This is a genomic window from Lachnoanaerobaculum sp. (assembly GCF_057250505.1).
Genome location: NZ_DBHIEQ010000021.1, coordinates 1 through 53181, shown reverse-complemented (window position 1 = coordinate 53181; position 53181 = coordinate 1). Strand labels below are relative to the sequence as shown.

The window sequence follows — 53181 nt, the reverse complement described above, 5'->3', positions numbered from 1 at the left end:
CCTCCTGTTTAATAAAATGTATAAAGCACTATTCTATCATAAACAGGACATTTTCACTTGTGGTATATTAGGACTTTATCATATACGGCTTATAAAATAATCTTGAAACTTTTTAATCACAGTTGTATGAGGGCTATGTTTATGATATAATAGCATACCAGATGTGCCTCTTGAAGGCATTTATGAAACAAGGAGAAACTTTAATGAGTGTAGAAGTACAAAAATTAGAAAAAAATATGGCAAAGCTTACAGTCACAGTAGATGCAAAAGAATTTGACAAGGCTATAGCTGATTCCTTTAAGAAAAATAAAAATAGATTCAATGTTCCGGGATTTAGAAAAGGACATGTTACACAGGATGTTTTTGAAAAGATGTACGGCGCAGACAGCCTGATTCCGGATGCTATAGACTTCGTACTTGATGCATCATATCCAAGTGCGGCAAGAGAGAGTGAGCTTGAGATAGTTTCAAGACCGCAGATAGAAATCAAGAACGCTAAAAAGGGCGAGGATTTCGTATATGAGGCATTGATTGCTGTAAGACCTGAAGTAGAGCTTGGCGAGTACAAGGGTATCGAAGTAAAGAGGGCTGATGAAGTTGTAAACGACGACGATATCGCAAGTGCACTTAAGAGCGAGCAGGAGAAGAATGCAAGACTTATCACAGTTGAAGGCAGACCTGTAGAAAAGGGTGACAACATCACACTTGATTTCGAAGGAAAGATTGACGGAGTAGCATTTGACGGCGGTAAGGGCGAGGATTATCCGCTTGTTATTGGTTCAGGTACATTTATTCCGGGATTTGAGGATCAGATAATCGGACATAATGCAGGTGAAGACTTCGATGTAAATATCACATTCCCTGAGAACTATCAGATGAAGGATCTTGCAGGCAAGGCTGCAGTATTTGCTTGTAAGGTAAAGGAAATCCAGAAGAAAGAACTTCCTGAGCTTGATGATGATTTTGCAAGCGAGATCAGTGAGTTTGATACAATGGATGAGTACAAGGAAGATTTAAGAAAGCAGCTTTCAGAGGCTAAGGCAAAGAGAGCGGCAACAGAGAATGAGAATGCTATAGTTGATAAGCTTATCGAGACTTCAACTATGGATATTCCGGATCCTATGGTAGATGCACAGGTTGAAGGACTTGTAGCGGACTACGGAAGAAGAATGCAGAGTCAGGGTATCACACTTGATCAGTATCTTCAGATAACGGGTATGTCAAAAGCGGACCTTAATAATCAGTTCAAACCACAGGCTTTAAAGCAGATCAAGACAAGGCTTGTACTTGAAGAAGTAGCTAAGAAAGAGAACATTCAGGTTAGCGAAGATGAGATAAATGCGGAGCTTCAGAAGATTGCGGATTCTTACAAGATGGACCTTGAGAAGATTAAGGGATTCTTCGGTGAGAATGAGAGAAAGCAGATGTCTGACGATCTTGCAGTTCAAAAAGCAATTGACTTTTTGGTAGAAAATGCTAAATTAGTATAATGTATTAGTGAAGATAAGTCAGCCTAAGGCTGGCTTATTGGAGTATTAAAGGATTGCAATTTAGATAGGAGTTTTATGAGTTTAGTACCTACAGTCATTGAGTCTACAAGCAGAGGTGAGAGAGCCTTTGATATATACTCAAGATTATTAAAAGATAGAATAATATTCCTCGGAGAAGAGGTAAATGATGTTACTGCAAGTCTTGTAGTGGCACAGATTCTTTTCCTTGAGTCTGAAGATCCTACAAAGGATATAAATCTGTATATAAACAGCCCTGGCGGAAGTGTTGTAGCCGGCATGGCTATATATGATACAATGCAATATGTAAAATGTGATGTGTCCACTATCTGTATGGGTATGGCGGCAAGTATGGCAGCTTTCTTACTTGCAGGCGGAACAAAGGGCAAGAGATACGCTCTTCCGAATGCCGAGATTATGATACATCAGCCGTCAGGCGGTGCACAGGGACAGGCTACAGAGATTAGGATAGCCGCAGAACAGATTTTAAAGACAAAAGAAAAAATGAATAAGATTTTGGCTGAGAATACAAATCGGCCTGTTGAGGTCATAGAAAGAGATACCGAAAGAGACAATTATATGTCTGCAAAAGAGGCTCTTGACTATGGAATTATAGATAAGGTTATAGAACACCACTAAGGAGGTATTATGGCCAACAAGGACAAAATATGTTGCTCATTTTGTGGGAAAACATCTGACCAGGTAAGACGACTTCTTTCAGGTCCGAACGGAGTATATATTTGTGATGAATGTATAGAATTATGTTCTGAAATACTTGAAGAGGAGCTTGACGGAGTAACTGATTACTATGATGCTTCAAATGATATAAATCTCTTAAAACCTAAGGAAATCAAGAAGTTTTTGGATGATTATGTTATCGGACAGGATGATGCGAAGAAGGTATTGTCCGTAGCGGTATACAATCATTATAAGAGAATTAAATCCAAAAAAAGTGCGGAAGTTGAGATACAAAAGAGTAATATACTTATGCTTGGACCTACAGGTTCAGGTAAGACATATTTGGCACAGACTCTTGCGAAGATTTTGAATGTTCCGTTTGCGATTGCGGACGCTACCACACTTACAGAGGCCGGTTATGTCGGAGAAGATGTCGAGAATATTCTTCTTAAGCTTATTCAGGCAGCCGACGGTGATGTAAAGAGAGCCGAATACGGCATTATTTATATAGATGAGATTGATAAGATAACAAAGAAGTCTGAAAACGTATCCATTACCAGAGATGTATCCGGTGAAGGTGTACAGCAGGCACTGCTTAAGATACTTGAAGGAAGTATTGCTTCAGTACCGCCACAGGGCGGCAGAAAGCATCCTCAACAGGAGCTTATACAGATAGATACCACAAATATATTGTTTATCTGTGGAGGAGCTTTTGACGGACTTGAAAAGATAGTTGAGAACAGACTCTCAAAGGGAAGCATCGGATTCAATTCCGATGTGGTTGAGAAGAACTCAAAGTCGATAGACGAGCTTTTCAAGATGGTACTTCCGGGAGATTTGACCAAGTTCGGACTTATACCTGAGTTTATCGGTCGTGTACCTGTCACGGTATCACTTGATATGCTTGACAAGGAAGCGCTTATACAGATAATGACAAAGCCTAAGAATGCCATCACAAAGCAGTATCAAAAGCTGTTTGAGCTTGACGATGTGAAGCTTGAGTTTGATAAAGGGGCTGTAGAAGAGGTGGCCAACCTTGCACTTGAAAGAAAAATAGGTGCAAGAGGTTTAAGGTCCATACTTGAAGGCGTTATGACCGAGATGATGTATGAGATACCTTCAGATCCGAATATCGGTATCTGTACCATCACAAAAGAGACAATAGATGGCGGAGAGCCTGATATTGTATACAGAGATAAATCTGTAAGAGCAAAAAAGATAAAAGCAACCAATGAAAACAGCGAAAGCGCTTAGAATTTACTTACCCTCGGCTATACCGGGGGTATTGTATATATAGGGAGTAAATGAACAGATTAAAAACAATATTGATAAAGGGGCAGGTAATCTTTCCGGGAGAGGTGATAGGATTTTCAGCTGACGACAGAGAAAAACTGAAGGTACAGCTTGAAGCCTATGACAATGATGAAGAGTTGTTTCTGTTGAGATTCAAATCGGATGACGACACTGAAAGAAAAGACAGTGCATATACTGAGGCCAACGGTGTTATTGCAAAGGTAGAGAGTGTAAATGAAAAGGACAACGGCGTAACTGAAGTTTTGGTAAGGGCAGTCAGACGAGGAAAATTAAAATCAATGGATTGCATCGCCCCTAATGAGTATGAAGCCGATGTAGAGGAGTATGTGGAATCTGAAGAAGGTTTTGACAGGATGATAAGAAGCCTCCACCTTACAATGAGGGGATACAGTGATGTAAATGAGAGGTTCAGAAAGAACTTCCTTAACGACTTACTGGCTGTAAAGTCTTTGCCCAAGCTATTGGACGGACTCAGGCTTGCACTCAATTTAAACTATGAGAAGAGAAAGATAATCAATGCCGCAAAGACTCCTGTAGAAGAATCAATGCTTCTTATGGAGATAATGAGCGAGGCCATAGACAGAAAAGAGATTTCAGACAGAATCAAGTCTGAAGTGGATAAGGATATTTCAAAAAATCAAAGGGATTATATTCTAAGAGAACATCTTAAGGTAATTCAAAATGAAATGGCAAAAAACAGCGGCTATGAAAATTTTACAGATGAATACGAAGATAAGCTTGAGAGTATAAAGCTGGCCGACGAATACAAGGAAAAACTTAAAAAAGATATTTTAAGACTCAATACTTCCGCCAACAACGGTCCTGAGGGAAATGTTATCAGAACATATCTGGATACTGTCTTTGAAATACCTTTCGGAAAAGATAGTGAAGATATCAATGATATACTTCGTGCAAAGAAAATCCTTGACGAGGACCACTATGGACTTGAAAAGGTTAAGGACAGAATACTTGAATATCTGTCTGTAAGGATATTAAATCCTGACGGAAATTCACCTATACTCTGCCTTGTGGGACCTCCGGGAACAGGTAAGACTTCTATTGCAAAGAGTGTCGCAAAGGCGCTTGGAAGAAAGTATGTGAGAATAAGCCTCGGCGGTGTAGGCGATGAGGCTGAAATCAGAGGACACAGAAGAACCTATGTAGGAGCTATGCCCGGCAGAATAGTGGAAGCTATAAAGAATGCGAAGGTGGAAAATCCTCTGCTTTTATTGGATGAGATAGACAAGACATCAAGAGATTATAAGGGAGATGTATCATCGGCGCTGCTTGAAGTACTGGACGGAGAGCAAAATAAGACCTTCAGAGACAGATACCTTGAGATACCTCTGGATTTGTCAAAGGTTTTATTTATAGCCACGGCAAACACTTTGGATACCATACCGAGACCGCTCCTTGACAGAATGGATATCATAGAGATAAGCTCTTATACTGAGAATGAGAAGTTTCATATTGCAAAGAAGTATCTGGTGCCTAAGGAAATAGAGGCAAACGGTCTTAAGGATGTGCAGATAAGTTTCAGCGACAAGGCGATAAGAAAGATAATACATAACTACACCAGAGAGGCCGGAGTAAGAAACCTCTCAAGGCGAATCGGCGACATTTGCAGAAAATGTGCCAGAGAGTCGCTTGAGGGCAAAAAAAGCTTCAAAATCAGCGAAAAGAGTGTATTTAAGTATCTCGGAAAAGAAAAAGTAAGATATGATGAGGTGGAAAAAGAGCCTAAGGTCGGAGTTGTTACAGGACTTGCGTGGACAAGTGTGGGCGGAGATACTCTAAGCATTGAAGTGAATATAATGTCCGGCAAGGGAACACTTATACTTACCGGAAATATGGGCGATGTCATGAAGGAAAGTGCAGGTATTGCAAAGAGTCTTGTAAGAAGTATGGCAAAGGAATATGCTATAGAAGATGATTTCTTTGAAAAAAACGATATTCATCTGCATATCCCTGAGGGCGCCGTTCCTAAGGACGGACCGAGTGCGGGTGTGACCATGACTACCGCCATAATATCCGCAATCACAGGTAAAAAGGTAAGAGCGGATGTGGCAATGACAGGTGAGATAACACTTCGAGGCAGAGTACTTCCTATAGGAGGTCTGAAAGAAAAGCTTTTGGCTGCAAAGCTTGCAGGTGTAAAGACCGTATGTGTGCCTAAGGAGAATGAAGCCGATATTGCGGAACTTTCAAATGAGATTACAGACGGACTTAAGATAGTATATGTAAGCGATATAAGAGAAGTTTTGGATGTAGCACTGGTTAAGTGAGGTGTTTATGATAATAAAAAAAGCGGAGCTTGAGACTGTATGCGGTATAACAAGTAAGTTTCCGGAAAACAGTGAGCCTGAACTGGTCTTTGCAGGCAAGTCAAATGTAGGAAAATCATCACTGATAAATGCGCTTATGAATAGAAAGTCGCTTGCAAGGACATCAAGTCAACCGGGAAAGACACAGACAATAAACTACTATAAAGTAAATGATGAAATATACTTTGTGGATTTACCGGGATACGGTTATGCCAATGCAAATATTGAAACCAAGGCAAAATGGGGTAAGATGATTGAAAAGTATCTTCACACCTCAAAGCAGATAAAATGTATTTTTTTACTGATAGATATAAGGCATGAGCCGGGCAAGAATGACAAGCAGATGTATGACTGGATTTTGCATAACGGTTATCAGCCTGTGATCATAGCTACAAAGCTTGATAAGTTAAAAAGAAGTCAGGTGGCTAAATGTGTGAAGATCGTAAGAGAAGGGCTTGGACTGCCTAAGGAGGGTGTACTTATACCTTTCTCATCACAGACCAAGCAGGGAAAAGAAGAGATATATGATTTTATAGAGAATCTTTTAGCAGGAGAACAGGTTTAATTAAATGAAGATATTTATTGTGGAAGATGATGAAAATATAGTGGAGCTTTTGGGAGATGAACTGAGAGCGTGGGGATATGAAACAATGTCTGTAAAAGACTTTAATAATGTGGCAGGTGAGATAGAAGAGTTTAAGTCAGATCTTGTACTTATGGATATTACTCTGCCGTATTATAACGGTTTTTATTGGACACAGAAAATCAGACAAAACTCAAATGTACCTATAATTTTTATCTCTTCTCACAATAATTCTCCGGATATGGTATCCGCAATGCAATTCGGAGCAGATGACTATATTACTAAGCCCATTGATATCAATCTGACAAGAGTAAAGATACAGGCGATCCTAAGAAGGACTTATGAATACACGATGCAAAGTGATAAAATGACATTTGAAGGAATAAGTCTTGATACTTCAAGGGCAAAGCTTAGCGGAGAAGGCTTTGAGATAGACCTTACAAAGACTGAGCTGCTTATACTTGAAGCATTGTTTTCTATAAAGGGTCAAATTGCAAGGAGAGAGGATATAATGAATCACTGCTGGCAGGGAGATGATTTTATTGATGACAACACCCTTGCGGTGAATATTGCGAGGCTCAGGAAAAAGCTTGATGCCGTAGGTTATAAGGATCTTATACAGACGAAAAAAGGTATCGGATATTATCTTATGAGGTAGATATGAACAGATTGTGGTCTTTTTTAAAAAGTGAATACCGTATTTTTATCACCCTTCTATGCACATGCCTTGTATTCGGAGGGGTATTTTTATTTGCAAATCTTGATATGCAATATTTCATCTTGAGTCTTGAAATTATATTATTTTGTATGCTTATTTTTCTTATCAAAGAGTGGATGAATTATGTGAAAGAAGAGAATATCTTACAGGAAATGGAAAATGTTCAAATAGAAAATAAAGCTCTCAGAAATAAGATGATTGAAGAAAGAAATGACTTGGAAGAATATTTTCTGCTTTGGATACATCAGATAAAGACGCCTATCACAGTGTGCAATCTGATACTTGGAAAGCCTGATGCCGATTACAGACTTAAGGAACAAATCTTTTATATAGAAGATTATACAAATATGGCTATGAATTATTTGAAGCTGAAAACAAGGACTTCGGATATGGACATCTGTGAAGCGGACTTGGACAGTATAATAATCGGTGTAATAAAAAAATACTCAATTATCTTTATTGAAAAGAAGATAAAGTTAAACTATAAAAAAACGGAAGCTAAAGTAGTGAGTGATACGAAATGGCTTTCCATACTTTTGGAACAGGTGATTTCAAATGCACTGAAGTATACAAAGTCGGGTGAAATCACGATACTCTATGATAATAAAACAAATAAGCTTACCGTAAAGGACACCGGAATAGGAATTCCCTCAAGCGATATAAAGAAAATCTTTGACAGGGGCTACTCGGGCTTTAACGGCAGGTTAAATGAAAAGTCAAGCGGTCTTGGACTTTACATGGTCGGAAAGATTGCGCTGCTTCTAGGTATTACAATTGAGGTGGAATCAGAGGTAAATATTGGAAGTGAGTTCTCATTTGTATTTAAAAACAGATAAAATTATTTAAAATCCGGTCTAAACTTACAAGATTGTAAGATTAAACCGGATATTGTCATATTAGATAAATGCAGGCAAGAAAAATTGAATGTAAAATAGTCGATATAAAGGAGGTAGACATGGCAATATTGGAATGTAAGAATATTAAAAAAATATATAAAACAAAGGATATAACAACGGAGGCGCTTAAGGGAGTGAACTTCTCGGTAGAAAAGGGTGAGTTCATCTCTATAATGGGTGAGTCGGGAGCCGGTAAGACAACTCTTTTAAATATAATAGCTACACTTGATAAGGCTACATCAGGCGTCTTAAGTTTAAACGGTAAAGACATAGCTACTTTAAAAAGCAATGAGATTGCAAGATTTCGCAGAAAAGAGCTCGGATTTGTATTTCAGGATTTCAACCTATTGGATCAGTTTTGTAATAAGGACAATATTTATCTGCCGCTTGTACTTTCAGAGGAAAAAGTATCTTTGATGGATGAGAGGCTTGATGAAATCAAAGACAGGCTCGGTATAGGAGAGTTGCTTGATAAATATCCTTATGAAGTATCGGGAGGTCAAAAGCAGAGGATAGCTATTGCAAGGGCTATTATTACAAAGCCTGCGATTTTGTTGGCGGATGAGCCTACAGGAGCACTTGATTCGACGTCTTCAGAGATGATTTTGAATCTGTTCCGTCAGGTCAACGAACACGGACAGACCGTTTTGATGGTGACTCATTCACTTCGTGCGGCATCCTATGCAAAGAGAGTATTATTTATCAAGGACGGAATAGTTTTTCATGAGGTCTACAGAGGGGAGAATGAGGCGCAGGGCGATTTTATGGAAAGAATCAGTCAGGCTGAGTTTATGCTTGGCAGAGGTAAAAAATTATGAGTTTTTCAATGATAAAAAAATTTGCAATACAAAATCTGAAAGCAAACAGAGTACTTGAAATTCCATTTGTTTTATCATCAGGAATCATGCTGATACTTTTTAATATAATGGCAAGTTTGATAAGTAATAACTATGTCAGAACCAGACATAAATCATTGCCTGATATAATACTGATAGGAATGTTTATATTGGCAATTTTTTGCCTTGTTTTTGTACAGTATGCTGTAAATTTTCAGTTAAAGAAGAGAAATAAAGAGTTTGCATTATATGCTGTATTGGGTCTTGAGAAAAAACATATTGTTAAGATTATAAGTACTGAATTCCTTATACTGTTCATTACAATATGGATAATGGGTACAATAGGAGGATATATCTTCGGACAGCTTTGCTTTTTGTTTTTAAACTTTTTAATGAGAGATGTGTCGGGAAGATTGATGGACTTTCCGTTCAGTTTTACGGCATTGTTTAATACTACAATTCTGGTTGTGGCACTGTATTTTATAAGTATTATCAGAACAGGTTTCGGAGTACTTGTATCCACACCTATGGAGCTGCTTGAAAAAGGACATAGAGGAGAGGGAGAACCGAAGGTAAAGATAGTGGTAATGCTTTCAGGTTTTGCATTGCTTACAGTCGGTTACGGTATAGCATTGTTTGTAAAAGGCCTGCTGTCCTCCATGCTATATTTCTTTGTAGCTGTTGTTACCACTATTATTGCGACATACTTGTTATACATTACCTTTTCAGTATTTGTTTTAAAATTACAAAGGAAAAATAAAAATTTCTATACTCCGAAAAAATTTTTAAGTATCAGCGGACTTTTGTATAGGATGAAAGGCAATGCAATATCACTTGCAAGTATCTCTATCCTCAGCACCGGAGTTATCTTAAGTTTGTCTACTACAGTTGCAATATACTCAAACTATGTAAAGCTTGGCGGCAGTATAATGCCCAGAGAATATAGTATTGAGGCAGGCAGTGAACATATCGGCAATGAAGATATGGCAAAAAAGCTTCAAAGTCTGGTAGAGTCAAGTGTGTCTGAGGGGTCAATGATTAAGGATGAGTATACTATATTTGAAACAAATACGGCTGTTACTAAAGTGGGTGATGAGATAGCTAAATATAAAGGGGACGGCATAGCCGATCCGGTATTTGTAATTGCAGGTGATTTAAACGGCTATAATGCAAGAACTCATCAGAATATTGAACTTGGCGATGATGAGATTTTGCTTTGTGAGAATAAGAAAAATAAAATCGGTGATATATTAAAAATCGGTGACAGAGATTTTAAGGTTAGGAAGATAGACGGTATTATTTCACCGGATTTTTCAGCAATGGATGTATACAGTATTATTGTTAAGGATTTGGATGCTTTGGATTTTGTAAGAAAAGCTTTGGACGGGTCTGATATAACTTGCAGTGTATACTGGGATGTGGATGGAGTAGATGATAAAGAGTATAAGGATACATTATTAAAGCTTAGAGATGCCATAAAGAGTGAACTTAAAGGTGATGGTAGCAGTATGTACGGTGTAAGCAGTCGCTCTGAGATAATTACTCAGCGTTATGAGGTAAATGGCGGATTCTTGTTCCTTGGAGTCTTGGTAGGTATTATCTTCCTTACAGGAACCATATTGATTACATATTATAAGCAAATCAGTGAAGGTTATGAAGACAGAGAAAAGTATCAAATCATGAAAAAACTTGGACTTAGTGATAAACTTATCAAGAAAACCTGTGCATCTCAAATAGGATGGATGTTTTATGCACCGCTTATTATAGCAACGATTCATTGTATTGTGGCATCAAAGATTATATTCAGGCTTTTGGGTCTGTTCGGTGTAGGGGATGTTTTACTATATGTGATTTGCCTTGCAGCGGTAATTGCAATATTTGCAGCCGTATATTCTATTATATTCGGGCTTACTTCAAGAGGTTATGAAAAGATAGTGGAATAAAATTAAAGTATGTTAAAGATATAAATATAAGAACTGTAATAAATTTTCCTGATACACTGAAGGCTTTATATGGTATAATTGTTGCATTATATATTGATTATACTATAGAAAGAGGCTGTATGGAGATTTTAAGGGATTTGATGAATTTTTTGGATTCATCAGTTACAATGTTTCATGCAATAAATGAATGTGAAAAAGTTTTACAAAATTGCGGGTATATATATTTACCTGAAAATGAAAAGTGGAATATAAGAGCGGGAAAGTACTATACAAAAAGGAATTCGTCAAGTCTTATCGCCTTTGATATAGCAAACGGAGATTATCACTTTCAAATAAGTGCGGCACATTCGGATTCGCCTACATTTAAGTTAAAGGACAGACCGATAATAGAGTCAAACGGATACCTTAAGCTAAATGTTGAAGCCTATGGCGGTATGATTGATGCCACATGGCTTGATAAGCCTCTTACACTGGCCGGAAGAGTGATGGTGGATACTAAAGACGGTATAGAGACGAGATTACTTAATATAGATAAAGACCTGTTAATTATTCCGAATGTACCTATACATTTTAATAGAGAAATCAATAAGGGATTTGCTTTCAACAATCAAGTGGATATGTTGCCTGTATTCAGTGCGGGAAATCTAAGTGAAGCTGATTTTTACAAGATGCTTGCAAAGGAGCTGGGTGTTAAGCCTGAGGCCATACTTGCAAAGGATTTGTACCTTGTAAACAGGCAAAAAGCTACAGTTATAGGCTATGACAATGAACTTATATCAAGCGGTAGACTGGACGACCTTGAGTGTGTATACACATCTCTGCTTGGATTTATTGAAGCTATGAATAACGACCATATCAATGTCTTTGCGGTATTTGACAATGAAGAGGTGGGCTCCGTTACAAAGCAGGGTGCAATGTCCACATTCCTTGTGAGCACACTTAACAGGATAAATAAAGCACTTGGAAAATCCGATGAGGACTACTACAGAGCGATAGCAAAGAGTATGCTTATAAGCTGTGACAATGCACATGCAATTCATCCGAATCACCCTGAGCTTTTTGATGTAAAGAACAGACCGGTTCTAAACAAAGGAATTGCAATCAAAGAGAGTGCAAATCAGAAATACACTACAGATGCGTTCAGCAGAGCCGTACTGAAAAAGATTCTTGATAAGAACAATATTCCGTATCAGACATTTGCAAACAGAAGTGATATCATGGGAGGTTCAACTCTTGGCAATCTTTCAAATACGGCTGTAAGTATGAATGCCGTAGATATAGGTTTGCCGCAACTTGCTATGCACTCGGCATATGAAACGGCGGGAGCCAAGGATGTTGAGTATGCGATAGAAGCGCTTAGAGCATTCTTTGAGACAAATATTGATATAAAAGATGATAAGGTGTCTTTAGAGGTATAGATGAAGGATAAGAACGAAATATACTTTAAATGGGGTATTACAGCAGTTGCGGTAATTGTTATAGCACTTGTCATATCTTTGATTTTCAGTAAGCTCGGAATCATCGCCTCGGCACTAAAGACTGTAGTATCAACAGTTTCATCAGTACTTTACGGTGTGGTTATGGCATTTTTGATGGCACCTGTATACGACAGGATAAGCGCATGGGTGGAGGAGATACTCTCCTCATTTTTTCCTAAGTGGAAGAAATCGGGAAAATGGGCAAAGTTTATAGCTACTTTGGCTTGTCTTATCATACTTATATTTGTGATATTTGCTCTTATAATGATGATAATACCGGAGCTTGTAAACAGTATCACAAATGTTATCGGTTATGCTCCTGACGGAATGAGCAATTTGGAAAATTGGTTAAAGGATATACTCAATAAAAACCCTGACCTTGAAAAGCTTGTAATAGGCAACTATCAGGATATAAGCGAGAGGATAAGCGATATCGCGACCACTACCGTACTGCCGAATGTAAATACATATATCAAGAACTTATCAAGCGGTGTAATGAATGCACTGGGTGTGGTGGTAAATATCATTATCGGTATGATGGTAATGATGTATCTTCTCAATATGAAGACCACACTTTCATCACAGGCCAAAAAGATTGTGTATTCGCTTGCAGGAGTAAAGATAGGAAATGAAATAGTTACAGAGGCCAGATATATCAAGAATATGTTTGAAAAGTTTATTGTAGGTAAGATAATAGATTCTATTATAATAGGAATAATAAACTATGTGTTTATGGCCATAATACATATGCCATACGCCTTGCTTATAAGTGTGGTGGTAGGTGTAACCAATGTAATACCTTTCTTCGGGCCTTTTATAGGTGCAATTCCAAGTATTATACTTTTACTTCTTATATCGCCTGTTACGGCACTTCAGTTTGCAGTATGGATTTTGGTATTGCAGCAGGTGGACGGAAATATTATCGGACCTAAGATACTTGGCCAGACTACAGGACTTCCAAGCTTTTGGGTATTGTTCTCAATACTGCTCTTTGGCGGACTTTTCGGTATTGTGGGTATGATAATAGCCGTGCCTACTTGGGCAATAATATACAGGACTATAAGCAGGCTTTCGGAGCATTTCTTAAAGAAAAAGGGATTGGAGCCTGACAGCAAACATTACATGGACCTTGATCATATAGATGAAGAAACAAAGAAATATATAAAATTAGAATAATTTATTTGCCCCTCATTAAACTTATGCTTATGAGGGGTTTTATTTTTAAGGAGGAAATATGACAGATAGTACTTTGCAATATATAGAAAATGTTAAGGTACAGGATATACCTTGGCACAGGCTTACTACTACCTATAAAAGAGCTACGGACCTTCCTAAGTGCTTTGAAATCTTAAATGATATGAATGATAAAGATGCAATAGAGATGGCAGGAGAAGAGATAGCTATGGATATAGAGCATCAGTCTACACTTTGGCATGCAACGCCTTTTGCCTGTATATTCCTATACAGAATATTTAAAAAGGCTTTAGAGGACAGAGATAAAAACCCTGTAGCAGACTACCTTGTACCGGAGCTTTCGGAATTGTTCGTATATATAGTTGAAGCGGTAAATATTGTCGAAGATATGGAACATCCGGATCCTTTACCTCACTTTAAGGATATGCTTTCTGAAGAGTATCTTTGGTCCCAAGTTTATGATGAGGAAGAGGATGAAATGAGATGGGATGAGGGTGATGTATTTCCTGATGATTTGTACTACAGCTTTTATTATTATTCAAAACAGGTGCTGCTGCTTTTAAAACCTTTATTGAAACATCCGGATGATGAATGGTCTAAGAAATTATATGAGCTTATAAAAGAATAGGAGACAATATGAAGACATTAAAGAGAATATTACTTGGATTTGTAATTATTATAGCGGCAGCGGCCTGTATTTGGTTTGGCAGATTTAAGGTCGAAGATATATGTGCTCATAAAAAAATAGTGGATATGAATTCATATATGAAGACTGTGGATGATATAAAAGTATCGGATAATGTAAATGTAGTTGCGATAGGAGAGGCGGCCCACGGCTGTAAGGACTTTCAGGAACTAAAGCTTTCGGTATTAAAGAAAATGGTGAAAGATTACGACTTCAGAGCTTTTGCTCTGGAGGCCGACTATGGTGAATGTGCCACAATAAACAGATATATTCAAGGCGGTGACGGAGATATAGAAAGTATTGTAAAGACATTTTCATTTCCGATATACCATACAAAACAGATGGAAGAACTTATTTCATGGATGAGAGAATACAACAGTACTGTAAGTGAAGGTAAGAAGCTTAGATTCTACGGCTTTGATATGCAAAATCCTGAAACAAGTTATGAGTTTTTAAAAAATTACTGTATATCAAAAGGACTTACAAGTGCAGAGGAGTTTGATAAAAATCTCGACTGTATAGAAAAAGGTGAGGTAAGCCCGGAGAGTGCAAAAGCCGTTATAGATTTCGTTACCGGTTTGAAAGAAAAAATCGGTGATATAGACGTGGCAAATGCTGATGACAGAGATGCGGTATTTGAGTTAAATACTGTAAGGCAGTCTATGGAGACTTTTACTAAAAGAGATGAGTCATATTATACTCTCAGAGACGGCGATATGGCGGGCAATATAGAGGATATTTTGGATATTGAAAAGAGAATAGGTAGCGGAAGAATTGTTATAGCTGCACATGACGGACATATAGCAAAGGTCAGAAGCGGATATACATCTATGGGAGCCGTTTTATCAAATGATCTTAAAGAAGCTTACTACAGTATAGGTACCGACTTTTGGAAGGTTACAGACAATATAAAGGTTCTTGAAAAGAAAAAAAGAAGTATACAAAGCTTTATTTCAGCCGATCCGCTTGCGGCACAGGCAAGATTTGCAAAAGATAAGTATTATTTGTTGGATTTTGCAGATATAAAGGAGGGAAGCAGTCTATACAGTCTGATAAACTCTCCGTTAAGAATGGGAAGTCTTGGAGAAGGATATACATGGATGATGAGGATAGTAGAAAGCAGTTACAGACCGAAGGCGCTGCCGGTCAGTCTATATGATGCAATGATTTTTGTATACGAAGGTAGTCCGATAGAGATAATAAATTAAAAATAGCTGCTCATTGATATAAAATTCTTATATTAACTTGCTTTTTGAAAGCAAAGTGATATACTCCTAGTTAGCAAATTCTAACTAGGAGGTTTTTTATGAACAATGTAATAAATATAGTTATAATAGTTGTCATTGCGGCATTGGTGGTTTTCGGAATTGCAAACTATATCAAAAAGCTGAAAAAGGGTGGAGATTGTTGCCCTGAACATGAAGAAACTACAAAGTCGATAAAGGTTAAGGACAGAGACAAGTCACATTATCCATATGAGGCCAAGCTTGCAATAGACGGTATGAGCTGCGGTAACTGTGTAAGAAATGTTGAGAATGCACTAAACGAGCTTGACGGTACATGGGCAACTGTAAGTCTGGAAGACAATACGGCGACAGTCCTTTTAAAGGATAAGCCTGATATTGATAAGCTTTCAAAGGCTGTATCGGATGCAGGATATTTGGTATTAAAGAGAAAATCCACATACTGAAATTGTAAAATAGGGACTAAAAATTGAAAGATTATTTAAAATCAAATAAAATTGGCATAATATAGCGTTAATAATATAAATATGTTATAATGGATAGTACAATATATTTGTTAATGCATAATGAATATCACAATGTATAAGATTATCTTATAATTTAATTCATATTTTGCATTGGAAAGGAAATTTATGTCAAAGAAGATTAAAGTATTTTATGATTACACATGCCCTTTTTGTTACAAAGGAATAGGAGAGCTTCAAGATATTTTACCGGATTATAAGAGTGTGGAGGTGGAGTGGTCTCCATGTGAGGCACATCCAAGACCGGAACCTGCAAGAGTTCATTCGGATTTGGCTGCACAGGTAGGTTTTTATATTGCGGAGAACGGTTTCAATATGAAAAAATACAACAATTTGGTGTTTGAGGCACATTTTGAAAAACAGCAAAAAATTGATGATAAGGAGCTTTTAGCGGACCTTGCCGAGCAGGCGGGTGCAAAGAGAGAAGATGTTTTGGAACTTTTGGCTGCAAATAAGAACGCAAAGAAGGTGGAAGATTCAAATATCGAGGTTTGGGATACATTAGGTATTCCTGCAGTGCCTTCTTATGTGTACGGTGATACAGTTGCGGCATCCGGAGGCGGATTATTGGTTCCTATCAGTAAAGTTTCAGAACTGTTTAAGCTTGCTGCAAACGACAAGTAAAGTCATTTAAAGAAGTTTTTACAAAAGTTACTTAGAAAATATTTAACAAAGTTTTTTCTTTGGTAAAATTTAAGCCATATTATAATATATAAAAATTATATTATAATATGGCTTTTTCTATATATAATAGCCTAAAAAATTAGACCAAAAAGCTCCAATTACCGCTTTGCAAAAAGATTGCAACATTTTCTTATTGACATTTAACATTTATGTAATATAATAAAGGTATCCCGACGAACAAAAGATTCGTTCTTTGCAAGAAAGGAAGTAAATGAAAAACAACTTTAAGAAGATAATTTTAGTTGCATCTGTTTTTTCAGCTATGATGGCGGGAAGTGCATATGCGGCTACACAGGCGGAAGTGGATTATGTTACAGGTCCTGCATTCGGTCTTAATGCGGATCAGTACGAAACAACACTTGACTCTTATAAACAACAGCAGGAGGCTGAGCTTGTAGCGAAGGAGGATGAGGAGATAGCTGCCTTAAGAGCATCTGCAAGAGGCAGATCTGTAGGTAAGTTCAAAGCATATGCTTACTCACTTGATACAGATCCTTCCAATATTACTACTGCAGGTACAAGACCTACTGTAGGAAGAACTATAGCTGCAGACTGGTCAGTGCTTCCGAGAGGAACCAGAGTTCGTATCGGAAACAGTGATACTATCTATGTAGTGGAAGATACAGGTGGCAATATTAAGGGAAAGACCATCGACATCTTCATGAACAATGACAGTGAGGCCAGAGCACATGGAGTAAGATACCCTGAGCTTTATGTCGTAGAGGGTGATGCAAAAGACGCTCAGCAAAAGATTGATGCGATTTTGGCAAGAAGAGCCGAGAGACAGGCAAGTCAGAATAAATAATTTAAGACCAAGAGATAGCAAATAAGTTAATATGTGAATAGGTTAGACAGTTACAAGCAGGTAACAAGACAATATAGGATTATTGTCTACACTTCGTTAAGAAGATATGATTAATACGTTTGCAAAAGGGATATTAGAGAGAAAATCAATTCGGTTTTCTCTTTTTTATATTGTAAAAATTTTTGTATAAAAAAACTCCCGCAGTTTCCTGCGAGAGTCTTTTATTTATTTTGCAAACTGTCTTGGCGGTGTATTTTCGTTAAGAAGCTCAAACTTATATCCGTCAGCCTTAAGTCTCTCTATAATGGTAGGGAGAGCATCATGTACGAATGCGGTACTCGGCATATCGTGCATAAGCAAAATGGAATGAGTATTCTCATTTACCTGCTTGATAGTCTGGTCAATAAGTTCCTGACCTTTCTTGCCCTCTACGTCGCCGTCAAATGAGTTCCAGTCAAAGTATACTATTCCTCTGTCTCTGATAGCCTGTAAAAGCTGAGGTCTGATAGCTTTGTTGTAGCTTGCATTACTTCCGCCCGGGAAACGAAGCATCTTACTGTGCTCACCTGTAGCTTTAAAAATAAGATCGTCCATAGCGTCATAGTCAGCCATAAAAGCATCTACAGAAGCATATATCTTTTTGTAGTTATGTGTCAAACTGTGAACGGCTACATTGTGACCTCTGTCTTTGATCTGCTTAAGCATATTTATCAGAGGTTCAGTATCCATATACTGTGCTGTAACAAAGAAACAAGCCTTGATATTGTACTGGTCCAATATATCTAAAAGTCTTGGAGTACCTGTCCAAGGACCGTCGTCAAATGTGAAGTAAACTACCTTTTCATCCGGACCCGGGTTGCTCTCAGGTGCGGCTGTAGTCTCTTCGGCACTCTGAGAAGTCTCGCTCTCAGATACCGCTGAAATCTCACCTTCACTTGAGGTCTCACTGTTATTTACTTCTACGGTTGTCTCTGTAGTGTCCTTTGATGCGTCCGCTACTTTAACATTTTTCTTTCTTGCATTCCAACCGTAGGCAACCATCGCTGTAAAAATACAGCAAAAAATCAATACTATAATCGGCACAACAAAATTATGTCTTTTTCTTCTACTTCTTCTTTTCATTTCTACCTTCCTTAGATAAATTGAATGCCCTGAGTCTTGTAAGATCTATGAAGATATATAGAATTTAGATGACAAACAGAGTATTCGAAACTTGTATTAGTATAACAGATAATAGGCTGTTTGTGTTGATATTTTTCTTAAATACTTTTAAAGGAATGATAAAGCATAATTATGATATTCGGATAAATATGAGTACGGTCTGTAATTTAAATATTGTGATTTTGTTGACAGTTATAATATATACATATATGATGTTTGTGTTCAAAATCAAAATGAAAAGGAAAAAATTATGGTATATATATGATACATTCTTTTTATTATGTGCAACCTTGATGGTCTATATATTGACCAAAAATGACGGTGAGATATCCAAAAAAGAAGGACTTGACATGGTTATAGCCTATACTGTATTTATTATATTGAGATAAAAATAAACCGATTCTTTTTAAGATAACTCATAAGAATCGGTTTTTTATTTTATGCAAAAATAAGTTTTATGCTAAGAAAGGCACAAGGAATAAGAATCCGCAGCCTATGATTACTCCGGTCACTATAAGTACTATAGCACAGTAACCCATAATATCTCTGGCGCCAAGTCCTGCAATACCCAGAGCCGGCAAAGCCCAGAAAGGTTGAAGCATATTTGTCCAAGCGTCACCCCATGCAATAGCCATAGCGGATACTGCCGGAGAAACTCCGATTGAATTGCCCGCAGGCATTACTATAGGAGCCTGTACAGCCCACTGTCCGCCGCCTGAAGGAACGAAGAAGTTTACAATACCTGCAGAGAGGAATGTAAACAGCGGGAAGGTGGTCTGATTTGATATATTTACAAAGAAATCACTTATAGCACCTGCAAGTGACTGTCCGTTAGGGCCTGCAGCGGTCATAATACCCATGATACCTGCGTAGAACGGGAACTGTAAGATGATACCGCCTGCACTCTTTGAAGCGTCTGTAATAGCTCTTACATAGCTTATAGGAGTTCCGTGGAATATAATTCCAAGTGTAAGGAAGATAAGGTTTACAACATCAAGTGATAAGTTCAGCCCCTTATTGACAACTACAGAGTGTATAATGTAAATAATAGCAATTAAAGCTGTTATTATTGAAAGGAAAGGGCTGTTCTCAAGATGCTCAGCCGGTGTGGTGGCCTTGGTCAGCTCAACCTTTTCTTCTACAAGCAGCTTAGGATCCACAGTTACGGTATCCTCAGGCAGCGGATGCATCTTCGCATTGACAAAGGCTATTACTATAATGATAGCCACTACAATGATAAGATTCCATGCTGAAAATATAGTCTGTGATGTAGGGATAGACTCGGTTACGGCGCCTGCGGTCTGCTTGTTTATCTCATCGGTATATGAGGCAAGCTGTAGCGGTATTGAACCTGAAAAACCTGCGTGCCAGATTACAAAGCCTGAATATGCCGATGCGATAAGCAGTCTGTAGTCAACACCCTTTACCTTCTTTGCAATTTCCTTTGCAAGTATTGCGCCTACTACAAGTCCGAATCCCCAGTTAAGCCAACAGGCAATCATAGATACCACTGTAATAAATACGATTGCGGATGTAGGACTTTTCGGAACTCCCGCCGCCGCATTTATCGCTCTTTTTACCGGTGGAGCGGTAGCAAGTGCGGTACCAAGTACCAGTACAAGAGCCATCTGCATAGAGAATTTCAAAAGACTCCAGATACCCTTACCCCAAGCATCGGCTACATCCCAAGGCATCATACGTGTAACAGGTAATGCAGCCAGGAAAACTACAATAGTAAGGATGATACAGAAGATGAATGCATCCGGCAAATACTTCTGAACAACATTTACACATGCGTTTGTAAATTTCTTAAACATTTATCTGCCTCCTTTTACGAATTGTTTAATTATTAACATTATATCAAAATACAATCCAAAAAACCACTATATATTCATAAAAAATTAAATGAAAATGCCTCGAAAATTCATAAAAAGCAGTCCAATCTCAAAAAGGGATATGACTATAAGCATATCCCTAATGTGTAAAACATTATATAAGTCTCTTAAGTAAAAGGCTTTTATAAGAATGCCTTTAAATTAGAATGTTTTTAAATCATCTGCAACTTTCAAAGGTGCTTCGGTCTTTGCAATAACTTCATCTACGCTTACGCCCTCAGCAACTTCTTTAAGTACAAGACCGTCATCTGTAACTTCTATTACAGCCAACTCCGTAACAATCTCATCAACCGCGTGTATAGCTGTAGCCGGAAGATTGATAGACTTCAAAATCTTCGGAGAACCGTCTTTTGCAGTATGTGTCATAGCAATGACAACCTTTTTTGAACCTGTAACAAGGTCCATAGCGCCGCCCATACCCGGAACCATTTTGCCCGGAACTATATGGCTTGCAAGGTTTCCTTTTTCATCTACCTGCAATGCGCCGAGTACTGTCATATCTACGTGTCCTCCACGGATAATTGCAAATGAAAATGCACTGTCAAAGTATGAAGCACCACGTAAAACGGTTACGTTTTGTCCGCCTGAATTGATAAGATATTTATTGGCAAGTCCTTCACCTGCAAGAGGTCCCATACCGAGAATACCGTTCTCGGACTGAAGTGTAATCTCTATTCCTTCAGGAACATAGTCCGCTACCATAGTAGGAAGTCCGATACCTAAGTTCACCACATCACCATCACGTAAATCACGAGCAACTCGTCTGGCAATTTTCTCTTTTGACATTATGATTCACCTCCTACAAGATAATCTACAAATATAGCCGGAACTGCAACATTCTCAGGCTGAATATCGCCTACAGGAACTATAAGGTCTGCACCTGCGATAACAACATCGGCAGCTGTAGCCATAACCGTGTTGAAGTTCTTTGATGTAGCTGTGAAGTATAAGTTGCCCTTTTCATCGGCTATAGTGGCACCTATAAGAGCGAAGTCGGCTCTGAGAGGCTTCTCAAGGAGGTAGTCCTTGCCGTCAATATTGAGAACCTGCTTGCCCTTGGCAACTTCCGTACCGACACCTGTAGGTGTAAGCACGCCGCCAAGTCCTGCACCGCCTGAACGAATTCTCTCTGCAAGTGTACCCTGAGGAGAAAGCTCAACCTCCATAGTACCGTCATTCATCTTTTGTCCTGTTATAGGATTTGTACCTATATGTGTTGCAATAACTTTTTTTACCTGATTGTTGGCAACCAGTTTACCGATACCGGTTGTAGGAGTGGCGGTATCATTACATATAAGTGTTAAATCTTTTACTCCCTTCTCAACCAATGCGTCAATGATCGGTTCAGGTGTACCGCAGGCCAAAAAACCGCCTACCATGATGGTTGCTCCGTCATGGATGTTTGCAATAGCGTCTTTGATTGAAACTATCTTCATTTTTATTCCCTTTCTACAACAATTGCTGTGCCCATACCGCCACCGATACATAGTGTGGCAAGGCCGCATTTAGAATCTCTTTTTTGCATCTCATAGAGTAGAGTTGTAAGTATTCTTGCGCCTGATGCGCCGATAGGATGTCCAAGTGCTATAGCACCGCCGTTTACATTGGTGATTTCTCTCTTAAAGCCGAGTTCGTTACATACTGCAATAGCCTGTGCCGCAAAAGCCTCGTTAGCTTCGATAAGTTCAAGGTCGTCTACGGTAACACCTGCCTTTTCCATAGCCTTTCTGGATGCAGGAATTACACCGAGTCCCATTACGCTAGGATCTACACCGCCTGAAGCATAGCCCTTAATAGTAGCCATGATAGGAAGCTTAAGCTCAAGAGCCTTCTCCTTGGAAGCGATAATGAACATTGCAGCACCGTCGTTGATACCGGATGCGTTACCTGCAGTTACAGTACCGTCTTTCTTGAATGCAGGCTTAAGCTTTGCAAGGTTCTCTATAGTAGTATTGAATCTTGGGAACTCATCTGTATCAAATACCTTAGGATCTCCCTTTCTCTGTGGGATAACTACAGGAACTATCTCATCTTTGAATCTTCCGGTCTCAATAGCTACCTGAGCTCTTCTCTGGCTCTCAACAGAGAAAACATCCTGATCTTCTCTTGTAATACCCTTTTGCTCAGCGATATTCTCAGCTGTTACTCCCATATGATAGTTGTTGAAGGCATCCCAAAGACCGTCTGTAATCATCTCGTCTACAAGTGTCTGATTGCCCATCTTCACGCCGAATCTTGCGCCTCTTAAGATATAAGGTGCGTTTGACATACTCTCCGTACCGCCTGCCAATACGATATCCGCATCGCCCGCTTTGATAATCTGAGCTGCAAGCTCAATAGTTCTAAGGCCTGAACCGCAAACCTTGTTTACTGAAAAAGCCGGAGTGGTATTCGGAAGACCTGCACCAAGTATTACCTGGCGAGCAATGTTCTGACCGAGACCTGCACCAAGTACGTTTCCGACTATTGCTTCATCAATAAGAGAAGCGTCAATACCGGCACGCTCAATAGCTCCCTTTGCCGCTGTGATACCAAGATCTACCGCACTTACACCTGCCAATGAACCTCCGAAACTACCCATAGCTGTTCTTGCAGCACTAACTATAACTACCTCTTTCATGTTTATTACCTCGTCATTCTATAAAAATGAACAATACCAAAGAGTGATTATCGCCCTGTATTGTTAGATATACGTCTCATCCATAGCATACCATAACTGTAAGGATTTATCTACCCCCTTATTATTGAAAATAGCTATAAAAAATATTGTATATTATTATATATATATTTTTTAAACAATGTGGTATAATACCTAAAAGTGCGAGTATGTATAAAATACTATAGACAGGTCGGTTTTATTCCATATCTAAGTAATAAAAAAGACAGCAAAATAATTTTGCTCAATTAAAGATTGAAAAATTCATACTTTTAATCAATGATGTATTTTGTATACAAGAAATTGCTTATGCAAAATATATATAATACTTAGTCAAAAAAACTGATTGAATGTCAGATACATATATGTTATATTTTTATCAGAGAGTTTTATCATGTCAAATATGATTACTGACATGCAATATTTACAAGGAGGTGTTTTATGGGTTTTGTAAGATTTGACGCGGAAGGTGCGGTCGGTATTGTTACTATTGACAGACCTAAGGCACTTAATGCTTTGAATTCCGAGGTGTTATCAGATCTTGAGGCATGTTTTGACGGAATTGATACAAATGTTATAAGAGCCGTTGTATTGACAGGTTCAGGCGATAAGTCCTTTGTAGCCGGTGCGGATATCGGTGAGATGAGCAAACTGAGTGTAGCTGAAGGTGAAGCATTCGGTAAGAAGGGAAATGATGTATTCAGAAAGATTGAGACTTTCCCGGTACCTGTAATAGCTGCAGTGAACGGATTTGCACTGGGCGGCGGATGTGAGCTTGCTATGAGCTGTGATATAAGAATATGTTCTGAGAACGCGGTATTCGGTCAGCCTGAGGTGGGACTCGGCATTACACCGGGATTTGGAGGTACTCAAAGACTTGCCAGAATAATCGGAATAGGTATGGCTAAGCAACTTATATTTACAGCAAGAAATATAAAAGCCGACGATGCTCTAAGACTCGGACTTGTAAACGCTGTTTATACAAGTGAAGAGCTTATGGTTCAGGCTAAGAAAATGGCGACTACAATAGCTGCAAACGCTCCTATAGCTGTAAGAGCCGCAAAGAAAGCTATAAATGACGGACTTCAGGTAGATATTGATAAAGCCATTGTTATAGAAGAAAAGCTGTTCGGCAGCTGTTTTGAAACTCATGACCAGAAGGAAGGCATGGGTGCATTTATGGAAAAGAGAAAAGAAAAGAATTTTACTAATTCATAAGATTTTGACTTAGTATTAAATATAGTTTTTTATAATTAAATTATTTAAAGGTTTTTGAGAAAGGAAGTAAAAAGATGATAGTTGGTGTTATTGGTGCAGGTACAATGGGTTCAGGAATTGCTCAGGCTTTTGCTATGACTGAAGGTTATGAGGTTAGACTTTGTGATATCAAAGAAGAGTTTGCACAGGCAGGATTTGCAAAGATTCAAAAGAATATCAATTTCCTTGTAGGTAAAGAAAAAATCACAAAAGAAGCGGGAGATAAGATTCTTTCAAAGATAAAAGTCGGACTCAGCAATATTTGTACAGACTGTGACCTTGTTGTTGAAGTTGCACTTGAGAAGATGGAAATTAAGAAAGAGATCTTTAAGGAACTTGAGAGGATTGTTCCTAAGGATTGTATCTTTGCTTCAAATACTTCATCACTTTCTATTACAAGAATCAGCGAAGGACTTGACAGACCTGTAGTAGGAATGCATTTCTTCAATCCTGCTGACAGAATGAAACTTGTTGAGGTAATCGGCGGAAAGAACACACCTGCAGAACTTGTTAAGAAGATAGAAGAGATTGCAGTTGAGATCGGCAAGACACCTGTACAGGTTAAGGAAGCTCCGGGATTTGTAGTAAACCGTATCCTTATCCCTATGATCAATGAAGCGATCAATGTATGGGATGCAGGAACGGCAGATGCCGAGGGTGTTGATACGGCTATGGTTTTAGGATGTGCACATCCTATGGGACCTCTTCATTTGGCAGACCTTATCGGACTTGATATTTGCCTTGCTATTATGGAAGTTATTCACAATGAGACAGGTGACGACAAGTACATACCTGCTCCTAAGTTAAAAGAGCTTGTAGCTGCAGGTAAGCTCGGTAAGAAGACCGGAGAAGGAATCTTCTCATATAAGTAAAATAAATACCCCCTTTTTACATAGTTAAGAAGGGGGCATAAATATTGGTATAAATACAAAAGGCGGGTTTGTATTTACTATATATAAGGTGAAAGAAAACTAAGAAAGGATAATGCAAACAAAGACTTTCACTTTTATGTTTGCACTTGGATTTATTCAAGTAGGGTATTATTCATGGATTTTACTTTAGACAAGAAACATGAGATGGCAAGAACCCTCTTTAGGGAGTTTGCCGAAAAGGAAGTAAAACCTCTTGCAATAGAGGTAGATGAAACAGAAGTATTTCCAAGAGAGACTGTAACTAAGATGGCTAAGTACGGTTTCCTTGGTATTCCTGTTGCAAAGGAGTACGGCGGTCAGGGAGCCGATCCGTTGGCATATGTTATGTGTGTTGAAGAGATTGCAAAAGATTGCGCTACTACAGCCGTTATTATTTCAGCACATACATCTCTTTGCTGTGATCCTATTGCCACATACGGTACACCGGCTCAGAAAGAGAAGTATCTTATTCCTCTTGCAAAGGGAGAGAAGCTTGGAGCATTCGGTCTTACAGAGCCTAACGCAGGTACTGATGCACAGGGCGTTGTTACAACAGCCGTTCTTGACGGTGATGAGTATGTACTCAACGGTTCAAAGATTTTCATTACCAACGGTAAGGAAGCGGATATCTATGTAATCATTGCATGTACAGATGTAAAGGTGGATGCTAAGGGCAGAAAGAAAAAAATCTTCTCAGCATTCCTTGTAGAAAAGGGAACACCGGGATTTTCATTCGGTACAAAGGAAAAGAAGATGGGTATCAGAGGTTCATCTACATATGAGCTTATTTTTAACGATTGCAGAATTCCGAAGGAAAATATGCTTGGACCTGAAGGTAAGGGATTCGGTATTGCAATGCATACTCTTGACGGCGGTCGTATAGGTATCGCCGCACAGGCACTTGGTATTGCTGAGGGCGCACTTGAGAGAACTATAAACTATGTAAAAGAGAGAAAGCAGTTCGGAAGAACTATCGGTGCATTCCAGAATACACAGTTTGAGCTTGCAAATATGGCAACCAAAGTAAAAGCGGCACAGATGCTTGTATACAGAGCTGCAATGGCTAAGGCGACACAGAAGACATATTCTGAAGAAGCCGCAATGGCCAAGCTTTTTGCTGCGGAGGTAGCTATGGAAGTAACTACCAAGGCTGTTCAGCTACACGGCGGATATGGTTATACAAGAGAATACGAGATTGAAAGAATGATGCGTGATGCGAAGATTACAGAAGTTTACGAAGGTACAAGTGAAGTACAGAGAATGGTAATCGCCGGTTCATTGCTTAAATAAAGTTGCTATTACGAATGGAGGATGTCATGAAGATAGTTGTTTGTATTAAACAAGTGCCGGATACAAAGGGCGGTGTTGTTTTCAACCCTGACGGCACACTTAACAGAGGAGCTATGCTTACAATCATGAACCCTGATGATAAAGCGGGTCTTGAGGCGGCTCTCAGAATAAAGGATAAATACGGTGCGGAAGTTACAGTGGTTACTATGGGACTTCCAAAGGCTGATGAGGTACTTAGAGAAGCTCTTGCAATGGGAGCCGATAATGCAATCCTTATCACAGACAGAGTACTTGGCGGTGCAGATACTTGGGCTACATCACAGACTATAGCCGGTGCACTCAGAAAGCTTGAATATGATATTATTATTACAGGTCGTCAGGCTATCGACGGTGATACCGCACAGGTCGGACCGCAGATTTCAGAGCACCTCGGCATACCTGTTATCAGCTATGCACAAAAGATTGAGGTTGAAGGTGACAGTGTAGTGGTAGAGCGTCAGTTTGATGACAGATATCATGTTTTGAAAGCAAAGATGCCTGTACTTATCACAGCACTCTCAGAGCTGAATGAGCCTAGATATATGACTCCGGGCGGTATCTTTGATGCTTATGACAAGGAAGTAACAGTATTCTCAAGAGCGGACCTTGTAGGTGTGGACGACTCAAATATAGGTCTTAAGGGTTCACCTACACAGATCGCAAAAGCATCCGATAAGGTAAGAAAGGGTGCCGGAGAGCAGGTAAACTTAAGTGCATCAGAGTCTGTTGACTATATCTTAGGCAAATTAAAAGAAACACATATCATCTAAAAAGGAGTCGTTTATGAGACAAAATACAGAAGAATACAGGGGAGTGTTTACATTTGCCCAGCAGGTAGACGGCAAATTAAGCGGTATTTCCCTTGAGCTTATAGGAAAAGGTAAGGATTTGGCTGCCGACCTTAATACAGAGGTAACGGCGGTTCTTCTAGGATCTGATATAAAAGGATTGGCACAGGAGCTTGCCGAGTACGGTGCCGACAGAGTGATTGTAGTTGACGATCCTAAACTTAAAGAGTATCGTACAGAGCCGTATACACAGGCACTTGCAGCAGTTATAAATGAGTTTAAACCTGAGATATTCATTATCGGTGCTACAGCTATAGGTAGAGATTTGGGACCTAGAGTATCCGCAAGAGTCGGAACAGGTCTTACAGCAGACTGTACACAGCTTGATATAGGTGACTATCCGCTTGTAGCGATTGCAGGAAGAGAACAAAAGCATAATCAGCTTCTTATGACAAGACCTGCATTCGGCGGAAATACCATAGCAACTATTGCCTGTCCTGAGAACAGACCTCAGATGGCTACAGTTCGTCCGGGTGTTATGCAAAAGAAGGAAAGAGTTGCAGGAGCAAAGGCTGAGATTGTTGACTTTGATGCAAAGCTTGAAGAGAACAACAAGTATGTTGAGATCTTGGAAATCGTAAAGAACACAAAGACTACAGAAGATATCATGGCTGCAAAGATCTTGGTATCAGGCGGTAGAGGTGTCGGTTCAGCTGAGAACTTCAAGATTCTTAAGGACCTTGCAGATGCGCTTCACGGTACTGTAAGCTGTTCAAGAGCGGTAGTGGATGCAGGATGGATGCCTAAGGATCTTCAGGTAGGACAGACAGGTAAGACAGTACGTCCGCATCTATACTTTGCAGTAGGTATCTCGGGTGCTATACAGCATCTTGCAGGTATGGAAGAGAGTGACATTATCATCGCTATCAATAAGGATGAGAATGCACCTATTTTCAGCGTTGCAGACTACGGTATCGTAGGAGATTTGAATAAGATCGTTCCTGCACTTACAGAAAAGATTAAGGCTGAGCTTGCTAAGGAAAACTGATATACTATAAACAGTTTCGCTATAACCCTAAAAGGTTATAGCGATTTTTTATTTTAAGAAAAAAATATTGACATATGAATAAACTTTCGATATAATCAAAGCACCTTATAAACATACTAATTTTATAGGTAAATAGGTTATACATAATGACAGTTATACAGTAGGAAGGAATGCTCATGGAAAAGAAAGAATTCAATCGCGGACATAAACATGAACACAACCATGACCATAGCCATGGCGTAGACCATATTCACAGCCATAGAAATCTTATAGGATTTGACGAAAACGGTATACCGACAATTACTTTAAAGTCGGACCATGAAGATGACGGAGATGAAAAGGCATTTATAAGAGATTATATGAATGCGGTGGCGGAGTACAGAAAGACTTTCCCTTCAAAGGATGAAGTTTTGGAAAACACTCCGGATTCTGCAGTAAGAGAGATGATCTTACGTCAAAATCAGCTTGGATTTGATACCACATTTGACAGGTTTGACAAGCAGCAGCCGCAGTGCGGTTTCGGTATGGCGGGAATCTGCTGCAAGATCTGTAATATGGGTCCATGTAAGATAACTTCAAAGAGCCCGAAGGGAGTCTGCGGTGCGGATGCCGACCTTATAGTGGCAAGAAACTTGCTGCGTTCAGCCGCTGCCGGTGTAGCTCAACACGGTATGCACGGTCGTGAAGTTATTTTATCTTTGAAGTGGGCAGCTGAAGGAAAACTTAATTTACCTATTTTGGGACAGCAAAAGATAAAGGATACCGCAAAGGCTTTCAGAATAAAGACCGAGAGAAGAAGTATAAAAAAGATTGCATCGGAACTTGCAGATGTGCTTTTGGATGATATGAGCCGTACGATTCCGGGAGATTATAAGATAATAGAAGCACTTGGATCCGAAGAGAGAAAAAAGGTGTGGAAGGAACTGGATATTCTTCCTATAAGTGCATACCATGAGGTATTTGAATCCTACCATAAAACAGGTGTGGGTACCGACGGTGACTGGAAGAGTATTATGCAGCAGTTTTTGCGCTGCGGACTTGCATTCACATATTCAGGTGTGGTAAGTACATCAATAGCTACAGACGGACTTTTCGGAGTGGGAGACAGAGTTACATCAAAGGTAAATATCGGTGCTTTAAAAAAGGGTTATGTAAATATTGCAGTTCACGGTCATCTGCCGACACTTGTAAGTGAGATTGTAAGAGTGGGACAGGAAGAAAAGTTTATAAATCTGGCAAAGGAAGCGGGAGCAAAGGGAATCAGATTCTACGGTATATGCTGCTCGGGACTTTCATCTATGTATCGCTATGCAGGAGTTATTCCGCTTTCAAATGCGGTATCTGCCGAGCTTGTACTTGGAACCGGAGCACTTGATCTTTGGATCGCGGATGTTCAGGATGTATTCCCGTCTATTATGGAAGTAGCAAAATGCTTCAGAACAACTGTTGTTACAACAAGTGAGTCTGCCAGACTGCCGGGAGCTGAAAGATTTGAATATGACCATCATCACTCAAATATAGGAGAGACAAGAGCACTTGCAGAAAGAATAGTGCTTCGCGGTATTGAAAGTTTTAAAGACAGACAGGGTATCCCTGTATATATACCGCCATATGAGGTGGATGCCGAGGTAGGTTTCTCTCCTGAATATGTATATAAGCACTACGGTTCTATGAAGCCTTTATATGAGGCTATAAAAGAAGGCAAGATACTCGGAATTGTAAATATAGTCGGATGTAACAATCCTAAGGTGGTATATGAAAAATGTGTTATTGATGTGGCCAATGCACTCCTTAGAAATAATATCCTGATTCTTACAAACGGCTGTGCTTCATTCCCGCTTATGAAGATGGGATATTGTAATATTTCAGGACAGGAGCATGCAGGTGAGAGCTTAAATGAATTCCTTGGAGATCTGCCTCCAGTATGGCATGTCGGTGAGTGTATTGACAATACAAAGTCAAGCGGAATCTTTGCAGGTGTTGCAGGTGAGGCGGGTAAGCCGCTGTATGAGATGCCTTTTGCATTTTCATCTCCTGAGTGGAGTAATGAGAAGGGAATAGATGCGGCACTTGGGTTCAGACTTATGGGAATCAATTCATATCACTGTGTTGAGGCACAGATACATGGTTCAAAGAATGTTATAGAGTTTTTAAAGGAAGGCACAAAAGACTTATTGGGATCCGTCATGGTGGTAAACCCTAATCCGGATGCGCTTGGTGAAAAAATAGTTGCAGATATTATAGAGAAGAGAAAAGCACTTGGTTGGGCGGTTCCGGATGAAATAGTACATAAAGATGAAGAACTTACACTTGTGTAAGTCTTATGGGCAAGGCTTAAGGCCTTGCCTTTTTTGTTAAAATTCAATTTAAAGTATAAAATAACTTATTTTTAAAGAGAATTAGTATGAATATAGATATTTATATTTTTATAAAAAATTTTTTATTGTCAAAAAAGTGCTTATAATTAAAATAAAGAAATAAAATTACTGCATATTATTTGATTGTAAAATATTTTATATGAAGATTTTATAAAATTATATTTGCTTTTATTTTTATTGTACTTGTGTTAATATGAGTGCATCAGAGAGATAAGGCAAGTGGGCACTGCAAAGGCGCAGGGTTTATTTGCCTTTTTTATTTATCTGAGAGAAATATTTCTTTATGGAGCTCCTTGGTGTAAATTCTTTTAAAAAGGTGGGAACAATGTTAGGAGTTATTTTACTGTATGTCGGTATGGTTCTTATGAGTAACGGATTTTATCGACTTGAAAAGATAAATGACAAGTCAAATGTGGTAATGAATATATTTACAGGAGGACTTGGACTTATCTTGAATTTAATCGCCATAGGTTACGGTGCGGTGACAGGTGCGGATGCAAGCTGGTTTTATGCAAGTGCTACAGGACTTTTGTTTGCATTTACATATCTGTACACAGCCATCAATACCATATGGGATTTGGATCAGCGTCTATATGGGTGGTTTAGCCTTTTTGTTGCTATAAATTCTATTCCAGCAGGTCTGCTTTGCTTTTTTGGCTACGGCGGAAACTTTTTGTACGGAATTATATGGTGGCTATGGGGTATTTTATGGCTTACAGCCTTTATAGAAATCAATTTGAAGAAAAATCTTGGGAACTTTGTTCCGTACCTTGCAATTTTTGAAGGAATTGTGACGGCTTGGATTCCGGGATTTCTTATGTTGGTAGATAAGTGGCCAAAGTAGAAAGGAAGATGTTATGCAGTTGACTGAACGTGAGCAGGAAAAGATGATTGTTAGTCTTGCCGCTATGATTGCGCAAAGAAGAAAAGATAAGGGTTTGAAGTTAAATCACCCTGAGAGTGTCGCAATTATTACAGATTATATTTTGGAAGGCGCAAGAGAAGGTAAGAGTGTAGCGGATCTTATGAACGAGGGTGCAAAGGTGCTTACCAGAGATGATGTAATGGAAGGTGTACCTGAGATGATTCATATGATTCAAGTAGAAGCAACATTTGTGGACGGTACGAAGCTTGTTACCATCCATGATCCGATCAGATAGGAGTAGATATGATTCCGGGAGAGTATATTTTAAAAAAAGAGCCTGTTGATTACAATGCAGGTTATGAGGCAATTAAAATAAAAGTAAAAAATTTAGGTGACAGAGCGGTTCAGGTGGGTTCACATTTCCATTTCTATGAGGCAAATGAGGAAGGATTACAGTTCGACCGTGAAAAGGCATATGGCAAGAGGCTTGATATTGCGGCAGGTACGGCAATTCGTTTTGAGCCGGGCGAGGAAAGAGAAGTATCTTTGATTGACTTCGGCGGAAAGAGAAGAATCTTCGGTTTTAACAATAAGGTTAATGATTATTTAGATAGGAAATAGTAAGGAGATACATATGAGTTTTAAAATGGATCGAAAAGCCTATGCTTCACTGTACGGACCTACTGTAGGAGACAGTGTAAGACTGGGTGATACCAATCTTTTTGCCTGTATTGAAAAAGATTATACTGTATACGGACAGGAGAGCATCTTCGGAGGCGGTAAGGTACTTAGAGACGGAATGGGTGTCAATGCCACAGAGACAAGAAGAGATAATCCGAAGGTAGCTGATACCATTATCTCAGGTATCACTATAATTGATTATACCGGAGTTTATAAGGCTGATATCGGTATACGTGACGGAAAGATTTTAGCCATAGGTAAGGGCGGAAACCCTGACAATATGGACGATATAGATTTTGTTGTAGGTGCTTCTACAGAGGCTATTGCAGGTGAGGGACTTATAGTAACAGCCGGAGGTATTGACCTTCATGTTCACTATATTTCACCGGGACTTGCTCATGCGGCACTTGACAACGGTATAACAACACTTTTCGGCGGAGGAACAGGACCTGCCGACGGTTCAAACTCCGCTACTACAACACCGGGTGCATTCCATATTCATCGTATGTTGCAGGCAACCGATAATGAACCTTTAAACTTCGGCTTCCTTGCAAAAGGAAACGGTGCTGTAGTTGATACTGTAGGCGAGCAGATAGAGGCAGGTGCTGCAGGTATAAAGACTCACGAGGACTGGGGTGCTACAGCGGCAGCTATCGACAATGCGCTGAAGGCTGCAGACAAGTATGATGTACAGCTTGCTGTACATACCGACTCTTTAAATGAGGGCGGCTTTGTAAACAATACCATCAATGCTTTTGCAGGTCGTACAGTGCATGCATTCCACTCGGAGGGTGCCGGCGGCGGACATGCTCCTGATATCATGGTGGTAACAGGACAAAATAACGTGCTTTCATCTTCAACAAACCCTACAGATCCATATACTACAAATGTTGTGGACGAGCTTTTTGATATGACAATGGTTTGTCACCATCTTGACCCTAAGGTGCCTGAGGATGTTGCCTTTGCAGAGTCACGTGTAAGAAAGCAGACCATTGCGGCTGAGGACGTACTTCAGGATATGGGTGCAATCAGCGTAATGACAAGTGATGCTATGGCAATGGGACGTGTAGGCGAGGTTGCTATGAGATGTTGGCAGCTTGCAGATAAGATGAAGATGCAAAGAGGACCGCTTGCAGGAGACAGCGAGTACAATGACAACAACCGTATCAAGAGATATGTAGCAAAGTACACAATCAATCCTGCTATTGTAAACGGTATTTCAGAGTATATCGGTTCTGTAGAAGTCGGAAAGTATGCGGACCTTGTTATCTGGGAGCCTTCAAGATTCGGTACAAAGCCTAAGATGGTTTTAAAGGCCGGAGTTATAAGCTACGGTATAATGGGTGACGCATCATCTTCACTTCCTACTCCTGAGCCGAGACTTATGAAGGATCTTTACGGAGGTTTGGGTAAATCTTGCGGAAAGTCAAATATCGCCTTTGTATCGGCATATGCATATGAACACGGTATTAAGGAAAGACTTGGACTTGATAAGATCGTACTTCCGGTAAAGAATACCAGAAATCTTACAAAGAGAGATATGAAATGGAATGATTATACTCCTAAGACTATCAAGATTGATCCACAGAGCTTCGTGGTTACTATTGACGGTGAGGAGATTACTTGTGAACCTGTAGAGAGAATTTCTTTGGCTCAGAGATATTATTTATTCTAATATAATTTATTACTTTGGAGAGTAGACAAAAAAGCATTCACTTTTATCTACTCTCCTTTGTCATAAAAGGGGTATATATGATTTTTACAAAGATAGACGGAAATATAAAGGAAAGAGAAGACCTCGGTCATGTACATGTAGAGACTGCAATGGTAAAAAGTGACGACCTTGCAAAGAGTATCCTTCGTGTAAAGAGTGACCACCACAATGAATACGGCATCAGACTTGAAGAGGGAAAACTTGAAAACGGATCCTTATTTTTTATAGATGACCACCATGTATTGGTACTGAATGTCATTCCTGAGGAGATGATAGTTATTACTCCTAAGGATATGGACGACTGCGGTATCATTGCACATATGCTTGGAAATATGCATAAGCCCATCAAGGTAAAGGGCGGAAAGATTTCACTGCTTTATGACCCTGTGGTTGCAAAGAATCTGGAGAAGTCTAATGTAGAGTTTAAGGTGGAAGAAATTCAGCTTGAAGAATCTCTTCGATATGTTGATTTGTCATGAACAAAAGGGAATTAAATATTGATAAACTGAGTCTTTTGGAAGTATTTCAGGTATGTGACTCCACATTTCCTATCGGTACTTTCAACCATTCTTTCGGAATGGAAAATTATCTTAGTGACAGAAGAATAAAAAAAGCACCTGAGTTTGAAATCTGGTTTAAGAACTATTTTGACAATCAGTTTAAGTACAGTGAAGGTCTGCTTATTTTACTATGTATGCAGGCACTTAAAGAGGGTGATTTTGAAAAGATTTGTAAGTACGACAAGGTTATCACCATGTCAACACTTGCAACGGAAACCAGAAACGGTACAAAGCTTATTGCAAAGCAGATGATAAGGCTTCTTAAGGGAATGTACGGCGATATAAAAATGCTTGTCAGGTATGAAGAAGAGATAAAAGGAAAAGAGTGTTTCGGAAGCCCCGCAATTGTATTTTCCATGTTTGCATTTGAAAAGGGGATAGATGTTGAAGATGCCTTTATTCTTTACGGCTACAGCATTGCCTCCACTATGGTTCAAAATGCAGTCCGTGCAATTCCTTTAGGACAGATGGAAGGACAGATTATTTTACATAATATCAGTGAGAGACTTTTTTCTATATATGAGAAGATTAAAGATTTGGATGAGGAGTATCTGGGCGCAAGTATGATAGGTATAGAGCTTGCACAGATCAGACATGAAAGCCAGGAGTCAAGGCTTTTTATGTCGTAGTAGAAAGGTGAATTATGAAGAGAGCGATTCGTATAGGTGTCGGTGGACCGGTAGGTTCGGGAAAGACACTTTTGATAGAGAGACTTACTCGCCATATGGCGAATGACTACAGCATTGCTGTAATTACAAATGATATTTATACAAAGGAAGATGCACAGTTTATGGTGGCAAATTCCGTACTGCCCGAGGATAGAATAATAGGTGTGGAAACAGGCGGTTGCCCACATACGGCTATCAGAGAAGACGCATCTATGAATCTGGCGGCTATTGACGAGCTTGAAGAGAGATTTCCGGGAGAACTTGACCTTATTTTCTTAGAGAGCGGCGGAGATAATCTGGCGGCTACATTTAGCCCTGAGCTTGTGGATTTTTCAATATATATTATTGATGTGGCTGAAGGAGAAAAGATTCCAAGGAAAGCCGGACAGGGAATGATAAAGTCGGATCTTTTTATTATCAATAAGATTGACCTTGCGCCATATGTCGGAGCGGATCTTAACAGAATGAAGACGGACTCCGAAAAATTCCGTGAGAGCGGTACTTTCCTTTTCACAAATCTAAAGACTGATGAAGGCTTGTCAGGTGTTATTGACTGGATAAAAAAAGATGTTTTACTGGAAGGGTTATAAATGAACAGATCCTATGACGGAGTAAGTGATATCGCCTTTGAAAAGCGCGGTGACAGGACGGTTCTTACCAATCGCTATAGAAGCGGTAACTCAAGGATTTCCGCACTGATTCCAACAGAAGATGACACTCCTTTGTACTTTTTGGTGGCTACCGGCGGAGGATTTATAGAGGGCGAAAAATATTATAATATTGCGACGCTTGAAAAGGATGCCCATGCGATATTGACCACTCAGACACCGAATTATATATACAAATGTCCAAACGGTAAAACCACATCTCAGTTAAATGAGGTTATGGTAAAGGAAAATGCCTTTCTTGAGTACTATATTGATGAGGTTATTCCATATGAGGATGCCATATATTATCAAAAGACATTTGCGGATATCAAAAAGGGAGGAAGTCTTATACTGACAGACGGATTGACTGCAGGCTGGTCAAAGAGCGATACACCTTTTTTGTACAATAAAGTGGATTTAAAGACAAAGATTTTATATGATAATGAGCTTGTATTTAATGACTATCTGATAGTAGCTCCGAGAGAAGAGGATATGGGTGAACTTGGACTTTTTGAGGGCTACACCAATTTTAATTCGGCTGTAATCATTGACGAAAATTTTTGTACAGATTGGATAAAAAGAAGTAAAGAGGCGCTTAATACAAAAGAGTTTGAAGGAATCTACGGTATTACCGCCTTGGAAAAATATGGTTTTGTGCTTCGAATTTTGGGCAGGAGCAGCCACAATAATCTGGGAATTATGTGGGACTTTATAAACTTTTATCGTGAAGAGATAAGAGGATTGAAACATTTGGAACTTAGAAAAAATCAAAGATAGATCGGAGAAATATGCATATACCTGATAATTATCTGGGACCGGCTACCTGTGCGGCTTTAAGTGTAGTATCCTTGCCGCCTTTGGCCGTATCCGTGTCTAAAGTAAGACTTGAGCTTAAGGAAAACAGAGAGCTTGCGCCGATGCTTGGAGTGGGTGCTTCTCTTTCATTCCTTATGATGATGTTTAATGTACCTATACCCGGAGGTACAACGGCACATGCCATCGGAGGCGTGCTTTTAGCCGTATTGATGGGACCTTATGCCGCAAGCCTTTGTGTAAGTGTGGCGCTTATACTTCAAGCCTTTTTGTTCGGTGACGGCGGAATACTCTCGCTTGGTGCCAATATCTTCAATATGGCAATCCTTATGCCTTTTAGCGGATACGCAATCTATGATCTTTTCAGAAAAAGAGGACATAGCTACATCGGAGCGGGAGCAGGTGCATTCATCGGTATCAATATAGCGGCATTATTTACCGCAATAGAACTTGGTATACAGCCGATAATAGCAACAAGTAACGGATTGCCGCTTTATAATCCTTATCCGCTTTCGGTTACAATACCTGCAATGCTTATTCCGCATATGGCTATAGCAGGTTGGGTGGAAGTATTTTTCACCGTGGTAATTTATCGCTTTGTAAATATTGCCTCTCCGGATGCAATATATAATGAAAAGAGTGTAAGTAAGAGCCTGATAGGAAAGCTCTACGGGCTTATATTATTTCTTGTAATTATCACACCTATAGGACTTATAGCATCAGGAACCGCATTTGGAGAATGGTCGGGAGAGGAGTTGCTTGAAAAGCTTCAATCTTCAAATACCATGTCTGCATTGCCTACAGGAATGGAGAACGGAATCTCATTTAACTCATTATTCACAGACTATGAGATACCGGGTATAAATGTAGGTATCGGATATGTGCTCAGTGCGGTGACGGCGGTACTTTTATTTTTTATAGTTGCAAAACTGATAGGAAGTATGTATGACAAATCAGACATTGCCTGATTGGATGATGAGAGAAGAAATAACAGAAGACAGATTTGAAGTTAAAAACAGTTTTCTTCAAAGAAATCTCTCAACTGTTATTTCTCTTTTATCATATTTAAAGATTGAAGACAGAAAGAAATATAACGACAGTCCGGTTATAAGAATCTGTGAATTACTGATATTGCTGGTACTTATTTACAACAGTAAAAGCATAGTATTTTTGTGGACTGTCGGAATCTTTTTCTTGGCTGAGATTGCATTTTTTGGCGGTAGAGAAATAAGGTCTATTGTAAGAAAACTTATAAGGCTTATTATTTTTACCGCTGTTATTTTATTGCCGAGCTATTTGCTTCATCCGAGTATTCATCCGGCTTTTTTTCTTATAAGAACCGTGCTTTTGCTCTTAAACCTCTCGGTATTTTTGACAAAGACCTCATGGAGTGATTTTATAGAAGGACTTAGAGGTCTATATCTTCCTGAGGAGATAGTTATGATATTTGATATAGCAATCAAATATTTTTATATTCTCGGGAATCATATAAGGAATATACTCTATGCTGTCAGGATAAGAAGTGTAGGAGGGGGAGTTTCAAAAAAACTTACAGGTGCAATCTTAGGTCAGGTATATCTTATAAGCAAGGAGCATATGAAGAGTCTTTATGAAGCTATGCTGCTTAGAGGATACGGGAATAAGGTCAAAGTAAGTAAAAGATTGAAGTTAAATAAATCCGACATATTGCATATAGGAGTTTGTATATTGTTTATAGTTTTATTTTTTATATTGAAAGGACATATATGATTCATATTGAAAACGGAAAATATATTTATGAGAATCAAATAGGGATGGATCATATAAACCTTGATATAAAAAGAGGAGAAGGCGTATCCATAATGGGTCCGAACGGAGCCGGGAAATCCACTTTACTTAAGATTATTGTAGGACTTTTTGCCCTTACTGAGGGCAAATATACATTTAACGGAGAAGATATAAATAAGGCATATATAAAAGACTTAAAAAAAGTATCAAATCTCTACAAAAAAGTAGGGTTTGTATTTCAAAACAGCGATGTGCAGCTTTTCAATTTTTCAGTCTATGAGGAACTTGCCTTCGGGGTGAGGCAGCTGTGTTTACCTGAGCCCGAGGTTGAAAAAAGAGTGGAAGATTGCTTAAAACTCTTACAGATAGAACATCTGAAAAACAGGGTACCTTATCAATTATCAGGCGGTGAGAAAAAACTTGTGGCTATCGGGTCGGTGCTTACTATGAATCCGGAGGTGATAATACTTGACGAGCCTTTTAACGGACTTTCACCAAAGTATGTGGAGCTTATAAAGGAAGTTTTATATTCTTTAAAAAAGGCGGGAAAGACACTGATAATTACCAGCCACCACTTCAATCAGGTAAGCGATTTGGTGGACAATTTGTATCTTTTTGGCGAAGAGCATACCATTAAGAAAAGAATAGAAAAGCATGAGTGGGACAATCTGCCTACATTTATGGAGTTTTTGGATAATGTATAGGAGGGCGCTACGCAGCTATTGACAACTGATATATAAGATGTACAATGAATTTAAATAAAAGCTTCGTGAAAGTTTTATGTGGGGTATAAGGAGGAATCTTATGGATATGCAGTTGTTTTGGGATATTGTGGCAATAGCTATAAATATAGGAGTTTGGGTTGCCCTTGGACTTTTTATAAGGTGGTTGATATTAAAAATTAAAAAGTAAGTATGCAAAAGAGTAGTTTGCCTGTTTTGACAAACTACTCTTATTACATTCTTCTTATTTCCGCCTGTAGCATATTTCCGACCAAAGACGCAAAGTTATCAAGTGATTTTACTTTTACAAAACTTCTGCCGAATATTTTTTGTACATTAGGAAGGTCTGCATTATCTCCGGTAAAGGCACATAGCACATATATGTTTTCAAGTTTTGCTTTATGTACAAGCTCAGTCATATCCTCAACAGCAATATCACCGCTGTAATTTCTTGATTTGCCCTTTACTTCAAGCATATCATTCGGCTTGATATCTGTAAGCCATATCACAACTCTATGTGAAGCGGTATTTTTCTTCATCTGCTCAATCAGTGCATTTAGAGCAAGTCCGTCTCTGTTTGCACCTGTGGTAAAGAATCTGAAAATCTCATTATTTTTTGAGGTCTCATTATAATCTCTGTACAGATTCATTACAGTGTATCCGTTCATTGAAGAATACCCCCAAACCCTTACCTGAACATGGCAGTTATCAAGAGCTTTGGCGATGATATAGCCCTGTGCGGAAACTGTATCCATACGATGTATCTGTGAGGCGGAGGCATCAAGTAAAATATCTACAGAAATATTACCGCTGCCTTCCGCCACCTGTTTTTCAAAAATTTTATTATTGTTAAGATACAGAGCCTTCCAGACAAGAGAAGGATTTAACTTGCCGGTTTTTGAATAAACAGCAGCAGGTTCAAGTTGTGTAAGCAGTGCGTTCTTTATGCGATTTGTAAGCTCCAGTATAGCCGCATTATTACTCCCTATATTGTCAAAGAAGAATTCTTCATTTTTCTTATACTGCTTTTTCATTTCCGTTCGCATCTTTGCGGCAAATCCGGTTACTTTTTCTTCACTCTCACCTCTTGTAAAAAATATTCTGGTACCTGTGTGGTTGCCTACACAGCACTCTCTTTGTATTTTTTCAGAGGTTTTATCATCATAGATGGATTTGCCGAAATAGCTGCTGATATATTTTCTTAAGCCTTCCTCCGTAACTCTGTTAAATTTTTCCGAGTCGGTTTCAAATGCAGAGGCATCTGCACCTCCCTGATTTTCAACATAACCAAGTACCAGTTTGGTCGCGCCTGATACTTCGTTTGATACGCCTGCCTTTTTGCCGAAGAAGAGTCTTGGTATAGGAACTTTGAATCTGTGTTTTTGAAACCTTGCAGATACTCTGGGAAGGTAGGTAAAATATTTTGCAAGAGTACCTGAAAGGCTCTTTATAAACCCTTCAGTATCCACATCCGCACCGATTTCAACTTCAGATAAGAGCTTTCTGTCCACCATATCGGGCAGTCCGCTGTCCTCACCGATTGAGATTCTATAGTGGCCTTCAAGTATCCAACCCTCCCTGCTCTCCGCAATACTTGGCATAAATTCCTTAAGCTTTTGCCTGCAATACTCTTTTCTAAGGAGCAACAGACTCGGTCTTAAATTCTTTTCCTTTTCAAAGGTGGCGTTTTCAAGTGCAATCCAAAATAATGTCTCATAGGTTCCCTGACCTATGGTTTCATGGAAAGTATTATAAAACTCCTTTAACCTTTTCCAGTCAAAATGTGCATAGCTGCTGCCAAGTATGGTATTCCAATAAAGATCGGCTCTTGCCTCATTATCATACATACGAAAGCCTATGGAAACATTATAATTACCTGCGGCATTCCAAATCATATTTGCGGCTCTCTTTTTTTCAAACTCTGTCAAGATCATGAAAAAACACTCTCCCCGGGAAGGCTTTCAGGCAATCTGGCACTTACAATATCAAGTACAAGCTGTCTTTCATACTCATCAAAGCATTTATTTATAAGTCCCATTTGTAAAGCCTTTGTAACTCCAAGTCCTTTTTTCATCATTCCTATGCAGGAGATAAGGCCTCTGAGATCAAGACTTCTTGTAGAAATTTCACCACCCTCACATTTTTTCCTTATCTCATCAAAAAGAGTGGCAAATTGTGAAATATATTCAGGCTTTAGAGTAGGATATTTGTCCTTTATAAGCTTTTGTAAATTCTCTTCCGATATAACAGGCATATGCAGTACCATAAATCTGGATGCAAGTGCTTCATTCATCTCCCTTGTTCCGGCATATCCGTAGTTCATAGTACCGATAAATCTTGTAGCCTCATGTAGATTGATTCTGTCGTATCCCGGTAAATCAACGGTTCGTCTAAAGTCAAGCACTGCATGAAGCACAGCAAGTGATTCATTCTTTGCCATATTTATTTCATCAAGTACACCGAAACCTCCTTTTACGGCACAGTTTAATATAGGTCCTTTTCTAAGCTTTACCTCTCCGTTTTCAAAGGTGTCAGAACCTATAAGAGATGATGCATCAGTATTGATATATAGTGATATATCCCATTGCGGTCTTGCAAATGCCGTTGCAAGATTCTGAGCCAATACATTCTTACCTGTAGCTTTAGGACCGTCAAGCAGGATATTTTCACCTGCTATTATAGCTGTGGCGGCTTCTTCCCAAATTTCTTTGCCATAGTAGAGATAGGAATCTTTAGGGATTCTCTTTTCATCTTCAGCTTCAAGTTTATAGAAGTTTCTGAATGAACTTATCTCTGAAATAATTTTATCTGATATATTTTCCTGTTTTAAAAATTCTAAAATTTCCATATTCCCTCTGTTTAATAAAATAATAAAAAACTCCCGAGACAGTATTATATTACAACTGCCTTGGGAGTAGCAAGTTTATTTATTTGTCTGCCGGGGTAGTACCGCCTTTTTTACCTCTCCAGATAACAAGCACTACATAAATTGCAGCAACAACTGCACCTCCGATATATGCAACGCCCCAACTTTGATCGAAGCCAAGTTTTGCATTCAATATATAGCAAGCACATATGTATGTGTAAAATGTACCGGGTATAAGAGTCATCCAAGCCCATTTTGCCTTGCCGTTTATCATTAGATAGATAGTTGCAGCAGCGAGTGGGAAGAGTGCCATTGTTTGGTTTGACCAAGCAAAGTATCTCCAAAGTGTGTTGAATCCTTTAGGGTCAAACTTAGACCAAACAAGGATTGCACCTACTATAACGAAAATAGGTACTGCAAGACTAAGCCTTCTTGCATTGTTATCCTGCTTGATATGGAATGTATCGGCAATTGTAAGTCTAAGTGCACGAAGTGCCGTATCTCCGGATGTGATAGGTAGGATGATAATACCGATAAGTGCTACAGCACCACCGACAGGACCAAGAGCATACCTACATACCACACCGACAACACTGGTAGGTAAGATCGCTACAAGCTCTCCACCTTTTTTAATCATATACTGCCATACACCGTCATTAAACTGCATTGTGATACCGCCGTTTTTAGCTGTGAATTGGATAAGAGCCATTGTACCGGCTGCCCAAACCATTGCGATAAATCCTTCGACAACCATCATATTGTAGAATGTCATACGACCGTCTTTTTCACTCTTTATTGTACGAGCCACTAAAGCTGTCTGTGATGAGTGGAATCCGGAAAGAATACCACAGGCTACGGTAACAAAGAAAATCGGGATAAAATGCCCTGCTTTAAAGTATGCACTGTAGTCAAAAGACTGTGTTGCCCAACTGCCCCAAACTTCTACCAGCGGGTAATGTAATATAACCATTGCACCGAATACTCCGATTGCTGAGAATACTAAGATTGCACCAAAGATCGGATAAACACGACCGATAATCTTATCAATCGGGAACACGGTTGCTACAAGGTAATAGGCGAAGATAGCTCCGTAAATAACCCATGTAGAAGTTTCAGTAGGAGCACCGCTGAAACCAAAGACCTGAGTCGCAGCTATATCACCTGGTGTATAAATAAATACAGTACCTACAAGCAAGAGCAATAAACATACAAACGCATCAAAAACCCAGAACACTGTTTTGCTTGTGTATTTGCGAACCATCTCCGGCATCTGAACACCGCCATCTCTGGTACAAATCATACCTGCATAGTAATCATGCACAGCACCGCCTATTACATTACCTATTGGTATGGTAAGAAGTGCGACAGGTCCGAACAGTATACCCTGGATAGGACCAAGAATAGGTCCTGTACCTGCAATGTTGAGTAGGTTAATAAGTGCATTTTTCCATGTTGGCATGGGAACATAGTCAACACCGTCCTGTTTTGCATAAGCCGGTGTTTCTCTGTCATCAGGCCTGAAAACATGGTCACAAAGCTTACCCATAAAAAATCCGCCGACGACTAGAATCACAAGGCCGATCATAAATGTTGCCATAGAAAATCCCTCTCTTTCTTTCTATGTTAAGTTTTTACACATCTAAAGTACTACATGTTAATAAAATTTTCAAGATTATTTTAATAAAAACAAGGAAAATACATTCTGAAAAATAGTGGTTTTGGTGGCCTAACTAAAGGGTTTTGGTTACAAATTTAAACCGTATTGAGGTTTGAGACAATACCTGTAATTCTTTGATTTATTCGGTATCGGAATAATTTAAAAATTAATAAAAACTAAATGATTAGCATATACTAACTATGCTATTATACGCATAACAATACTATTGTTTTTTATGAGGTACAATTTGAAAATCGGGGAAATTTAATAAACCTCTTGACAAAGACTTGCTACAAAATTAAAATACTTTGAGTATCAAAGTATTTTGATATTTAGGACAGAATATCCTATAAATTTACTACTTTGATGAAGTCTTACGAAAGGACTTATGAAAAATGGGAATAGCACTTGCAGGAACAGGCTCAAAGTTGCCGTCTAAGATTTTGACAAACGACGATCTTAGTAAAATGGTGGATACAAGTGATGAATGGATCAGTCAAAGGACAGGGATCAAGCAAAGACATATCATAGGTGAGAATGAAAACCTTGTAAGTCTTGCGTTTGAGGCCGGAAAGGAAGCACTTAAATCTGCAAATATCGAGGGTAAGGATTTGGGTCTGATAGTAGTTGGAACATCCACTCAAGATAAGAGACTTCCGAATACCGCATGTGAGTTACAACCGCTTTTGGGTGCAAGTGATTGTGCCTGTATGGATGTAAGCTCGGCTTGCTCAGGATTTATATATGCTCTAAGTATTGCATATTCCATGATGAGCACTCTTGATATTGAGTACGCTCTTGTAGCGGGAGGCGATGTACTCTCAAGAGAGATGGACTGGAGCGACAGAACCACCTGTGTACTTTTCGGTGACGGTGTGGGTGCTGCGGTACTGAAAAAATCGGATATTGAAGAGGGATTTTTGAGCTTTGATATAGGTGCGGACGGAAGTAAGGGATTTGCGCTGTATGACAACTCCTATGGTGATGAAAGATATATAAGGATGGACGGACAGGAAGTCTTTAAATTCACCATCAGAACCGTGCCTCACAGCATAGAAAATGCTATAAAAAAGGCCGGAGTTAATAAGGATGATATAGATTTATTCCTTTTACATCAGGCAAACTTAAGGATACTTGAGGCGGTATCAAAAAAACTTGATATTCCGCTTGAAAAGCTGCCGCATAACCTTCAAAGAACCGGAAACACTTCGGCAGGAAGCATACCTCTGTTACTTGATGAGGTGATGAAAAAGGGCATGGCAAAAAAAGGAGATTTGATTTTGCTTTGCGGATTCGGAGCAGGATTAACCTGGGGAACTTGTGTATTAAGATTGTAGTTATACAGGCTGCAACTTACTATAAAATAAAATAAGCATATTGCTAAAGAATGGAGAAAATTATGTCAGAGAAAATGAAATCAATTATTGCAGAGCAGTTAAATATCGACGCTTCAGAGATCACTTTGGAGTCAAACTTTAAGGATGATTTGAATGCAGATTCACTTGACCTTTTCGAGATGGTAATGGCACTTGAGGACAACTACGGTGTTGAGATACCTTCAGAGGATTTGGAGAAGCTTTTAACTGTAGGAGATGTAGTAAATTACCTTAAGGACAAGGGTGTAGACAATTTATAAAAAGTAGAGAAAAACGCCTGCGGGCGTTTTCTTAAAAAAGGGCAGAGGAAAGTAATGCAAACAGATATAACAAAGCTATTAGGTATAGAATATCCGATAATTCAAGGCGGTATGGCATGGGTTGCCGAACATCACCTTGCAGCGGCAGTAAGTGAGGCGGGCGGCTTAGGACTTATAGGTGGTGCCAATGCACCTGCAGAGGTTGTCAGAAACGAGATAAGAGAGGCAAGAAAGCTTACAAGTAAGCCTTTCGGTGTAAATGTAATGCTTATGTCACCACATGCTGAAGATATCGCTAAAGTAGTAGTGGAAGAAGGTATAAAAGTAGTTACTACCGGTGCCGGTTCTCCTGAAAAGTATATGAAGATGTGGAAAGAAGCCGGAATAGTGGTAATTCCTGTTGTAGCGAGTGTGGCACTTGCAAGAAGAATGGAAAGAACAGGAGCGGACGCCGTGGTTGCCGAAGGTACGGAGAGCGGCGGACATATCGGAGAAGCTACCACTATGACACTTGTACCGCAGGTTGTTGATGCGGTAAATATTCCTGTTATTGCGGCGGGAGGTATCGCGGACGGCAGAGGACTTGCGGCATCATTTATGCTTGGAGCCAAGGCCGTACAGATGGGTACAAGATTTGTGGTAGCCGATGAGTCTATAGTAAATGAAGCTTACAAGGACAGAATAATAGCGGCAAAGGATATAGATTCGGCTGTAACGGGCAGAAGCCACGGACATCCTGTCAGAAGCCTTAGAAATGCCATGACCAGAGAGTATTCAAAGCTTGAGGCCGAGGGCAAGAGCTTTGAGGAACTTGAGTATTTGACACTCGGTACACTAAGGAAAGCCGTTATGGAAGGCGATATAGTACACGGAACAGTTATGGCGGGACAGATAGCAGGTCTTGTAAGCAAGAAGCAAAGCGCAAAAGAAATCATTGATGAGATAATGAGTGAGGCAACTAATCTTTTAAAGAATGCAGGGAGCTTAGTATAAATTATGAAGATAGCATTTTTATTCCCGGGACAGGGAGCTCAAAAACAAAATATGGGCAAAAGTTTTTATGAAAATGATGCGGATTCAAGAGCAGTTTTTGATAGTGTAAAGACTGTAACGGGAATAGATGCATGTGATCTGATTTTCAAAGAAAATGATGAATTAAACAATACAAGATACACACAGATAGCTATGGTGGCTACAGGTATCGCCATGTTGAAAGCTGTCGAAAAAACAGGCCTTAAAGCGGATATATGTGCAGGATTAAGCCTTGGCGAATACGAGGCACTCTACCTTAGCGGTGCGATAAGTGCAAAAGATGCAATTGCTACAGTGGATAAAAGAGGACAGTATATGTCCGAGATAAAGGGCGGTGCCATGAGTGCCGTATTGTCTTTGGATAACGATACTATCAAGTCCATAGTGGACGATATAGACGGATGCTGGGTGGCAAATTATAACTGCCCGGGACAGACTGTAATATCAGGCACCAAGGAAGCTGTAGCGCTTACAGGTGAAAAATTAAAAGAAGCCGGAGCAAAGAGAGTATTGCCGCTTAAGGTAAGCGGAGCCTTTCACTCGGGACTGATGAAGGAAGCAGGAGAAAAACTTGCAAAGGTACTTGATGATATCACTATAAACGATATACAGATACCTTATGTGGCAAATGTGAATGCACAGATTGTTACAGATAAGAATGATATAAAGAAAAATCTTATAGATCAGGTGTCAGGAAGCGTACATCTTGAGCAGAGTATAAGAAAGATGATTGAATGGGGTGTGGATACCTTTGTAGAGATTGGCCCTGGCAAGACTATGGCAGGCTTTATAAAAAAGATTGATTCACAGGTAAAGATATTCAATATTGAAGAGTATGCGGATGTAGAGAATGTATGTAGTCGGATTTTGGAGGCAAGATGAAAAGGTTGGAAGGAAAGGTAGCTTTGGTTACAGGTGCAGGCAGAGGTATCGGAGCGGCTATAGCAAAAAAGTTGGCGGCTGACGGAGCACTTGTGTATGTAAACTACGCTTCATCAAGTGAGGCGGCAAAAAAAGTTGCAAAAGAGATAGAGGATAACGGCGGTAAGGCAAAAATCTGCCAATGTGATATATCGGATTATGACAGTACAAAACAGATGATTGAAAACATCATCGCACAAGAAGAAAAGATTGATATATTGGTAAACAACGCCGGAATTACAAAAGACAATTTGATGATGAGAATGAAACCTGAAGATTTTGATGTGGTAATAGCTACCAACTTAAAAGGTACATTTAACACTATGCAAGTTGTTTCAAAATATATGATTAAGAAAAGAGCCGGAAGAATAATAAATATTTCTTCCGTTAGCGGTGTGATGGGCAATGCCGGTCAGATAAACTATGCCGCATCAAAGGCGGGAGTCATCGGTATGACAAAGACTGCCGCAAGAGAGATGGCAAGCAGAAATATCACCGTAAATGCAATAGCACCGGGATATATAAAGACAGATATGACTGAGGCGATGACTGATGACGCCAAGTCAAAGATAAATGCAATCATCCCTTTGGGATATCAGGGTGAGGCAGAGGATATAGCAAATATGGCGGCATATTTGGCAGGAGAAGAAGGCAGATATATTACAGGTCAGGTCATCAAAATAGATGGCGGAATGAGCATGTAAATGAGGTGACTATGAGAAGAAGAGTTGTTATTACAGGTATGGGAGCCATCACTCCTATAGGTCTAAATGTAGCTGATTTTTGGGAGAATATCAAAAAGGGCGTACACGGTATAGGACCGATAACATATTTTGATACCACGGACTATAAGGCCAAGCTTGCAGCCGAGGTTAAGGGCTTTGATGCAAAGCAGTATATGGACCCGAAGTCCGCAAGAAGGATGGAGCAGTTTTCACAGTTTGCGGTAGCGGCTACCAAGGAAGCCATTGAAGACGCCAAGCTTGATATGGAAAAAGAAGACCCGTATATGGTGGGAGTGGCTGTAGGATCGGGAATAGGATCGCTTCAGTCTATGGAAAGAGAGTACACAAAACTCCTTGAAAAAGGACCGGGCAGAGTTGCTCCGCTTTTGGTACCGATGATGATTTCAAATATGGCGGCAGGAAATGTGGCCATTGCTTACGGTCTTAAGGGAAAGAATATAAATGTGGTAACTGCATGCGCTACAGGAACCAACTGTATAGGTGAGGCCTTCAGATCTATTCTTTACGGTGAGGCGGATGTAATGCTTGCAGGAGGTACGGAGAGTTCAATAACACCTATCGGTGTGGCCGGATTTACTTCTCTTACGGCACTGAATACTACAGATGATCCTGACAGAGCGTCAATACCTTTTGATAAGGACAGAAACGGATTTATTATGGGAGAGGGTGCAGGAGTTTTGGTTTTGGAAGAACTTGAGCATGCAAAGAAAAGAGGCGCACATATCTATGCCGAGATGGCGGGATACGGTGCAACCTGTGACGCTTTCCACATTACATCACCTGCAGAGGACGGCTCGGGAGCCGCAAAGGCTATGGAGCTTGCAATAAAGGATGCAGGAATATCTCCTGACGATATTGATTATGTAAATGCACACGGTACGGGAACACATCACAACGACTTGTTCGAGACAAAGGCTATAAAGAGCGCTTTAGGTGAGAATGCAAATAAAGTAGGAATAAGTTCAACAAAGTCAATGGTAGGTCACTTACTTGGTGCCGCCGGCGGTGTAGAGGCTATTGTATGTGTGAAGTCTATTGAAGACGGATTCATGCACAAGAATGTAGGGCTTATAAATAAAGATCCGGAGTGTGATCTTGACTTTTTGACAGAGCCGAGAGAATGTGAAGTAAATGCAACTATAAGCAATTCACTCGGTTTTGGCGGTCACAATGCAAGTATAGTTATTAAAAAATTCGTGGAGTAAACTTATGCAAATAGAAGAGATTATAAAGCTGATAGAGACTGTAAGTAAGAGCGATGTCGATACATTAAACTATGCTACCGATGCGGAGAAAATTGTTATAAAGAAGAATAAGACAAAACTTGTGGCGGGAGAAGTTCAGACCGTACCTGTAACACAGAGCGTAAGCTTTGAAGCTTCAAATACAGAGGAAGCCGTAAGTGCCAAAGGACATACAATTACTTCACCGCTTGTGGGTACTTTCTACAGTTCACCTTCACCTGACGCTCCGAGCTTTGTGAACGTGGGCGACAGAGTGAAAAAAGGTCAGGTAATAGGTATCATTGAAGCTATGAAGCTTATGAATGAGCTTGAGAGCGACTTTGACGGTGTTATAAAGGAAATTCTTGTAAAGGATGAGACTGTAGTTGAGTTCGGACAGCCTCTGTTTATATTGGAGTAGAGAATATGTTGGGAATTAAGGAAATTCAGGAGATTATACCTCACAGGCATCCTTTCTTGCTTATTGACTGTATCGAGGAGCTGGAGCCTGGCAAAAAAAGTGTAGGATATAAGAGCATTACATACAATGAGCCTCAGTTTTTGGGACATTTTCCGGAGGAACCTGTAATGCCCGGAGTACTTATGATAGAGGCACTTGCACAGACAGGTGCGGTGGCTATACTTTCAGTACCTGAAAATAAGGGCAAGACGGCTTATTTCGGAGCTATAAACTCTGCAAAGTTCAAGAGAAAGGTAGTTCCGGGAGATAAGTTAAAGCTTTCATGTGAAATAATCAGATCAAAAGGCAGAATTGGAATAGGAAAAGCTGTAGCAAGCGTAGACGGTGAGATTGCGGTAGAGGCTGAGCTTACATTCATCATTGGAGAATAAATGTTTAGAAAAGTATTGATAGCAAATAGAGGAGAGATTGCAGTCAGAATTATCAGAGCACTTAGAGAGATGGGTATTATAAGTGTGGCCGTATATTCTGAGGCGGATAGAGACAGCTTGCATACAATGCTGGCAGATGAGGCTATTTGTATAGGGCCTGCACCGGCATCTAAGAGCTATCTGGATATGGACAGGATACTCAGTGCGGCTGTGGCAACAGGTGCACAGGCAATTCATCCGGGATTCGGTTTTTTATCGGAGAATGAAAAGTTTGCAAGACTTTGCACCGAGGTGGGTATAAAGTTTATCGGACCGAAGTCCGAGACTATTGCAAAGCTTGGAGACAAGGCTGAGGCCAGAGCCACCATGCAAAAAGCGCGAATTCCTGTAATACCGGGAACAAACGGAAGTGTAAAAAATGTGGATGAAGCTCTGAAACTTGCAAAAAAGGTAGGCTTTCCGGTAATGATAAAGGCGGCTCTTGGCGGTGGCGGCAAGGGAATGAGAGTTTCAAAGAGCGAAGCGGATTTTGCCGAGAACTTTATGACTGCAAAGGCTGAGGCACTTAAGGGATTTTCAGACGACTCAATGTACATTGAAAAATATATTGAAAGACCGAGACATATAGAGTTCCAGATAATGGCGGACAGCTATGGCAATGTAATTCACCTGGGAGAGAGAGACTGCTCCATACAAAGAAGACATCAAAAGGTGCTTGAGGAAGCTCCCTCAGAGTTTCTTGACGATAAGTTAAGAGAGAAGATGGGAAAAGCCGCAGTAAGTGCAGCAAAGGCTGCAGGCTATGAAAATGCCGGAACCATTGAGTTTTTGGTGGATAAGCACAGAAACTTTTACTTTATGGAGATGAATACCAGAATACAGGTGGAGCATCCTGTAACCGAGTGGATTACAGGAATGGACCTTATCAAGGAGCAGATCAGAGTGGCGGCAGGTGAAAAGCTCTCGGTTTCTCAAAAGGATGTAAAAATAGACGGTCATGCCATTGAATGCAGAATAAATGCTGAAAACCCTAAGAAGAACTTTGCACCCTCTCCGGGAAGAATTACAAGTATGCATTTGCCGGGCGGTAACGGAGTGAGAGTGGATACACATATATATGAGGACTATATGATATCTCCGTTCTACGACTCAATGCTTTTAAAGCTGATAGTACACGGCAAAACAAGAGAAGAGGCTATTGCGAAGATGAGATCGGCACTTGGTGAGATTGTTATAGAGGGTGTGGATACAAATATCGACTTTAACTATGAGATAATAAACAACCACGATTTTATAAAGGGTGATATAGATACTTCATTTATAGAAAAACAGTTTAAGATGCAGTAATGAAAGTTTTGAGGTGTTGTCATGTTTAGAAATGTGTTCAAAAAGACATATGCAAAGATAGAACCCGGAAATGAAAAACTGGATATTCCTGAGGGCCTTTGGAGAAAGTGTAAGATCTGTAAGGAACCTATTTTTGCGGAGGATGTTAAGGCAAATTATTATACTTGTCCGAAATGCGGAGGGTATTTCAGAGTTCATGCATACAGAAGAATAGAAATGCTTGTGGATGACGGAAGTTTCATTGAGTGGAACAAGACAATGCCTGTATCAAACCCTTTGGATTTTCCGAACTATGAGCTTAAGCTTGAAGAAGAAAGAGTAAAAACAAAGCTTAATGAGGCGGTGGTAACCGGTGAGGCGACTATCGGCAATGTAAGAGTTGCAATAGCTGTATGTGATGCAAGATTTATGATGTCTTCTATGGGTCATGTGGTGGGTGAGAAGATAACATCCGCCATAGAAAAAGCCACACAGGAAAAGATTCCTATCATAATCTACTCATGTTCAGGCGGTGCCAGAATGCAGGAGGGTATGATTTCACTGATGCAGATGGCAAAGACTTCAGCCGCACTCAAAAAACATCATGAAGCCGGTCAGCTTTTTATAAGCTTCCTGACAGATCCTACAATGGGCGGAGTAAGTGCTTCATTTGCAATGCTTGGGGATATAATACTTGCGGAGCCTAAGGCGCTTATAGGTTTTGCGGGACCGAGAGTAATAGCACAGACTATCGGTACAAAGCTGCCGGAAGGATTCCAGAGTGCCGAGTTTTTGCTTGAGCATGGCTTTATAGATGCTATCGTGGAAAGAGCCGACCAAAGAAGTGTGTTAAAGAAGCTTTTAAGAGCACATACCTGCGGATTCAAAAAGGTGAAAAAGATGGAAGAGGTGGGCGACAATACAAAGATAGTTGACCACAAACAGCCTAAGGTGAAGCAGCCTAAGAGCGCATGGGACAGTGTAGTGCTTTCAAGAAGAGCGGATAGACCTACGGCAAAGGATTATATTGATAAATTGTTCGGATTCTTTATGGAACTTCACGGTGACAGACTTTCAGGTGATGACGGTGCGATCATAGGCGGAATAGCCAACTACAACGGTAAGCCTGTAATGGTGGTGGCACAGCAAAAGGGAAAGAATCTGAAAGAAAACAAGATAAGAAACTTCGGTATGCCGAATCCTTGCGGATATCGTAAGGCTCTAAGACTTATGAAACACGCCAATGACTTTGATATGCCGATTATCTGTTTTGTAGATACTCCGGGAGCGTTTTGCGGTATAGAAGCCGAGGAAAAAGGTCAGGCTGAAGCGATTGCAAGGGTGCTGTTTGAAATGAGCGATATGAGAGTACCTATCCTTTCCGTAGTAATCGGAGAGGGCGGTTCAGGCGGAGCTTTGGCACTTGCAGTGGCAAATGAAGTCTGGATGCTTGAGCATTCCATATATTCAATACTTTCACCTGAGGGCTTTGCATCAATACTTTATAAGGATGCAAAGAAGAATAAAGAGGCTGCCGAGGTAATGAAAATCACTGCAAAAGAGTTAAAAGAACTCGGAGTTGTAGACAGGGTTATAAAAGAAAATATTCCTTTGACAATAGATACAATAGATGATGTTGTAGACGAGC

Annotated in this window: 51 protein-coding genes; 43 read left to right on the top strand and 8 right to left on the bottom strand. The window is 39.6% G+C overall.

Annotated elements, in window-relative coordinates:
- Window positions 1-203 precede the first annotated feature (203 nt).
- The 16 genes from tig (at window position 204) to ACO6FI_RS09500 (ending at window position 17414) form a co-directional block, all read left to right on the top strand.
- Window positions 204-1490 (top strand): trigger factor, encoded by a 1287-nt coding sequence (gene tig, locus ACO6FI_RS09575; protein ID WP_485457137.1) that lies wholly within the window; start codon window positions 204-206, stop codon window positions 1488-1490.
- 75 nt (window positions 1491-1565) lie between these two features.
- The gene (clpP, locus tag ACO6FI_RS09570; protein WP_485457136.1) at window positions 1566-2147 is read left to right on the top strand and encodes an ATP-dependent Clp endopeptidase proteolytic subunit ClpP; all 582 of its coding nucleotides are present in this window, start codon (window positions 1566-1568) and stop codon (window positions 2145-2147) included.
- 9 nt (window positions 2148-2156) lie between these two features.
- On the top strand, window positions 2157-3440 hold the full coding sequence (gene clpX / locus ACO6FI_RS09565) for an ATP-dependent Clp protease ATP-binding subunit ClpX (protein ID WP_485457135.1): 1284 nt from the start codon (window positions 2157-2159) through the stop codon (window positions 3438-3440).
- Window positions 3441-3490: 50 nt separating this feature from the next.
- A complete protein-coding gene (gene lon, locus ACO6FI_RS09560; RefSeq protein ID WP_485457134.1) occupies window positions 3491-5785 on the top strand; it encodes an endopeptidase La in 2295 nt (764 codons plus the stop codon).
- Window positions 5786-5792: 7 nt separating this feature from the next.
- The gene (gene yihA / locus ACO6FI_RS09555) at window positions 5793-6389 is read left to right on the top strand and encodes a ribosome biogenesis GTP-binding protein YihA/YsxC (RefSeq protein ID WP_485457133.1); all 597 of its coding nucleotides are present in this window, start codon (window positions 5793-5795) and stop codon (window positions 6387-6389) included.
- Window positions 6390-6393: 4 nt separating this feature from the next.
- Entirely contained in the window at window positions 6394-7065 is a 672-nt protein-coding gene (locus tag ACO6FI_RS09550) for a response regulator transcription factor (RefSeq protein ID WP_485457132.1), read from the top strand.
- A gap of 2 nt (window positions 7066-7067) precedes the next feature.
- Window positions 7068-7961 carry a sensor histidine kinase gene (locus tag ACO6FI_RS09545; RefSeq protein ID WP_485457131.1) on the top strand — a complete coding sequence of 298 codons (894 nt, stop codon included), beginning with the start codon at window positions 7068-7070 and terminating at the stop codon, window positions 7959-7961.
- 119 nt (window positions 7962-8080) lie between these two features.
- Entirely contained in the window at window positions 8081-8839 is a 759-nt protein-coding gene (locus tag ACO6FI_RS09540) for an ABC transporter ATP-binding protein (RefSeq protein ID WP_485457130.1), read from the top strand.
- Entirely contained in the window at window positions 8836-10800 is a 1965-nt protein-coding gene (locus ACO6FI_RS09535; protein ID WP_485457129.1) for an FtsX-like permease family protein, read from the top strand. The genes ACO6FI_RS09540 and ACO6FI_RS09535 overlap by 4 nt, the downstream gene beginning before the upstream one ends.
- Before the next feature lie 119 nt (window positions 10801-10919).
- Window positions 10920-12218 carry a M18 family aminopeptidase gene (locus ACO6FI_RS09530; RefSeq protein ID WP_485457128.1) on the top strand — a complete coding sequence of 433 codons (1299 nt, stop codon included), beginning with the start codon at window positions 10920-10922 and terminating at the stop codon, window positions 12216-12218.
- Window positions 12219-13454: an AI-2E family transporter gene (locus ACO6FI_RS09525; RefSeq protein WP_485457127.1), complete on the top strand. Its 1236-nt coding sequence runs from the start codon at window positions 12219-12221 to the stop codon at window positions 13452-13454.
- A 58-nt stretch (window positions 13455-13512) separates the two neighbouring features.
- Window positions 13513-14100: a hypothetical protein gene (locus ACO6FI_RS09520; RefSeq protein ID WP_485457126.1), complete on the top strand. Its 588-nt coding sequence runs from the start codon at window positions 13513-13515 to the stop codon at window positions 14098-14100.
- Window positions 14101-14108: 8 nt separating this feature from the next.
- Window positions 14109-15365: an erythromycin esterase family protein gene (locus tag ACO6FI_RS09515; protein ID WP_485457125.1), complete on the top strand. Its 1257-nt coding sequence runs from the start codon at window positions 14109-14111 to the stop codon at window positions 15363-15365.
- Window positions 15366-15463: 98 nt separating this feature from the next.
- Window positions 15464-15847 carry a heavy-metal-associated domain-containing protein gene (locus ACO6FI_RS09510; protein ID WP_314445231.1) on the top strand — a complete coding sequence of 128 codons (384 nt, stop codon included), beginning with the start codon at window positions 15464-15466 and terminating at the stop codon, window positions 15845-15847.
- A gap of 186 nt (window positions 15848-16033) precedes the next feature.
- On the top strand, window positions 16034-16549 hold the full coding sequence (locus tag ACO6FI_RS09505) for a DsbA family oxidoreductase (protein WP_485457124.1): 516 nt from the start codon (window positions 16034-16036) through the stop codon (window positions 16547-16549).
- 271 nt (window positions 16550-16820) lie between these two features.
- Complete coding sequence (locus ACO6FI_RS09500) at window positions 16821-17414, top strand: 3D domain-containing protein (protein WP_009444986.1); 594 nt, start codon at window positions 16821-16823, stop codon at window positions 17412-17414.
- A 225-nt stretch (window positions 17415-17639) separates the two neighbouring features.
- Here ACO6FI_RS09500 and ACO6FI_RS09495 read toward each other — a convergent pair whose 3' ends face one another.
- The 5 genes from ACO6FI_RS09495 to ACO6FI_RS09475 all read right to left on the bottom strand — a co-directional run bounded on the left by ACO6FI_RS09495 (window position 17640) and on the right by ACO6FI_RS09475 (window position 23090).
- The gene (locus tag ACO6FI_RS09495; RefSeq protein WP_040457880.1) at window positions 17640-18536 is read right to left on the bottom strand and encodes a polysaccharide deacetylase family protein; all 897 of its coding nucleotides are present in this window, start codon (window positions 18534-18536) and stop codon (window positions 17640-17642) included.
- Between the two features lie 494 nt (window positions 18537-19030).
- On the bottom strand, window positions 19031-20392 hold the full coding sequence (locus tag ACO6FI_RS09490; protein ID WP_485457123.1) for a short-chain fatty acid transporter: 1362 nt from the start codon (window positions 20390-20392) through the stop codon (window positions 19031-19033).
- Window positions 20393-20611: 219 nt separating this feature from the next.
- The gene (locus ACO6FI_RS09485) at window positions 20612-21256 is read right to left on the bottom strand and encodes a 3-oxoacid CoA-transferase subunit B (protein WP_009444990.1); all 645 of its coding nucleotides are present in this window, start codon (window positions 21254-21256) and stop codon (window positions 20612-20614) included.
- Window positions 21256-21906, bottom strand: coding sequence for a CoA transferase subunit A (locus ACO6FI_RS09480; protein WP_485457122.1), 651 nt, complete (start codon window positions 21904-21906; stop codon window positions 21256-21258). The genes ACO6FI_RS09485 and ACO6FI_RS09480 overlap by 1 nt, the downstream gene beginning before the upstream one ends.
- A gap of 2 nt (window positions 21907-21908) precedes the next feature.
- A complete protein-coding gene (locus tag ACO6FI_RS09475; protein WP_124950649.1) occupies window positions 21909-23090 on the bottom strand; it encodes an acetyl-CoA C-acetyltransferase in 1182 nt (393 codons plus the stop codon).
- A 477-nt stretch (window positions 23091-23567) separates the two neighbouring features.
- Here ACO6FI_RS09475 and ACO6FI_RS09470 point away from each other — a divergent pair, with 477 nt between their 5' ends.
- The 17 genes from ACO6FI_RS09470 (at window position 23568) to ACO6FI_RS09390 (ending at window position 39256) form a co-directional block, all read left to right on the top strand.
- Window positions 23568-24344, top strand: a complete 777-nt coding sequence (locus ACO6FI_RS09470; protein ID WP_485457121.1) for an enoyl-CoA hydratase-related protein — start codon at window positions 23568-23570, stop codon at window positions 24342-24344.
- Between the two features lie 74 nt (window positions 24345-24418).
- Window positions 24419-25255: a 3-hydroxyacyl-CoA dehydrogenase family protein gene (locus tag ACO6FI_RS09465; RefSeq protein WP_485457120.1), complete on the top strand. Its 837-nt coding sequence runs from the start codon at window positions 24419-24421 to the stop codon at window positions 25253-25255.
- A 174-nt stretch (window positions 25256-25429) separates the two neighbouring features.
- Window positions 25430-26584, top strand: coding sequence for an acyl-CoA dehydrogenase (locus ACO6FI_RS09460; protein WP_009445128.1), 1155 nt, complete (start codon window positions 25430-25432; stop codon window positions 26582-26584).
- Between the two features lie 26 nt (window positions 26585-26610).
- Window positions 26611-27393 (top strand): electron transfer flavoprotein subunit beta/FixA family protein, encoded by a 783-nt coding sequence (locus tag ACO6FI_RS09455; protein ID WP_040457906.1) that lies wholly within the window; start codon window positions 26611-26613, stop codon window positions 27391-27393.
- Window positions 27394-27406: 13 nt separating this feature from the next.
- Complete coding sequence (locus ACO6FI_RS09450; RefSeq protein ID WP_485457119.1) at window positions 27407-28459, top strand: electron transfer flavoprotein subunit alpha/FixB family protein; 1053 nt, start codon at window positions 27407-27409, stop codon at window positions 28457-28459.
- A 170-nt stretch (window positions 28460-28629) separates the two neighbouring features.
- Window positions 28630-30777 carry an anaerobic carbon-monoxide dehydrogenase catalytic subunit gene (gene cooS / locus ACO6FI_RS09445; protein WP_485457118.1) on the top strand — a complete coding sequence of 716 codons (2148 nt, stop codon included), beginning with the start codon at window positions 28630-28632 and terminating at the stop codon, window positions 30775-30777.
- 385 nt (window positions 30778-31162) lie between these two features.
- Window positions 31163-31681 (top strand): AmiS/UreI family transporter, encoded by a 519-nt coding sequence (locus tag ACO6FI_RS09440; RefSeq protein ID WP_314609344.1) that lies wholly within the window; start codon window positions 31163-31165, stop codon window positions 31679-31681.
- A 13-nt stretch (window positions 31682-31694) separates the two neighbouring features.
- Window positions 31695-31997 (top strand): urease subunit gamma, encoded by a 303-nt coding sequence (locus tag ACO6FI_RS09435; RefSeq protein WP_009444897.1) that lies wholly within the window; start codon window positions 31695-31697, stop codon window positions 31995-31997.
- A gap of 8 nt (window positions 31998-32005) precedes the next feature.
- Complete coding sequence (locus ACO6FI_RS09430) at window positions 32006-32323, top strand: urease subunit beta (protein ID WP_485457117.1); 318 nt, start codon at window positions 32006-32008, stop codon at window positions 32321-32323.
- Window positions 32324-32336: 13 nt separating this feature from the next.
- The gene (ureC, locus tag ACO6FI_RS09425) at window positions 32337-34058 is read left to right on the top strand and encodes an urease subunit alpha (protein ID WP_485457116.1); all 1722 of its coding nucleotides are present in this window, start codon (window positions 32337-32339) and stop codon (window positions 34056-34058) included.
- Window positions 34059-34135: 77 nt separating this feature from the next.
- Window positions 34136-34576 (top strand): urease accessory protein UreE, encoded by a 441-nt coding sequence (locus ACO6FI_RS09420; protein ID WP_485457115.1) that lies wholly within the window; start codon window positions 34136-34138, stop codon window positions 34574-34576.
- The gene (locus tag ACO6FI_RS09415; RefSeq protein WP_485457114.1) at window positions 34573-35286 is read left to right on the top strand and encodes an urease accessory protein UreF; all 714 of its coding nucleotides are present in this window, start codon (window positions 34573-34575) and stop codon (window positions 35284-35286) included. The genes ACO6FI_RS09420 and ACO6FI_RS09415 overlap by 4 nt, the downstream gene beginning before the upstream one ends.
- Window positions 35287-35300: 14 nt before the next feature.
- Window positions 35301-35915 (top strand): urease accessory protein UreG, encoded by a 615-nt coding sequence (gene ureG, locus ACO6FI_RS09410; protein ID WP_124950669.1) that lies wholly within the window; start codon window positions 35301-35303, stop codon window positions 35913-35915.
- Window positions 35916-36749 carry an urease accessory protein UreD gene (locus tag ACO6FI_RS09405; protein WP_485457113.1) on the top strand — a complete coding sequence of 278 codons (834 nt, stop codon included), beginning with the start codon at window positions 35916-35918 and terminating at the stop codon, window positions 36747-36749. It abuts the gene before it with no gap.
- A gap of 11 nt (window positions 36750-36760) precedes the next feature.
- A complete protein-coding gene (gene cbiM, locus ACO6FI_RS09400; protein WP_485457112.1) occupies window positions 36761-37753 on the top strand; it encodes a cobalt transporter CbiM in 993 nt (330 codons plus the stop codon).
- Window positions 37731-38534, top strand: a complete 804-nt coding sequence (locus tag ACO6FI_RS09395) for an energy-coupling factor transporter transmembrane component T (protein WP_485457111.1) — start codon at window positions 37731-37733, stop codon at window positions 38532-38534. The genes cbiM and ACO6FI_RS09395 overlap by 23 nt, the downstream gene beginning before the upstream one ends.
- A complete protein-coding gene (locus ACO6FI_RS09390; protein ID WP_485457110.1) occupies window positions 38531-39256 on the top strand; it encodes an energy-coupling factor ABC transporter ATP-binding protein in 726 nt (241 codons plus the stop codon). Before ACO6FI_RS09395 ends, ACO6FI_RS09390 begins: the two co-directional genes overlap by 4 nt.
- A 251-nt stretch (window positions 39257-39507) precedes the next feature.
- Here ACO6FI_RS09390 and ACO6FI_RS09385 read toward each other — a convergent pair whose 3' ends face one another.
- From ACO6FI_RS09385 to ACO6FI_RS09375, 3 genes are all read right to left on the bottom strand, one after another.
- The gene (locus ACO6FI_RS09385) at window positions 39508-41208 is read right to left on the bottom strand and encodes a vWA domain-containing protein (protein WP_485457109.1); all 1701 of its coding nucleotides are present in this window, start codon (window positions 41206-41208) and stop codon (window positions 39508-39510) included.
- Entirely contained in the window at window positions 41205-42122 is a 918-nt protein-coding gene (locus tag ACO6FI_RS09380; protein ID WP_485457108.1) for an AAA family ATPase, read from the bottom strand. Before ACO6FI_RS09380 ends, ACO6FI_RS09385 begins: the two co-directional genes overlap by 4 nt.
- A 79-nt stretch (window positions 42123-42201) precedes the next feature.
- The gene (locus ACO6FI_RS09375) at window positions 42202-43737 is read right to left on the bottom strand and encodes a carbon starvation CstA family protein (protein WP_485457107.1); all 1536 of its coding nucleotides are present in this window, start codon (window positions 43735-43737) and stop codon (window positions 42202-42204) included.
- Window positions 43738-44192: 455 nt separating this feature from the next.
- On the opposite strand from ACO6FI_RS09375, the gene ACO6FI_RS09370 reads away from it, so the two are divergent.
- From ACO6FI_RS09370 to accD, 10 genes are all read left to right on the top strand, one after another.
- The gene (locus tag ACO6FI_RS09370; RefSeq protein WP_485457106.1) at window positions 44193-45134 is read left to right on the top strand and encodes a beta-ketoacyl-ACP synthase III; all 942 of its coding nucleotides are present in this window, start codon (window positions 44193-44195) and stop codon (window positions 45132-45134) included.
- 62 nt (window positions 45135-45196) lie between these two features.
- The gene (acpP, locus tag ACO6FI_RS09365; protein ID WP_298055037.1) at window positions 45197-45433 is read left to right on the top strand and encodes an acyl carrier protein; all 237 of its coding nucleotides are present in this window, start codon (window positions 45197-45199) and stop codon (window positions 45431-45433) included.
- Between the two features lie 54 nt (window positions 45434-45487).
- Window positions 45488-46426, top strand: a complete 939-nt coding sequence (gene fabK, locus ACO6FI_RS09360) for an enoyl-[acyl-carrier-protein] reductase FabK (protein ID WP_298055039.1) — start codon at window positions 45488-45490, stop codon at window positions 46424-46426.
- A 3-nt stretch (window positions 46427-46429) separates the two neighbouring features.
- Window positions 46430-47347, top strand: a complete 918-nt coding sequence (gene fabD / locus ACO6FI_RS09355; RefSeq protein WP_485457105.1) for an ACP S-malonyltransferase — start codon at window positions 46430-46432, stop codon at window positions 47345-47347.
- Window positions 47344-48090 carry a 3-oxoacyl-[acyl-carrier-protein] reductase gene (fabG, locus tag ACO6FI_RS09350; protein WP_485457104.1) on the top strand — a complete coding sequence of 249 codons (747 nt, stop codon included), beginning with the start codon at window positions 47344-47346 and terminating at the stop codon, window positions 48088-48090. Before fabD ends, fabG begins: the two co-directional genes overlap by 4 nt.
- A gap of 11 nt (window positions 48091-48101) precedes the next feature.
- On the top strand, window positions 48102-49337 hold the full coding sequence (gene fabF / locus ACO6FI_RS09345; protein WP_485457103.1) for a beta-ketoacyl-ACP synthase II: 1236 nt from the start codon (window positions 48102-48104) through the stop codon (window positions 49335-49337).
- 4 nt (window positions 49338-49341) lie between these two features.
- Window positions 49342-49776 (top strand): acetyl-CoA carboxylase biotin carboxyl carrier protein, encoded by a 435-nt coding sequence (gene accB / locus ACO6FI_RS09340; protein WP_485457102.1) that lies wholly within the window; start codon window positions 49342-49344, stop codon window positions 49774-49776.
- A 5-nt stretch (window positions 49777-49781) separates the two neighbouring features.
- Window positions 49782-50207: a 3-hydroxyacyl-ACP dehydratase FabZ gene (fabZ, locus tag ACO6FI_RS09335; protein WP_124950699.1), complete on the top strand. Its 426-nt coding sequence runs from the start codon at window positions 49782-49784 to the stop codon at window positions 50205-50207.
- Window positions 50208-51554: an acetyl-CoA carboxylase biotin carboxylase subunit gene (locus ACO6FI_RS09330; protein ID WP_485457101.1), complete on the top strand. Its 1347-nt coding sequence runs from the start codon at window positions 50208-50210 to the stop codon at window positions 51552-51554. It abuts the gene before it with no gap.
- Window positions 51555-51575: 21 nt separating this feature from the next.
- Window positions 51576-53181: acetyl-CoA carboxylase, carboxyltransferase subunit beta (gene accD, locus ACO6FI_RS09325; protein ID WP_485457100.1), on the top strand; the 1606-nt coding region annotated here is incomplete at its 3' end.

Bases quoted from the DNA above. Each gene is read 5' to 3' on its own strand.
- ACO6FI_RS09330 (WP_485457101.1), top strand. From the start codon at position 50,208: ATGTTTAGAAAAGTATTGATAGCAAATAGAGGAGAGATTGCAGTCAGA.
- ACO6FI_RS09515 (WP_485457125.1), top strand. From the start codon at position 14,109: ATGAAGACATTAAAGAGAATATTACTTGGATTTGTAATTATTATAGCG.
- fabD (WP_485457105.1), top strand. From the start codon at position 46,430: ATGAAGATAGCATTTTTATTCCCGGGACAGGGAGCTCAAAAACAAAAT.
- ACO6FI_RS09380 (WP_485457108.1), bottom strand. From the start codon at position 42,122: ATGGAAATTTTAGAATTTTTAAAACAGGAAAATATATCAGATAAAATT.
- ACO6FI_RS09435 (WP_009444897.1), top strand. From the start codon at position 31,695: ATGCAGTTGACTGAACGTGAGCAGGAAAAGATGATTGTTAGTCTTGCC.
- acpP (WP_298055037.1), top strand. From the start codon at position 45,197: ATGTCAGAGAAAATGAAATCAATTATTGCAGAGCAGTTAAATATCGAC.
- ACO6FI_RS09370 (WP_485457106.1), top strand. From the start codon at position 44,193: ATGGGAATAGCACTTGCAGGAACAGGCTCAAAGTTGCCGTCTAAGATT.
- ACO6FI_RS09465 (WP_485457120.1), top strand. From the start codon at position 24,419: ATGATAGTTGGTGTTATTGGTGCAGGTACAATGGGTTCAGGAATTGCT.
- lon (WP_485457134.1), top strand. From the start codon at position 3,491: ATGAACAGATTAAAAACAATATTGATAAAGGGGCAGGTAATCTTTCCG.
- ACO6FI_RS09520 (WP_485457126.1), top strand. From the start codon at position 13,513: ATGACAGATAGTACTTTGCAATATATAGAAAATGTTAAGGTACAGGAT.
- ACO6FI_RS09495 (WP_040457880.1), bottom strand. From the start codon at position 18,536: ATGAAAAGAAGAAGTAGAAGAAAAAGACATAATTTTGTTGTGCCGATT.
- ACO6FI_RS09440 (WP_314609344.1), top strand. From the start codon at position 31,163: ATGTTAGGAGTTATTTTACTGTATGTCGGTATGGTTCTTATGAGTAAC.
- ACO6FI_RS09505 (WP_485457124.1), top strand. From the start codon at position 16,034: ATGTCAAAGAAGATTAAAGTATTTTATGATTACACATGCCCTTTTTGT.
- cooS (WP_485457118.1), top strand. From the start codon at position 28,630: ATGCTCATGGAAAAGAAAGAATTCAATCGCGGACATAAACATGAACAC.
- ACO6FI_RS09480 (WP_485457122.1), bottom strand. From the start codon at position 21,906: ATGAAGATAGTTTCAATCAAAGACGCTATTGCAAACATCCATGACGGA.
- ACO6FI_RS09540 (WP_485457130.1), top strand. From the start codon at position 8,081: ATGGCAATATTGGAATGTAAGAATATTAAAAAAATATATAAAACAAAG.
- ACO6FI_RS09470 (WP_485457121.1), top strand. From the start codon at position 23,568: ATGGGTTTTGTAAGATTTGACGCGGAAGGTGCGGTCGGTATTGTTACT.
- ACO6FI_RS09530 (WP_485457128.1), top strand. From the start codon at position 10,920: ATGGAGATTTTAAGGGATTTGATGAATTTTTTGGATTCATCAGTTACA.
- ACO6FI_RS09510 (WP_314445231.1), top strand. From the start codon at position 15,464: ATGAACAATGTAATAAATATAGTTATAATAGTTGTCATTGCGGCATTG.
- cbiM (WP_485457112.1), top strand. From the start codon at position 36,761: ATGCATATACCTGATAATTATCTGGGACCGGCTACCTGTGCGGCTTTA.
- ACO6FI_RS09500 (WP_009444986.1), top strand. From the start codon at position 16,821: ATGAAAAACAACTTTAAGAAGATAATTTTAGTTGCATCTGTTTTTTCA.
- ACO6FI_RS09385 (WP_485457109.1), bottom strand. From the start codon at position 41,208: ATGATCTTGACAGAGTTTGAAAAAAAGAGAGCCGCAAATATGATTTGG.
- ureG (WP_124950669.1), top strand. From the start codon at position 35,301: ATGAAGAGAGCGATTCGTATAGGTGTCGGTGGACCGGTAGGTTCGGGA.
- tig (WP_485457137.1), top strand. From the start codon at position 204: ATGAGTGTAGAAGTACAAAAATTAGAAAAAAATATGGCAAAGCTTACA.
- fabZ (WP_124950699.1), top strand. From the start codon at position 49,782: ATGTTGGGAATTAAGGAAATTCAGGAGATTATACCTCACAGGCATCCT.
- ACO6FI_RS09535 (WP_485457129.1), top strand. From the start codon at position 8,836: ATGAGTTTTTCAATGATAAAAAAATTTGCAATACAAAATCTGAAAGCA.
- accB (WP_485457102.1), top strand. From the start codon at position 49,342: ATGCAAATAGAAGAGATTATAAAGCTGATAGAGACTGTAAGTAAGAGC.
- ACO6FI_RS09450 (WP_485457119.1), top strand. From the start codon at position 27,407: ATGAGACAAAATACAGAAGAATACAGGGGAGTGTTTACATTTGCCCAG.
- ureC (WP_485457116.1), top strand. From the start codon at position 32,337: ATGAGTTTTAAAATGGATCGAAAAGCCTATGCTTCACTGTACGGACCT.
- fabG (WP_485457104.1), top strand. From the start codon at position 47,344: ATGAAAAGGTTGGAAGGAAAGGTAGCTTTGGTTACAGGTGCAGGCAGA.
- ACO6FI_RS09430 (WP_485457117.1), top strand. From the start codon at position 32,006: ATGATTCCGGGAGAGTATATTTTAAAAAAAGAGCCTGTTGATTACAAT.
- ACO6FI_RS09475 (WP_124950649.1), bottom strand. From the start codon at position 23,090: ATGAAAGAGGTAGTTATAGTTAGTGCTGCAAGAACAGCTATGGGTAGT.
- ACO6FI_RS09455 (WP_040457906.1), top strand. From the start codon at position 26,611: ATGAAGATAGTTGTTTGTATTAAACAAGTGCCGGATACAAAGGGCGGT.
- ACO6FI_RS09545 (WP_485457131.1), top strand. From the start codon at position 7,068: ATGAACAGATTGTGGTCTTTTTTAAAAAGTGAATACCGTATTTTTATC.
- fabF (WP_485457103.1), top strand. From the start codon at position 48,102: ATGAGAAGAAGAGTTGTTATTACAGGTATGGGAGCCATCACTCCTATA.
- fabK (WP_298055039.1), top strand. From the start codon at position 45,488: ATGCAAACAGATATAACAAAGCTATTAGGTATAGAATATCCGATAATT.
- ACO6FI_RS09485 (WP_009444990.1), bottom strand. From the start codon at position 21,256: ATGTCAAAAGAGAAAATTGCCAGACGAGTTGCTCGTGATTTACGTGAT.
- ACO6FI_RS09525 (WP_485457127.1), top strand. From the start codon at position 12,219: ATGAAGGATAAGAACGAAATATACTTTAAATGGGGTATTACAGCAGTT.
- yihA (WP_485457133.1), top strand. From the start codon at position 5,793: ATGATAATAAAAAAAGCGGAGCTTGAGACTGTATGCGGTATAACAAGT.
- ACO6FI_RS09415 (WP_485457114.1), top strand. From the start codon at position 34,573: ATGAACAAAAGGGAATTAAATATTGATAAACTGAGTCTTTTGGAAGTA.
- ACO6FI_RS09490 (WP_485457123.1), bottom strand. From the start codon at position 20,392: ATGTTTAAGAAATTTACAAACGCATGTGTAAATGTTGTTCAGAAGTAT.
- ACO6FI_RS09390 (WP_485457110.1), top strand. From the start codon at position 38,531: ATGATTCATATTGAAAACGGAAAATATATTTATGAGAATCAAATAGGG.
- ACO6FI_RS09375 (WP_485457107.1), bottom strand. From the start codon at position 43,737: ATGGCAACATTTATGATCGGCCTTGTGATTCTAGTCGTCGGCGGATTT.
- clpX (WP_485457135.1), top strand. From the start codon at position 2,157: ATGGCCAACAAGGACAAAATATGTTGCTCATTTTGTGGGAAAACATCT.
- clpP (WP_485457136.1), top strand. From the start codon at position 1,566: ATGAGTTTAGTACCTACAGTCATTGAGTCTACAAGCAGAGGTGAGAGA.
- ACO6FI_RS09420 (WP_485457115.1), top strand. From the start codon at position 34,136: ATGATTTTTACAAAGATAGACGGAAATATAAAGGAAAGAGAAGACCTC.
- ACO6FI_RS09395 (WP_485457111.1), top strand. From the start codon at position 37,731: ATGACAAATCAGACATTGCCTGATTGGATGATGAGAGAAGAAATAACA.
- ACO6FI_RS09550 (WP_485457132.1), top strand. From the start codon at position 6,394: ATGAAGATATTTATTGTGGAAGATGATGAAAATATAGTGGAGCTTTTG.
- ACO6FI_RS09460 (WP_009445128.1), top strand. From the start codon at position 25,430: ATGGATTTTACTTTAGACAAGAAACATGAGATGGCAAGAACCCTCTTT.
- ACO6FI_RS09405 (WP_485457113.1), top strand. From the start codon at position 35,916: ATGAACAGATCCTATGACGGAGTAAGTGATATCGCCTTTGAAAAGCGC.